General features: G+C 42.1%; 58 protein-coding genes (2 of these 58 only partly in view). 43 read left to right on the top strand and 15 right to left on the bottom strand.

The genetic code is table 11. The annotated features are described in order from the left end of the window. The 8 genes from ACZ5NL_RS02715 to ACZ5NL_RS02680 all read left to right on the top strand — a co-directional run. Positions 1-580, top strand: the 3' portion of a protein-coding gene (locus ACZ5NL_RS02715; protein WP_464842816.1) for a fluoroquinolone export ABC transporter permease subunit. The gene continues 122 nt to the left of window position 1, outside the view; 580 of the gene's 702 nt are visible here — the last part of the coding sequence; its start codon lies beyond the left edge, outside the window; the stop codon is at positions 578-580. Further along, positions 577-1,281 (top strand): ABC transporter permease, encoded by a 705-nt coding sequence (locus ACZ5NL_RS02710; RefSeq protein WP_464842815.1) that lies wholly within the window; start codon positions 577-579, stop codon positions 1,279-1,281. The genes ACZ5NL_RS02715 and ACZ5NL_RS02710 overlap by 4 nt, the downstream gene beginning before the upstream one ends. Before the next feature lie 66 nt (positions 1,282-1,347). Then, entirely contained in the window at positions 1,348-1,560 is a 213-nt protein-coding gene (locus ACZ5NL_RS02705; RefSeq protein WP_464842813.1) for an antitoxin family protein, read from the top strand. Next, positions 1,545-1,991, top strand: a complete 447-nt coding sequence (locus tag ACZ5NL_RS02700) for a PIN domain-containing protein (protein ID WP_464842812.1) — start codon at positions 1,545-1,547, stop codon at positions 1,989-1,991. The genes ACZ5NL_RS02705 and ACZ5NL_RS02700 overlap by 16 nt, the downstream gene beginning before the upstream one ends. A gap of 10 nt (positions 1,992-2,001) precedes the next feature. Continuing rightward, positions 2,002-3,048 (top strand): AmmeMemoRadiSam system radical SAM enzyme, encoded by a 1,047-nt coding sequence (gene amrS / locus ACZ5NL_RS02695; protein ID WP_464842811.1) that lies wholly within the window; start codon positions 2,002-2,004, stop codon positions 3,046-3,048. A 1-nt stretch (position 3,049) separates the two neighbouring features. Continuing rightward, complete coding sequence (locus ACZ5NL_RS02690; RefSeq protein ID WP_464842810.1) at positions 3,050-3,874, top strand: hypothetical protein; 825 nt, start codon at positions 3,050-3,052, stop codon at positions 3,872-3,874. Between the two features lie 227 nt (positions 3,875-4,101). After that, complete coding sequence (locus ACZ5NL_RS02685) at positions 4,102-5,868, top strand: S-layer protein (protein ID WP_464842809.1); 1,767 nt, start codon at positions 4,102-4,104, stop codon at positions 5,866-5,868. A 45-nt stretch (positions 5,869-5,913) separates the two neighbouring features. Beyond that, positions 5,914-6,588, top strand: coding sequence for a hypothetical protein (locus ACZ5NL_RS02680; RefSeq protein WP_464842808.1), 675 nt, complete (start codon positions 5,914-5,916; stop codon positions 6,586-6,588). Here ACZ5NL_RS02680 and ACZ5NL_RS02675 read toward each other — a convergent pair. Next, positions 6,581-8,326: a radical SAM protein gene (locus tag ACZ5NL_RS02675; protein WP_464842807.1), complete on the bottom strand. Its 1,746-nt coding sequence runs from the start codon at positions 8,324-8,326 to the stop codon at positions 6,581-6,583. The genes ACZ5NL_RS02680 and ACZ5NL_RS02675 overlap by 8 nt on opposite strands. Positions 8,327-8,409: 83 nt before the next feature. Between ACZ5NL_RS02675 and ACZ5NL_RS02670 the strand changes: the two genes are divergently transcribed. Then, a complete protein-coding gene (locus tag ACZ5NL_RS02670; RefSeq protein WP_464842806.1) occupies positions 8,410-8,943 on the top strand; it encodes a ferritin-like domain-containing protein in 534 nt (177 codons plus the stop codon). On the opposite strand, the gene rsmA is transcribed toward ACZ5NL_RS02670, so the two are convergent. The 5 genes from rsmA to ACZ5NL_RS02645 form a co-directional block, all read right to left on the bottom strand. Further along, positions 8,935-9,753 carry a 16S rRNA (adenine(1518)-N(6)/adenine(1519)-N(6))-dimethyltransferase RsmA gene (gene rsmA, locus ACZ5NL_RS02665; protein ID WP_464842805.1) on the bottom strand — a complete coding sequence of 273 codons (819 nt, stop codon included), beginning with the start codon at positions 9,751-9,753 and terminating at the stop codon, positions 8,935-8,937. The two genes, ACZ5NL_RS02670 and rsmA, sit on opposite strands and share 9 nt — an antisense overlap. A 2-nt stretch (positions 9,754-9,755) precedes the next feature. Beyond that, complete coding sequence (locus ACZ5NL_RS02660; protein ID WP_464842804.1) at positions 9,756-10,382, bottom strand: DUF655 domain-containing protein; 627 nt, start codon at positions 10,380-10,382, stop codon at positions 9,756-9,758. Positions 10,383-10,459: 77 nt separating this feature from the next. After that, a complete protein-coding gene (locus tag ACZ5NL_RS02655; protein WP_464842803.1) occupies positions 10,460-10,822 on the bottom strand; it encodes an RNA polymerase Rpb4 family protein in 363 nt (120 codons plus the stop codon). A 5-nt stretch (positions 10,823-10,827) separates the two neighbouring features. After that, complete coding sequence (locus ACZ5NL_RS02650) at positions 10,828-11,121, bottom strand: 50S ribosomal protein L21e (RefSeq protein WP_004069139.1); 294 nt, start codon at positions 11,119-11,121, stop codon at positions 10,828-10,830. A gap of 123 nt (positions 11,122-11,244) precedes the next feature. Beyond that, positions 11,245-12,417 carry a tRNA pseudouridine(54/55) synthase Pus10 gene (locus tag ACZ5NL_RS02645; RefSeq protein ID WP_464842801.1) on the bottom strand — a complete coding sequence of 391 codons (1,173 nt, stop codon included), beginning with the start codon at positions 12,415-12,417 and terminating at the stop codon, positions 11,245-11,247. Positions 12,418-12,462: 45 nt separating this feature from the next. Here ACZ5NL_RS02645 and ACZ5NL_RS02640 point away from each other — a divergent pair, with 45 nt between their 5' ends. From ACZ5NL_RS02640 to ACZ5NL_RS02620, 5 genes are all read left to right on the top strand, one after another. Next, a complete protein-coding gene (locus ACZ5NL_RS02640; protein WP_464842800.1) occupies positions 12,463-12,756 on the top strand; it encodes a transcriptional regulator in 294 nt (97 codons plus the stop codon). Positions 12,757-12,851: 95 nt separating this feature from the next. Next, complete coding sequence (gene gatD / locus ACZ5NL_RS02635) at positions 12,852-14,171, top strand: Glu-tRNA(Gln) amidotransferase subunit GatD (RefSeq protein WP_464842799.1); 1,320 nt, start codon at positions 12,852-12,854, stop codon at positions 14,169-14,171. Further along, the gene (gene gatE / locus ACZ5NL_RS02630) at positions 14,171-16,060 is read left to right on the top strand and encodes a Glu-tRNA(Gln) amidotransferase subunit GatE (protein WP_464842798.1); all 1,890 of its coding nucleotides are present in this window, start codon (positions 14,171-14,173) and stop codon (positions 16,058-16,060) included. The genes gatD and gatE overlap by 1 nt, the downstream gene beginning before the upstream one ends. Before the next feature lie 57 nt (positions 16,061-16,117). After that, entirely contained in the window at positions 16,118-16,750 is a 633-nt protein-coding gene (locus ACZ5NL_RS02625) for a hypothetical protein (protein ID WP_464842797.1), read from the top strand. Further along, on the top strand, positions 16,738-17,367 hold the full coding sequence (locus ACZ5NL_RS02620) for a hypothetical protein (RefSeq protein ID WP_464842796.1): 630 nt from the start codon (positions 16,738-16,740) through the stop codon (positions 17,365-17,367). Before ACZ5NL_RS02625 ends, ACZ5NL_RS02620 begins: the two co-directional genes overlap by 13 nt. A 4-nt stretch (positions 17,368-17,371) precedes the next feature. On the opposite strand, the gene hmgA is transcribed toward ACZ5NL_RS02620, so the two are convergent. From hmgA to ACZ5NL_RS02605, 3 genes are all read right to left on the bottom strand, one after another. Next, positions 17,372-18,595: a hydroxymethylglutaryl-CoA reductase (NADPH) gene (hmgA, locus tag ACZ5NL_RS02615; protein ID WP_464842795.1), complete on the bottom strand. Its 1,224-nt coding sequence runs from the start codon at positions 18,593-18,595 to the stop codon at positions 17,372-17,374. Between the two features lie 22 nt (positions 18,596-18,617). After that, complete coding sequence (locus ACZ5NL_RS02610) at positions 18,618-19,376, bottom strand: MinD/ParA family ATP-binding protein (RefSeq protein WP_464842794.1); 759 nt, start codon at positions 19,374-19,376, stop codon at positions 18,618-18,620. 133 nt (positions 19,377-19,509) lie between these two features. Beyond that, entirely contained in the window at positions 19,510-19,716 is a 207-nt protein-coding gene (locus ACZ5NL_RS02605) for a TRAM domain-containing protein (protein ID WP_252744054.1), read from the bottom strand. Positions 19,717-19,975: 259 nt separating this feature from the next. On the opposite strand from ACZ5NL_RS02605, the gene tdh reads away from it, so the two are divergent. The 4 genes from tdh (at position 19,976) to truA (ending at position 25,413) form a co-directional block, all read left to right on the top strand. Then, a complete protein-coding gene (gene tdh, locus ACZ5NL_RS02600) occupies positions 19,976-21,028 on the top strand; it encodes an L-threonine 3-dehydrogenase (protein ID WP_252744030.1) in 1,053 nt (350 codons plus the stop codon). Between the two features lie 74 nt (positions 21,029-21,102). Beyond that, the gene (gene pheS / locus ACZ5NL_RS02595; protein ID WP_464842792.1) at positions 21,103-22,614 is read left to right on the top strand and encodes a phenylalanine--tRNA ligase subunit alpha; all 1,512 of its coding nucleotides are present in this window, start codon (positions 21,103-21,105) and stop codon (positions 22,612-22,614) included. 6 nt (positions 22,615-22,620) lie between these two features. Next, the gene (pheT, locus tag ACZ5NL_RS02590; RefSeq protein WP_464842791.1) at positions 22,621-24,303 is read left to right on the top strand and encodes a phenylalanine--tRNA ligase subunit beta; all 1,683 of its coding nucleotides are present in this window, start codon (positions 22,621-22,623) and stop codon (positions 24,301-24,303) included. 309 nt (positions 24,304-24,612) lie between these two features. After that, positions 24,613-25,413 carry a tRNA pseudouridine(38-40) synthase TruA gene (gene truA, locus ACZ5NL_RS02585; protein WP_464842790.1) on the top strand — a complete coding sequence of 267 codons (801 nt, stop codon included), beginning with the start codon at positions 24,613-24,615 and terminating at the stop codon, positions 25,411-25,413. Here the strand turns inward: truA and ACZ5NL_RS02580 are convergent. Beyond that, the gene (locus ACZ5NL_RS02580; RefSeq protein WP_464842789.1) at positions 25,400-26,764 is read right to left on the bottom strand and encodes a DEAD/DEAH box helicase; all 1,365 of its coding nucleotides are present in this window, start codon (positions 26,762-26,764) and stop codon (positions 25,400-25,402) included. The genes truA and ACZ5NL_RS02580 overlap by 14 nt on opposite strands. A 142-nt stretch (positions 26,765-26,906) precedes the next feature. On the opposite strand from ACZ5NL_RS02580, the gene ACZ5NL_RS02575 reads away from it, so the two are divergent. Both ACZ5NL_RS02575 and ACZ5NL_RS02570 read left to right on the top strand, forming a co-directional pair. After that, positions 26,907-28,175: a UbiD family decarboxylase gene (locus tag ACZ5NL_RS02575; protein ID WP_464842787.1), complete on the top strand. Its 1,269-nt coding sequence runs from the start codon at positions 26,907-26,909 to the stop codon at positions 28,173-28,175. Positions 28,176-28,230: 55 nt separating this feature from the next. Further along, on the top strand, positions 28,231-30,414 hold the full coding sequence (locus ACZ5NL_RS02570; RefSeq protein WP_464842785.1) for a M1 aminopeptidase family protein: 2,184 nt from the start codon (positions 28,231-28,233) through the stop codon (positions 30,412-30,414). Positions 30,415-30,479: 65 nt separating this feature from the next. Here the strand turns inward: ACZ5NL_RS02570 and glyA are convergent, their stop codons facing one another. Then, positions 30,480-31,757 (bottom strand): serine hydroxymethyltransferase, encoded by a 1,278-nt coding sequence (glyA, locus tag ACZ5NL_RS02565; protein WP_004069186.1) that lies wholly within the window; start codon positions 31,755-31,757, stop codon positions 30,480-30,482. Positions 31,758-31,867: 110 nt separating this feature from the next. Between glyA and cobB the strand changes: the two genes are divergently transcribed. The 4 genes from cobB to ACZ5NL_RS02545 are packed head-to-tail and all read left to right on the top strand — an operon-like array spanning position 31,868 to position 34,318. Further along, on the top strand, positions 31,868-32,632 hold the full coding sequence (gene cobB, locus ACZ5NL_RS02560) for an NAD-dependent protein deacetylase (protein WP_464842784.1): 765 nt from the start codon (positions 31,868-31,870) through the stop codon (positions 32,630-32,632). Positions 32,633-32,642: 10 nt separating this feature from the next. Next, complete coding sequence (locus ACZ5NL_RS02555; protein WP_464842782.1) at positions 32,643-33,035, top strand: DUF3783 domain-containing protein; 393 nt, start codon at positions 32,643-32,645, stop codon at positions 33,033-33,035. A gap of 34 nt (positions 33,036-33,069) precedes the next feature. Then, positions 33,070-33,789 carry a TIGR02253 family HAD-type hydrolase gene (locus ACZ5NL_RS02550; RefSeq protein ID WP_464842781.1) on the top strand — a complete coding sequence of 240 codons (720 nt, stop codon included), beginning with the start codon at positions 33,070-33,072 and terminating at the stop codon, positions 33,787-33,789. Continuing rightward, positions 33,755-34,318, top strand: a complete 564-nt coding sequence (locus ACZ5NL_RS02545; protein WP_464842779.1) for an ASCH domain-containing protein — start codon at positions 33,755-33,757, stop codon at positions 34,316-34,318. Before ACZ5NL_RS02550 ends, ACZ5NL_RS02545 begins: the two co-directional genes overlap by 35 nt. Here the strand turns inward: ACZ5NL_RS02545 and ACZ5NL_RS02540 are convergent. Next, positions 34,315-34,767, bottom strand: a complete 453-nt coding sequence (locus tag ACZ5NL_RS02540) for an Lrp/AsnC family transcriptional regulator (RefSeq protein ID WP_464842777.1) — start codon at positions 34,765-34,767, stop codon at positions 34,315-34,317. The two genes, ACZ5NL_RS02545 and ACZ5NL_RS02540, sit on opposite strands and share 4 nt — an antisense overlap. A gap of 120 nt (positions 34,768-34,887) precedes the next feature. Here ACZ5NL_RS02540 and ACZ5NL_RS02535 point away from each other — a divergent pair, with 120 nt between their 5' ends. After that, positions 34,888-36,051 (top strand): OBG GTPase family GTP-binding protein, encoded by a 1,164-nt coding sequence (locus ACZ5NL_RS02535; RefSeq protein WP_464842776.1) that lies wholly within the window; start codon positions 34,888-34,890, stop codon positions 36,049-36,051. Here ACZ5NL_RS02535 and ACZ5NL_RS02530 read toward each other — a convergent pair whose 3' ends face one another. Beyond that, positions 36,052-36,495, bottom strand: a complete 444-nt coding sequence (locus ACZ5NL_RS02530; protein WP_464842775.1) for a hypothetical protein — start codon at positions 36,493-36,495, stop codon at positions 36,052-36,054. It lies immediately after the preceding gene. A gap of 196 nt (positions 36,496-36,691) precedes the next feature. Between ACZ5NL_RS02530 and ACZ5NL_RS02525 the strand changes: the two genes are divergently transcribed. The 15 genes from ACZ5NL_RS02525 (at position 36,692) to pfdA (ending at position 51,350) form a co-directional block, all read left to right on the top strand. After that, complete coding sequence (locus ACZ5NL_RS02525; RefSeq protein ID WP_252743505.1) at positions 36,692-36,868, top strand: hypothetical protein; 177 nt, start codon at positions 36,692-36,694, stop codon at positions 36,866-36,868. Further along, positions 36,865-38,481 (top strand): sodium/proline symporter, encoded by a 1,617-nt coding sequence (locus ACZ5NL_RS02520; RefSeq protein WP_464842774.1) that lies wholly within the window; start codon positions 36,865-36,867, stop codon positions 38,479-38,481. The genes ACZ5NL_RS02525 and ACZ5NL_RS02520 overlap by 4 nt, the downstream gene beginning before the upstream one ends. A gap of 107 nt (positions 38,482-38,588) precedes the next feature. Beyond that, positions 38,589-40,073: an FAD-dependent oxidoreductase gene (locus ACZ5NL_RS02515; protein WP_464842773.1), complete on the top strand. Its 1,485-nt coding sequence runs from the start codon at positions 38,589-38,591 to the stop codon at positions 40,071-40,073. A gap of 5 nt (positions 40,074-40,078) precedes the next feature. Next, positions 40,079-41,239, top strand: a complete 1,161-nt coding sequence (locus tag ACZ5NL_RS02510) for an NAD(P)/FAD-dependent oxidoreductase (protein WP_464842772.1) — start codon at positions 40,079-40,081, stop codon at positions 41,237-41,239. A gap of 107 nt (positions 41,240-41,346) precedes the next feature. Continuing rightward, entirely contained in the window at positions 41,347-42,780 is a 1,434-nt protein-coding gene (locus tag ACZ5NL_RS02505; protein WP_464842771.1) for an FAD-dependent oxidoreductase, read from the top strand. Then, positions 42,777-43,283 (top strand): 4Fe-4S binding protein, encoded by a 507-nt coding sequence (locus ACZ5NL_RS02500; protein ID WP_464842770.1) that lies wholly within the window; start codon positions 42,777-42,779, stop codon positions 43,281-43,283. Before ACZ5NL_RS02505 ends, ACZ5NL_RS02500 begins: the two co-directional genes overlap by 4 nt. Further along, entirely contained in the window at positions 43,280-43,561 is a 282-nt protein-coding gene (locus tag ACZ5NL_RS02495; protein ID WP_464842769.1) for a (2Fe-2S)-binding protein, read from the top strand. Before ACZ5NL_RS02500 ends, ACZ5NL_RS02495 begins: the two co-directional genes overlap by 4 nt. Continuing rightward, positions 43,551-44,714: an NAD(P)/FAD-dependent oxidoreductase gene (locus ACZ5NL_RS02490; protein WP_464842768.1), complete on the top strand. Its 1,164-nt coding sequence runs from the start codon at positions 43,551-43,553 to the stop codon at positions 44,712-44,714. Before ACZ5NL_RS02495 ends, ACZ5NL_RS02490 begins: the two co-directional genes overlap by 11 nt. A gap of 145 nt (positions 44,715-44,859) precedes the next feature. Then, positions 44,860-46,617, top strand: coding sequence for a hypothetical protein (locus ACZ5NL_RS02485; protein WP_464842766.1), 1,758 nt, complete (start codon positions 44,860-44,862; stop codon positions 46,615-46,617). Continuing rightward, complete coding sequence (locus tag ACZ5NL_RS02480; protein WP_464842764.1) at positions 46,610-49,018, top strand: hypothetical protein; 2,409 nt, start codon at positions 46,610-46,612, stop codon at positions 49,016-49,018. The genes ACZ5NL_RS02485 and ACZ5NL_RS02480 overlap by 8 nt, the downstream gene beginning before the upstream one ends. A 432-nt stretch (positions 49,019-49,450) precedes the next feature. After that, positions 49,451-49,606: a 50S ribosomal protein L39e gene (locus ACZ5NL_RS02475; protein ID WP_042700928.1), complete on the top strand. Its 156-nt coding sequence runs from the start codon at positions 49,451-49,453 to the stop codon at positions 49,604-49,606. Positions 49,607-49,612: 6 nt separating this feature from the next. Next, complete coding sequence (locus ACZ5NL_RS02470) at positions 49,613-49,873, top strand: 50S ribosomal protein L31e (RefSeq protein ID WP_464842763.1); 261 nt, start codon at positions 49,613-49,615, stop codon at positions 49,871-49,873. 40 nt (positions 49,874-49,913) lie between these two features. Next, a complete protein-coding gene (locus ACZ5NL_RS02465; protein WP_464842762.1) occupies positions 49,914-50,600 on the top strand; it encodes a translation initiation factor IF-6 in 687 nt (228 codons plus the stop codon). A gap of 6 nt (positions 50,601-50,606) precedes the next feature. After that, on the top strand, positions 50,607-50,843 hold the full coding sequence (rpl18a, locus tag ACZ5NL_RS02460; RefSeq protein ID WP_464842761.1) for a 50S ribosomal protein L18Ae: 237 nt from the start codon (positions 50,607-50,609) through the stop codon (positions 50,841-50,843). Positions 50,844-50,906: 63 nt separating this feature from the next. Beyond that, positions 50,907-51,350 (top strand): prefoldin subunit alpha, encoded by a 444-nt coding sequence (gene pfdA / locus ACZ5NL_RS02455; protein ID WP_464842760.1) that lies wholly within the window; start codon positions 50,907-50,909, stop codon positions 51,348-51,350. On the opposite strand, the gene ACZ5NL_RS02450 is transcribed toward pfdA, so the two are convergent. Continuing rightward, positions 51,331-52,266, bottom strand: a complete 936-nt coding sequence (locus tag ACZ5NL_RS02450) for a hypothetical protein (RefSeq protein ID WP_464842759.1) — start codon at positions 52,264-52,266, stop codon at positions 51,331-51,333. The genes pfdA and ACZ5NL_RS02450 overlap by 20 nt on opposite strands. Positions 52,267-52,271: 5 nt before the next feature. Beyond that, positions 52,272-53,192 carry an SDR family oxidoreductase gene (locus ACZ5NL_RS02445; protein WP_464842758.1) on the bottom strand — a complete coding sequence of 307 codons (921 nt, stop codon included), beginning with the start codon at positions 53,190-53,192 and terminating at the stop codon, positions 52,272-52,274. Between the two features lie 203 nt (positions 53,193-53,395). Here ACZ5NL_RS02445 and ACZ5NL_RS02440 point away from each other — a divergent pair, with 203 nt between their 5' ends. The 3 genes from ACZ5NL_RS02440 to ACZ5NL_RS02430 form a co-directional block, all read left to right on the top strand. After that, positions 53,396-54,793: a hypothetical protein gene (locus ACZ5NL_RS02440; protein WP_464842756.1), complete on the top strand. Its 1,398-nt coding sequence runs from the start codon at positions 53,396-53,398 to the stop codon at positions 54,791-54,793. A gap of 5 nt (positions 54,794-54,798) precedes the next feature. Then, a complete protein-coding gene (locus ACZ5NL_RS02435; RefSeq protein WP_464842754.1) occupies positions 54,799-55,686 on the top strand; it encodes a hypothetical protein in 888 nt (295 codons plus the stop codon). Positions 55,687-55,748: 62 nt separating this feature from the next. After that, positions 55,749-55,805, top strand: partial view of a hypothetical protein gene (locus ACZ5NL_RS02430; protein WP_464842752.1) — the beginning only. Its footprint extends 135 nt past the window's final position; only the first 57 of its 192 coding nucleotides appear in the window; its start codon is at positions 55,749-55,751; its stop codon lies off the right edge, out of view.

Here is a 55,805-nt window from a genome sequence, read left to right as displayed (position 1 = left end):
TCCAACGATGGTACCACTCTTTCTTATCTTTGAACCAAGCCTTGTTGGCTTTATGTTCGTCGGCACGGAGATATTCGCTGAAAAGAAGGACGGTGCAATAGGGGCTTTAGCGGTAACACCAATAGATTGGAAAAGCTACATTTTTGCCAAAACACTCCTTTTAAGTGCTCTGTCAATCGTGGGGGCGATACTTATAATGGCAATTGGTACCCGTTCCTTCAGCGGTCTTCCATATGTAATTATTGGAGTGTTTCTGGTATCAATAGTTTATACGCTCCTCGGTATAGGGATAGCGGCAAAGTACCATGACCTTGATGATTACTTTGTGCCGATAATGGTTGTTCTGGTGATCTCGCTCCTTCCCTTTGCCCACTATCACGGTTACCTCTCAAACGAAATTTGGAAGATTCTTTACGCCATCCCGAGCTATCCTGCACTTTACTTCTTCAAAGCGCCCTTTGAGGAGATCTCAAGGGATACATTGACATGGTCAGCAGCTGCTCTGGTTATTTGGGCAGGCATAGCATATTACATAGCTAAAATAAGGTTTTACAAATACGCCGTGGAGGGATTGAGATGAGTTTTGTGAAGAAGTTTGGAGCCATTTACAGGACGGACATTAAGCTGTTGCGGAGAGATCCAATGCTTCTCTACAGCGTGTCAATGACCCTGATTCTTCTCCTAATCGTCCGCTACTTCAAAGACCGCATTGGAGTGTACTATCCATTGCTCGCACTCCTGACTCTAATATTCATTCCCATGATATTCGGCATGATTCCAGGATTCATGATGGCCGATGAGAAAGAGGACAAAACAATTCAAGCTCTGCAGGTAATTCCAATCTCAAGCGAGGCCTTTTTGGCTTACAGACTTACTTGGGCTTCATTGATAACACTGATTCTCGTGGGTGTTGCTCCGCATATCCTCGACATAGAGGTACCTCAAAAGGGTCTTCTAGCTTTAATGGCACTCTTCCTCCTTGAGGTATGGATTTATGGGGTGCTCATCACAGTATTTTCAGAGTCCAGAATGCAGGCTTTGACAGTCTCCAAGATTCTCGGCTGGTTCCTTATGTTACCCCCACTGATAAAGCTCGTCGTCGTTTGGAGAAACCTTTCAACAGACTGGAGCAAGTTCACGGCATTTTTACCAACTTACTGGCTCTATAAAGTCTTTGAAGGCATTCCAATTAATGACTACAGTGACTTTCCTCTTGCTCTTGCAGTCCACCTGGTGTGGTTGGTTCCTCTTGTAGTGCTTTTCAAAAGAAAGGTCCTTTGACCTTCTTCTTTTTTTAAACCGAAAGCTTAAATTATATCCTTATCTAATTTTAGCCGGGGAAAGGATATGGGCGAGATCATTGAGGTAATTTATGAAAATGGCGTCTTAAAACCTCTAAAAAAGCTTCCTTTTAAAGAAGGGGAAAAATTAATCGTGGAAATTAGAAAAAGAGATAAAAAGAAGCTCTTAGACGAGCTTGAAGGAAGTATAAAACTCAAAAAGAAGATAAAACTTGAAAAAGTCCTTGAGCTGGAGGATGATTTATGGCTATCTACTTAGATGCAAATGTGATAGTTAGTTACTTGCTTTATACAGACAAAACAAAAGATGCTCGAAAAATTCTTGAGCAGGGAGAGGCGTTTGCTACAACAATAAACACCATTGAAGAGGCTATGTTTGTCGGGATGGGACTAATCTTTGAAGAGCACTACGGAGAATACAAATTAAAAAAGCTGAAGAAATCACTAAATCAAAACTTCGGAATCTATCAAACGTATCTAAGAAATTTAAACAGGCTGATTTCTGAGCTACCAGTAATCATTATCCCCACACCTTCTAATGTAGACCAGCTAATCGAGGTCATGGAAAGCTACTCCCTACTTCCAAATGATGCTTTGATAGCGCTTGCCTGCAAGCTTCATGGAATTAATAAGATAGCAACCTTCGATTCCGATTTTGAGAATGTTAATTTCCTTGAAAAACTTCCTTAGTGGTGATTGTATGAGAGAGGCAATGTATTGGGAGCCCTTAGAGGATGGTAAGGTGAGATGTCACTTATGTCCCCTAAACTGTATTATTAGTGAGGGACAAAGGGGATCATGCAGAATTAGGAAGAACATTGGAGGAAAACTCTACACGCTCAACTATGGAAAGGTCTCCTCTATGGCTGCAGATCCAATAGAGAAAAAGCCTCTTTTCCACTTCTACCCAGGTTCATGTGCCTTCTCTATAGGCACCGTTGGATGCAACATGCACTGCATCCATTGCCAGAACTGGGAGATAAGTCAAGCCGACGAGAGGTTTCCTTACTTAGAAGATGCAACCTCTGAAGCTATAGTGAGACTGGCAAAGCACTATGGGTGTGAGAGCATAGCCTACACATACAACGAGCCCACGATATGGTACGAGTTCGTCTTTGATACTGCAAAGCTTGCCAAAGAGGCTGGCCTTAAAAACGTTCTCGTGACGAACGGCTACATAAATGAAGAGCCATTTAGGGCCCTTGCTCCTTATATTGATGCCATGAATATTGATATAAAGGCCTTTAGGGACGAATTTTATAGAAAAGTTTCAAAAGTCCCAGGCATTGAGCCGAGCAAGAGAACTGCTGTCATTGCCAAGAAAGAGTTTGGGATTCATGTGGAGCTGACCTATCTGATAATCCCCACTCTAAACGACAGTGAAGAGGAGATAAGGGCCTTTGCGAGGTGGGTTGTTGAAGAACTCGACGATGATACCCCTGTGCACTTCTCGCGCTTCTTCCCCCACTACAAGCTTTTGGATCTTCCTCCAACCCCTGTAAAGACTATTGAAAAAGCCTACCGAATAGCCAAGGAAGAGGGGCTAAAATTTGTCTACATTGGCAATATACCTGGTCACAATGGAGAAAACACCTACTGTCCCAAATGTGGAAAACCTTTAATAGTTAGATGGGGCTTTACCATAGAGGAGTACCACATAAAGGATGGAAAGTGTGAGTACTGCGGTGAACCAATACCGATAATTGGTGAATATAAAAAGAGGCATTACAGAGGAATGTGGTGGTAATATGACGACAATGAAGGTTAGATTTTATATAGAAGGTCTTTCAAACCACAAGAAAGCTTTGGAAAGGGCTGTTGAAGAAATCATAAAATCACTAAAGAATGAAACCGGTGTGAGGGTTGAGAACATAAGAGCTGAAGATATCCTTGAAAACCCTGAAGAAGAGATGCTCAAATACTCAAGCATGGTTGAGGCGGAGCTGGAAGGCCCTTTTGAAGAGATAGTGAAAGCTACGATGAAATATGCTCCCGCAATAGTAGAAGTTGTCTCCCCCGCCAAAATTGAAATAGATGGCAAAGACCTTATGAAAATCCTTGGAGAAGTGTCTCTATTCATGGGCAAGCTCATGGAGACGTTTGGAGGGTTGGTTGCCTATCCCCCGCTTGAAGAGATCCCAAAGCCGAAAGTTGGCTACAGCAGGGAAGAAATTGAGGAACTGATAATTGACAGCAAAGAAATTCTCTACCGCTTTGTAATAGAGACCTACGGAAAGGACAGAGAAGTGATAGAAGAGACTATGTTAAAAGCGTTTGCATATGAAGGATGCAAAATTAACAAAATCGCCGTTAAGGTGCAGGAGGAGAAGGAAGGAAGAATTTACGCCCTCGTTGCTGCTGAGCTTATATCGCCCTTTGAAGTCCTCTTCCAACTTACAGCAAAATACGCCCCAGTTGCAATATCGATAATTGAACCCGAGATAGTTGATGTATCTGCAACAGAGCTTCAAAATGCTCTCACTGATTTGGGTGGTTTTGTTCACGAACTTATCCACAGGCCGCTTAAGAAAAAGCTTATAGAGAAGGACACCTTCAAATTCACGCTCTCCTGACCCTTTAATTTATCGGAGAGAAAAGTTTATAAGCAATGGCCGTTATTGCTGGTAGAGCGCCTATTCCTCCCTTCAACTTTTGTCGAGATATTATCGGCAAAAGGCGAATTGGATGTAGGCATTAGGTAAACGCCACTTTTAGCCATTGGGGCAAAAAGACAGCTTTTCTAATCGTTAGAAAGGGTCTGAAAGCGAAAAGTATATAAACCCCAAGGCACCTATAGGTAATGAAGAATACCATAGCTAGGGGATTAGCCCCTACAAGGTATCGGAGGTGTGAAGACATGAAGGTAAGAAAAATCGCGGCCCTTGCTGTTGGTGCCGCAATGGTTGGAGCGACTCTTGGATATGCAAACGCCGCAATGCCAGGAAAGGAGTTCTTTGTTAAGGATGGAATGCCAAACGTTAAAATCGTAGTCGGTGCAAACGCACCATCAACCATGGATGTTGCCAGCGCAGCTGACATAGCCCTTGCAATTGGAAGCTTACTCTATACATCTGAGGAAGTCGAGGCAAGTGGTGTTAGTGTTGTAGTTAAGAAGGAAACCACCCAATATCCAGACCCAATTCCAGTTTTCAGCAACCTCTATGAGGACACTAATGTTGATCCAAACACCACAAACGAGGAGCTCTCAGACCTTAGTGATGACGACTTCTGGTGGAACGGAAGTGCATACAACGGTGCTTACTCAGCATGGGACAGCTGGATGCCAAAGTTCGTAGGTGAGATTGAAGACATGGACCAAATAAACGGCGATGCCCAAATCGACTGGGACTTCACCATCTGGGACATAGAGCTTGTTGACGAGAACCAGCCAAATGGAATTACATACCCACCAAAGGAAGCTACCCTTAAGATCCCAGCTGGTAACTTCACAGTTATGCTCAACTATGTTATCAAAAAGTGGGAGAAGAACACAACAACTCCAAGTGACATATGGGGAAGCCTCGACTCAACAACAGAGACCGACACAGTTGTAGATGATGACAACCCAGGAGGATACACGGAAGTTGATACAGTTTACGATGGTGTTGGTAAAGGCGACACCTTCACAATTCTCGGAAACAGCTACTATGTACTAGACTTAAACGCAACACAAGAAAGCATGACCTTTGGTAAAGACCACGGAGAAACCTGGTTCCAGCTTGGAGACATAAAGGACTACGATGGTTACAAGGTCAAGGCCGTTGACATAAGCGTTAACGAGAACAGGGCACTGGTAGAAGTTACAAGCCCAGATGGAGTGGATCAGCTCGTTATACTCAACAAGAACGAAGAGAAGGATGTCTTTGGCGATGGAGGAATAATCCTCACTCTAACAGACACATTCGTCGGTATCGACGGAAACCTTATAGCAACAATTAAAGTTGTAACCAACCAGAAGACCGTGAAGACTGGTGACGAACTTGTCTCAGGATGGACAGTAGACTTTGACTTCTCAGGCGGAAAGATAGTGATGGTTACACTCACAAACAAGAACGAGCTTAGCGGCAAAGAGCTCGACATTCTCGGCAAGTACAAAATGTACTACAAGTCTGAGGTTTACACAAAGGACGTTGACGACGACGACAAGGAAGAGTACGCAGTTAAGTCATACATCGTAGTTGAGCCGGTTGAAAAGACCTGGGAGACCCAAGAGCTTGGAGTTGGCGACGAGCTTGACGGATGGACAATCGAGTCAATCATGGGAGAGACCTACACTAAGATTACTCCAATGGTTCCAACAGAGCCAATCACAGTCCTTGACAGCGAGATTGACGTCAACGCAGTTGACAGCAACCTCATCCTCGTAGGTGGACCAGTTGCAAACGCAATCACCAAGTACCTTGTTGACCAAGGACTCAGCACAGTTGACTGGGAGAACAGTGAGGGCGACCTCGAGTACATAGAGGATGCCTTTGGAACATTCGATGTCCTCATCGTTGCCGGTAAGGACAGGTACGCCACAAGAGACGCAGCCAAGGAGCTTATGCAGTACTTGGCCCAGCTCTGAAGCCTTTTCCTTCTTTTTTAATTAACTTTTCTGGAGGTTTTGAAATTGGATAAAAAATTAGTTGCAGTGCTCCTTTTGATTATCCTTGTGCTTGCTCCTTTGGGAATTCTTGCTTATGGATATTCCAACTTCTCAAGTAACGTTAATCCGAATAAAGAGCCTTTGAGAAAAGTCCTTGTTAAAGTTCCTTATAAAGGAATAGATTATAAAATTGCTCTTGAAAGCTACAACACTGGTGATCCCCTCTTAGATTTGAATTTAACCCTCAGAGGGAATGTATATGAGAGCATGACCCTTATAGTTGGGGACCCCATGTTTAGAAACTGTGACGCTAAGGCTTTTGGTGATGTATGCGTATGGAGGACAAGAACAGTAACGGAAATAGCTGCTGTATTATCCCCCGTATTTACCGCAAATAGATACTGGTATTACATAGGAAAGGGATACGATGAGAATGAGTCTATGGCTAGAGCTCAGGCAGATGTTGAAAAAATACACACTGCATCTCTGGGATTCATTCAGAAGGTTAAAATTGGACTTGGAATTGTGGGAAACAAAAAGCATCTTCTTGTCATATTAAAGGGGCCCGCAGAAGGAGGAAAAATAGATCGCATATATTCCCCAAAGGAGGGTGTTGTAGTTCTTGAAGCAACCAGCGAGCAAACTCTCTTTGCAGAAGTTTTGCTGTTAAAAACCATCATAGCCTCGAGGGTTAAATGACTACAACACCTCTGTACATTTCCCTTTTCTCTGGCTCAACTATCTCTAAAAATTCTTCCTTGCTTTTGAACGGCCTTTTTGCGAGAATCTTTGCAACTTTTTTTCTTCCGATTCCAGGAAGATAACTCAAAACCTTAGAGCTCTCTCTGTTCACGTTTATAGGGATTGGTATCCCAGTTATACTTCTAAAGCCGTGATCAACAATCATTACATTGTAAAACTTATTCAGTTCAATCTTTTTGGGAATTCCCACAATGAGGGGATAGCTCCCTATCTGCCGCCCATAGGTTAAGCCGTTATCAAACACCTCCGCCCTAACATCTCTCAAAACTGTCCCTACTGGCACGACCCTTTTGAGCATTGGATAGTCTATCTCATGCCTTATCTTGTACTTGTAGTGCTTGATTAGGGCTTTGTGCTTTTCTGTTTTAACCTTCTCCCTCATATGCCATAAAGGCGTTCCCGGAAATACAACTACCTGCCTTATGTTTATCCTCCTTACCAACAGCCCATCATCGAGGATTTTCTTCAAAAATTCATAGGTAAGCTCATAGGTCTTCTTAGTCTCCCCAGGAAGGCCGAAAATGATGTTGATTCCAGGCAAAAGCCAGGGCATGCCGTTGTAGCCTCTTTTGGCACCTACCTCATTTAAGATCCTAACCGCTTCGTAGGTTTCTTCGGGAGTTGAGTTGAGATTGTTAAGCTTTGCCACCTTTGGGTCAGCCGTTTCAAGCCCAAAAGCGACCACATTTCCGGGCGTGCCGTATTTAATGAGTGCCTTTGCTATTCTAATACTTTCTTCGGGATAGTTTGCTATAACCGCTGGGTTTGCGTTGTCAACATGGAGCGTTTTGAGATCAGGGGCAACATTCCTTATCCCTCTGAAGAGCTTTTCAATAGCCTCAGCATTTGGTATGGGCACTCTGCCATTCGGCTTTGCCATGTATGAAAAGATACAGCTCTGCCTTCCCACCCTGAAGTGCCTCACTCCTAAGCTGTAAAGCACTTCAACTTCTTTGACGATATCTTCGATCGGTCGATCCTCTATTACCTTATACCTCACTGGCTCTGTGCAGAAGGAACAGCCTCCTATGCCAGCAGCTTTGGGACAGCCTCTCTGAGTTTCTATCTCCACTATAACAAACTCCGGATAATCCGGGAACTGCTTTACCACCTCAGCTCCAAGAAGGGCATAATCCCTTAGCTCTTCATAACTCCTGAAGCGGAATGGATTTACATCTTTGGGATTTGTGAAGAAGTCGTAGAGAAAAGCCTCTAAGTCTCCGTAAACGATATGGTCAAAAACTGCCTGAGCTAAGCTTAATTCCCTTGAGCTTATCTTCGTTCCCCCTTCATGGGCTGAACCCATAAAAGCCGGCCCGCCGAGGATTTTAACGCCTTTGAATGGCTTTATAAACCTTGCAACCTCCTCAACTTGGGAAGGAACTGCAGAAAGATATTTTCCCGGAGTGTGCAGTCCACCGATGTATATGAGCACATCGGCCTTCTCGAGAATATCTTTAGCTTTAGAAACGTTGGGAGTTTTGTTTTTGGTTTTTATTCCTTGTTCACCTTCAAAAGTAAAGCGAAGATCATCAATGGTGAGGTAAAATATGCTGGCGTCTCTTCTAGCCTTTTTTATTGCCCCATAGGCATATCTGGGATAGATTCCCAAATAGGGAGGCACTCCAAGCCCGGCTGGTTCATCAGTATAGCCATCTACTATGGCAACTATCATGTTTGAGGATTTGGTCTGAAGTTTAAAAATCCAACGAAAGTATTTAAGTCAGTTTAAACATAGTTCTTACTGTGGTGTCCTTAATGGAGTCTAAGTATTCCAAACAGGTCATCGAAAAGCTGAATCAAATTGCAGAGACGTTACCAAACTTGACTCCAAAGGAGGTAATCTCCTATTGGATAGGTGCAGAATTAGAGGAAGCTGAGATGCTCTATAGGCTTTCAGAGAGCTTCAGGGATATTGCACGAAACAATGAAATTGCCGATGTGCTCTTGGAACTCGCTAGCGAAAGTGCGGAACATGCCGAGGCTCTCATTAATGCCTATAAGAAGGCTTTTTCTGATGAGGAAATTTTACAGGTCAGTTTACCTTCACTTGAAGGTGTTCTGCAGGAAGAACTACTCAACAGATTTCTAAAAGACAAAGATAGGGGCTACATAGGACTCTTAAAGGCATTAAGAGAAGTTGAGATGATTGCACACAAAACATACCTGTATCTTTCTGAATATGCTGAGAATAAGGATCTTAGGGATATTTTCAAATGGCTGGCTGAAGAAGAACTTCGCCATTATGAGATGATCAGTAATCTTTATCGAACTCAGGTCTCCTCAAAGTAGTTCATTTTGTCTTAGATATTCCTCGATATCTTTTATATCCTTTATGGATAGCTGAAATACTCTTTTTTGAGAGTGGGGAATGCGTTCAATAACAGGCTTAAGTTTTTTGAACTCCTCCTTTGTAAGACCTAGCATGTGATAGGAATCTTTTAATGCCTTGCTTGCCAACTTTCTCTTGTGCTGGAACAAAGCTTTCACTAGGTTCTCATTTAGGACTATCTGCTCGTCTTTGGGTTTGAGCTCCATTAAGATTACCGCAGAATCGACTTTCGGTTTTGGGTAAAATGCTCCTCTGCCAATTCTTTCAACAAGCTCAACATTAGCCTTGGCCTGCACCATTACCGAGAGGCGGGAGTAGTTTTTGTCTCCGGGCTTTGCTACCATTCGCTGGGCAAACTCGAGCTGATAAATAAGCACCGCTCTTTTGAAGTCATATTTTAGAAGTTTAAAGGTTATTGGAGAAGATATCTGGTAGGGAAGATTGGAAACTATCTTATCAAACTCGGGAAAATCTATTTTTAGGGCATCTCCATGTATGAGCTCCACATTGTCCCATCTGTACTCCCTCTTCAGGATTTCAATTATCCGGGAATCCTTTTCTATGGCGTAAACCTTCTTTGCCTTTTTTGCCAGCTTATCTGTCAATACTCCCAAACCTGGCCCTATTTCAAGAACAGTCTCGCTTTCCTTTATCTCCGCCCTTTCCACTTCTCTTTGAATAACATCTTCCACTATGAGAAAATTCTGGCCGAGATCAGAGTTTGGCTTTAGGTTGTATTTGGAAATTAAAGAAAAGACTTTGGAGTACATATCTACTCCCTGAATATTCTCCTTGAGCCAACAAAAAGTCTGTAGCGGTCTTTGTTTTCAAGCTCGTCCAAGATTCTTCTCGCTATCATTTTCACAGGATCTGGGAGTCCCTTTACCCTATGCTTCAAATCCTCAAAGCTCTTGAATGGTTCCCTCTCCCTCTCCTCTAAAATGTCCCACATGTGCTTCTTCCCTATTCCCGGAAGCAGTTCCAGGCTGTGAAGTCTGTTTGTAATAGGCGGGGCAAGGTTAAAAAACTTCACAAAACGCTCTTCATTGTTCTTTACAATTTCCTCAAGGACATACGGGAGTTCAGCCTTCGCAGTTGGAGTTAAATCGTCGTAATTAAGCTTTCTGGTTATCATCAATATCTTGTCTCTCTGTCCCTTTCCAACGAAGACCCTTTCGTAGAGCATAAGGTCTGTCTTGGGAATTACCTCGAGCAGGGTAAAAGCCTTCTCCCCAATAACCTGTGCTATAGGTTTGTTTTCCCGAAGATTCCGATGCTCAAGATCGAGATAACCGGTGGGAAGGTAATCTAACACATATGCGTATTCTTCATACTCCACATGACGCTTCTTTTTATCGGTGCTTTGGGCATAGGAATGTCTTCTACGATAATAATCCATGGTCTCTCCCCCCAAGAATATACAGCTTAGGGCTTTTAATACTTTTCGAGAAATTTTGAAAAAGAAGAAGAGAGGGTCTATTCCCTGTATTCCTCAAGGATTTCGAGTATCTTTTCTGCTTCCTCTTTGGTGGGCATGTGCTCTTCTTTGGCAAAGATAACCCTTATGTCGAAGTAGTCCTCGGGCATTATGTCAACAATTTTTGCCGCTATTCTTCCATCAAGCCATTCAAAGAGGCCAGTTAACCTTTCTCTAAGCTCTTTTGCCTTTTCTGCTGGGAGTTTTGAGAATCTCTCAGCATGTTCAATGCTGACCCTTGCCTCATAGAATATTGGCTCCTCTGGGTTTTCTTTAGCCCCTTCCTCCTTCCTCTTGAGCAGTAGCTCTTTTGCTTCTGGAATTGATATGTATTCCTCCTTAAGCTTCTTGCGCCCTATCATAGCTCTCACTTCTGGGGTCTTAAGTGGACTGGATGGATAAAGAAGGTCTTAACCTTACCACCATCGGTGAGCTGAACTATATATGCGTCTCCCCTCTTTCCTACCACTGTGCCGGTTCTTCCATGGAACCTTGGGTCGGGCATTCCTTTGTGATAGCTTGGCTCAATCACTATGTGGACTTTCTGTCCAACTTCAAACTCTTGAAGGAACCTTGTTAATGGAGGAAGACCTCTTCTCCTTGGTGATTTGCTAAGCTTACCTCTGGTTTTCCTTCTCACAGTATGGGCTTTTTGAACCATATCAATCACCTCTTAGAGCTTATTTAGGAGTTTCAACAACTCATACGTTTAGGAACAAGCTTTTATCAACTACGGGTCTTTCCCAATACCATAAGCTCATGCGCTCAACCATTTATAAAGTTTTCACTGCTCATCCAGGATGTTCAGGACATCAAGTTTTTCGCACCAAGCCTTCTTCCCCAATATCTCGCTCACCGAAGGGGTTGTCCTTCCCCTGTCTCCCGAAATTAGTTCTTTTATGTAGAGTCCCCCGTCAGTTATCAGACGGAGTTTAAAATGCTTCTCATCCACCATCTCGCCTTCAGCCTTATGAACCTTTCTCACCCTCACCAAATCAGCCCTTCTCCCTAAAACCCTTCTGGGGGTTCTTTGATGAATGACTGCTCCTTCAAGTGCCTTAACGACTTTTTCGATCTCCTCTTTTCTGATGCCTTCCTCTACATAAACTAAGGCCTCGTATTCTTTTTTGTGGTTTGATGTGAGAACTTTTTCGGCCTCTTCTTTGGTTATAAACCTCAGTCCCAAAACTTCAACTTTCTCACTTTTGTTGATTTCCTCTGCAATTGTCTCTAGATCAATTCGTCTTTTTATTGGCCTCTTAACTTCAACAACAAATGGTCTCCCATTGCCAAGCATTCTAACATCAACATCTTCTCTTCCAGCTCCGTGGAATATGCATTTTCCTTTTGTTGCTTTTGAGAAAGGCTTGCAGATTACTGATGCAACGCTCTCTTTGAATCCTCTTAATGGCGTTTGTGGGATGCCCCTAACTAGCTTTCTATAGCGACCGTAGATATAGAGGGGCTTTATTTGGAGCTCCACTCTCTCGCTGTATGGCTCTATTATGAAAACAACATCTGGATTGCTCTTACTTACGGGCTTTTGAAGTATAAGCTCAAGGATCTTTCCGATCTCCCTGTTCAGCTCCCTGTTTATTGGCTCGGCATACTTTAATCCAAACTTCTCAATTATCTCTTTTTCCTTCTCCATAACCTCTTTAGGGATACTTGAACCAACGAGAAAGCTCTCAAACTCGAGTCCAAGCTTTGAAGCCTTATCATAGCAGAGCTTTGCGAGGTATTCTGTTTTTTTGAAGATGTTTGCACAGAGTTCGCACTCTTGGGGCTCTTGGAGGCTCTCTTCTCCTTTTGCTTCTCTTTCCATATTGAGGACTAATCTTATTGATCTTCCCCGTATGTGATTGTTCCCCTTCCCAAGCAGAGCAAAAGCCCTTCCTAAGCAGTGATCACAGAGTTTGTACTCTTTGAGGATCTCTTCAGCCTTTTCTATTATCATCACTTGCACCCTTAAGCTTTTTAATGCCCTTTCAAACTTTCCCCTATGATGACGAGAAGACAGAAGATAATAAAGCTTTTGGAGGAGAGGGATTACAGTGTAAGTGAACTTGCAATGCTCCTTGAAATAAGAGGCAAGGGAAGCAAAAAGATAATCCTTGAAGACCTTAAAGCAATTGCAGGCATTGTAAAGCGCGAAGGAAAGGCCCTCCTCATTCAGCCGGCCCAGTGCAGGAAGTGCGGCTTCATATTTAAGCCGGAGATAAAAATCCCAGGCAGATGTCCGAAGTGCAGATCGGAATGGATTGAAGAGCCGAGGTTTAAAATAGAGCAAAAATAGATATCTTACGTAATGAGATAGAAGGGAGGCAACAATGTTTATATCCCCTTCCTTCAACTCCATCTAGCCTAAATATTCACAAAGGGGGTTTCGCTATGAGGAAAGTTGAGCTTTTCATGAAGGAAAAAGGCATTGAAATTGGCGATTATGTTGAGGTCGTTGAGAGGGAAAACGGCACAAGAGTTGTCCACAGGGGGCTTGTAATGCCTCCATATGAACTTTCTAAGGGAGAGACTCTTACAATAAAGCTCGATAACGGGTACAATATCGGGATTTTAATTGACCAGATAACCGAAGTAAGAATCCTCGAAAAGGCCAAGCCAAGAAAGGAAGTTTCATTTAGGGAGGTATTACCTAAAAAGCCTGAACTTCCAAACGTTACCATAATAGGAACCGGCGGGACTATAGCGAGCAAAATAGACTACAAAACTGGTGCGGTTCATGCGGCTTTTACGGCTGAAGAGCTCGCAAAAGCCGTTCCAGAAATTTTTGAAATAGCGAACATAACACCAAAGCTTCTCTTTAATATAATGAGTGAAGATATGAAGCCCGAATACTGGAAAAAGATGGCCCATGAGGTTGCCAAAGCCCTTAACAGTGGAGAGGATGGAGTTATAATAGGACACGGGACAGATACGATGGGGTATTCTGCCGCTGCATTAAGCTTTATGCTGAAGGATTTAGGAAAGCCGGTGATTTTTGTTGGTTCCCAGAGGAGTAGCGATAGACCTTCAAGTGATGCTGCGATGAACTTAATATGCTCTACTAGAATGGCAGTTGAGAACTTTGGTGAAGTTGCCGTTGTGATGCATGGAGAAACCAGCGACACTTACTGTCTTGCACACAGAGGGACAAAGGTTAGAAAAATGCACACTTCAAGGAGAGACGCCTTTAGGAGCATAAACGACATTCCTATAGCAAAGATCTGGTACGATGGAAGAGTTGAATACCTGAGGGACGACTACAGAAAAAGAAGAGAGAGTGAAGTATGGGTGGATGACAAGCTTGAAGAAAAAGTCGCTCTGATAAAGGTTTATCCAGGTATGAGTGGAGAAATCATAGAGTTTCTGGTTGACAGGGGGTACAAGGGAATTGTATTAGAGGGCACAGGTCTCGGCCACACACCAAATGAGATAATCCCAACAATAGAAAGGGCAGTTGAGGAAGGAGTTGCAGTTTGCATGACGAGCCAGTGCCTCTACGGCAGGGTTAACCTCAATGTCTATTCCACAGGGAGAAGGCTCCTTAAAGCTGGTGTTATCCCATGTGAGGATATGCTTCCGGAAACTGCTTACGTGAAGCTCATATGGGTTCTCGGACATACTCAAAACCTTGAGGAAGTTAAAAAGATGATGCTGACGAACTATGCTGGAGAGATTACCCCTTACACTAGATTCGATACTTATTTGAGGTGATGGATATGGAGCTTGATTATAAGGCAATTGGTCTTAAAGTTGGTCTTGAAATTCACAGACAGCTCGATACAAAAAAGCTGTTCTCACCTGTTCCGAGTGAACTTCATGAGGAGGTAGATTTTACAATTGAGAGAAGATTAAGGCCTACGATGAGTGAGCTTGGGGAGATCGATCAAGCTGCACTTGAGGAGTTCAAAAAGGGCAGGATTTTTATCTACGAGGGGAACTACAAATACAGTGATCTGGTGTATATGGACGAAGAACCACCCCACCTACCGGATGAAGATGCATTAAGGGTCGCTCTCCAAATTACCTATCTTCTAAATGCAGTTCCTGTCGATGAAGTTCATTTTATGAGGAAGATCGTTATAGACGGCTCGAACGTCTCAGGATTCCAGAGAACGGCTATAGTTGGCATGAACGGTAAGGTAGATACGCCGTGGGGAAGCGTTGGGATTCCAACGATCTGTCTTGAAGAAGACGCGTGCAGGATTATAGAGCAGGGCGATAAGAGGGCAATATACAGGCTTGACCGTCTGGGGATCCCTTTAATTGAAATAGCAACTACTCCAGACATTCACCATCCAGAACAGGCAAAGGTGGTGGCAAAGTTCATAGGTGATGCTTTGAGAGCAACACGCAAAGTAAAACGTGGTCTTGGAACTATAAGACAGGATTTAAACGTTTCTATCAAAGGAGGAGCGAGAATTGAGATTAAGGGTGTTCAAGAGCTGGATATGATACCCATTATAATTAAGCGCGAGGTTGAGAGACAGCTAAATCTCCTAAAGATTAAAGAAGAACTCGAGAAAAGGGGAGCAAAAGAAGAGGAGCTGGAAGAGGAGTTCTATGATGTGACAGACATCTTCACCAGCACAGGCTCAAAAATAATCGCCAGAGCTTTGAAGAAGGGGGGTAAAGTCTTGGCCGTTAAACTTCCAAAGTTCAGAGGTCTCATAGGCTTTGAGATTCAGCCGGGAAGAAGGCTTGGAACAGAAATGGCAGATAGAGCAAAGAAGTACGTGAAAGGGATATTTCACATTGATGAACTGCCAAATTACGGCATAAGTCAAGAGGAAGTTGATAAAATTATTGAGAGACTCAACCTTGAGGAACTTGATGCATTTGTCCTAGTTGCAGCTGAGGAAGAGATTGCCAAGAAGGCTCTTAGGGAGGTTCTTCAGAGAGCAAAAGAAGCTATTAAAGGCGTTCCCGAGGAAACGAGAAGAGCTTTGCCAGATGGGAATACTCAATACATGCGCCCGCTTCCGGGAAAAGCCAGAATGTATCCTGAAACGGACATTCCACCGATATTTATCAGCGAAGAGCTTAAGAAAGAAATCTTAGAGAACCTTCCAGAGTACCCACAAGCAAGAGTGGAGCGCTATGTTAAGGAGTACGGCATAGATAAAAGCTTAGCACAGACACTCGTAGATGACGAGAAAGACGAGCTCTTTGAAGAACTCATAGCAATGGGCGTTAAGCCCTCTTTGGCAGCTTCAATTCTTGTTGTAGTTCTCAAAGGTCTCAAGAAAGAAGTTCCAATTGAGAACATTACGGAAAAGCATATAAAAGATGCTTTCAAGCTTTTCCTCGACAACAGAATAGCAAAAGAGGCATTTGAGGAGATATTCAAGGAGCTTGCATTACATCCAGAGAAGACGGCCTTGCAGGTTGCAGAAGAGAAGGGTTTAACACTCTTAAGCGAAGAGGAAGTTGAGAAGATAGTGGAGGAAATCGTTAGAGAAAACATAGAGGTTGTAAAGGCCAAAGGGATGGGAGCTATGGGGATGCTTATGGGAAGGACAATGGCCAAGCTTAGAGGAAAAGCCGATGGAAAGCTAGTTAGTCAGCTTGTAAGGAAGAAAATCCAAGAGCTCAGCTCTTAATCCCTTTCTCTCAATAACTTTTTAAGATTTGAAGTTGTATTCTAAGCGGGAAGAGATATGACATTTGTTCCGGGCCCGATTATACTCCCCCGAAAACCTAAAGGGAAGCCTAAAGACAAAGCGGAAGCAAAGAAAAAGAACCTCCCCCAAAAAGAGGGGAGGAAATTAGTTTACGTTCTCATTAAATTAAAGCCTGACCAGCTGATAAGCGAAAAAGCTAAAGAGATAGAGGAGCTTTTTAAGGGAAAGACCTTCAACAGAGTGGTGAATCCAGACGAATATACCCTCTTAATGAACGCCCAAAACCTCTTCTCGAGAGCAAGCAGGCTTTATGTCGTCGAACTAACGGACGAAATGAACCGCTGGTTTTATCTCGTGCCAAGTGAGGAGAGAATTAAGTTCAAAAATAAGGACAAGTATATGGTGTTTCTTGTCAAAAAGGACTCTGCTCTTGAGGAAATATTCAAAAAAATTGCTGAGGGCAAGTTAGCTAAGAGGAGCACATTTGAGATGATAGTAACGGCAATAGAAGCAGCTCTGGGTATTTTGACATTTGTGGCTGGCTATCTGGCACTTGAAAATGTCATTGACATCTCTCAGCTCAGCAATATTGTAACTTTTGTACTGTTTTTCATCTTCGCACTTCAGAGCATTAAGAAAGGATACAGGAAAAGGGGTTGGGAGGATTGAGACTCTTAGGCTCAAACTCCAAAAAACCCAAGAGATGTGTTTATTCCGTGGTATTGGCATCTTCCCTTGCAGATACTTCAAGAGTTCTTGAAGAACGCTTTTCATCTCTTGGAATACGGCCAATTAGACTCATAGACCCCGAATGCTACACCTTAGAGAGTCTTGCGGGCTCTTTATATGGGAGTGAGCACATTGGAATAGTGGAGGTAAGGGGGGAGCTAAACAGGATGTTCTACCTCTTCTCTGAGGAAGTGGAGTTCGAAGAGGCGCTCGAGTTTGATGTTTTTACTCCTGAGGGATTAAAATATCTCCTTAAGCTTATATGCAAGGGCAAAATAAATCCAAAGAAGCGCAGGAGGTTTTCCATGATGACTTTTCTGATTTCCCTTGTGGGTGGAGTTGTTACATCCATGTTTTTCGAACCAAAAACCTACTGGGATTTTCTGCTCTCCTCAATTCTGACTGCAGTATTGATCCTTTTGATAGCTCTTCTGATAGATTGGCCTTCGTTAATTCTTCCCTTTAAAGGGGTTAGATTGGTAGAGAAGAAAAAGAAAGTCAAAGTTACAAAGATAAGCTTCCCATCGTTGGCCTTAGAATTTTTAGAAAAGAAATAAAACCCTAGCGTCCAAGCTCTTTGTGCGCTTTTGCCAAATGCTTTGCCACTATAGCCGCCAATAGGGAGAGTTCTCCAGCCAAAACTGCTCCAGCAACAATTTCCGCAAATTTCTTTGCATTCGTCCCCGGTGGATCTCCTCCTCCGGCAACGCCCATAATGCTTAACGCCTCTCTCTGCGTGGGCACTCTAGTTCCTCCACCCACTGTTCCGATTTCGAGGCTTGGCATTGTTATGCTTATGTATAAATCTCCTTCGGGAGTCACCTCTGCAAGAGTTATTCCGTGGGAGCCTTCAGTTATTTGGGCCTCATCTTGCCCTGTTGCTAAGAATATTGCCCCTACAATGTTCCCAAAGTGGGCGTTGAATCCATAACTTCCAGCTTGAGCTGAGCCTATGAGGTTTTTCCTATAGTTTACTTCCGCTATGAGTTCCGGTGTGGTCTTTAGCTTTTTCTCCACGATTTCCCTTGGAATGATTGCCTCAGCTATCACCGTTTTCCCCCTACCGTTGATGAAGTTCATTGCGTTGGGCTTCTTATCGACGCAGAGGTTTCCAGAGAGTGCCAAGTACTTAACATCTGGGAAGTGCTCTTCGATAACCTTCATTATCTCTTCACTCGCTATCGTAACCATGTTCATGCCCATGGCATCCCCTGTCTCGAACTCAAAGCGCAGGTAGAGGTTGTTGCCAACGATGTAGGGCTTAACTCCCCTAAGTTTCCCATGCTTAGTTACCCTAGAAACCGCTTTCTCTTGGAGGTATTGGAGGTTTTCTTCAACCCATTGAGCAACCTCTCTTGCTCTTCTTGCATCGGGGCATTTTAAAAGAGGCGCCCTCGTCATCTTGTCATCGATTATAGTCGTCTTTACGCCACCTGCGGCAGTTAAAGCCGAGCATCCTCTATTAACACTTGCAACTAAGGCCCCTTCGGTTGTCGCCAGGGGAATGTAAAATTCTCCCCTAGCATACTCTCCGTTTATCTTCAGGGGTCCAGCCACTCCCATTGGTATCTGAACAACTCCAATCATGTTTTCTATGTTTTTTCCAATAACCTGCTCGGGATCTATAGAGTAATGCCCGATGTTTTCGAGTGATATCCCTAATTTTTTTTCTAGGGCCTTTCTTCTTATCTCAGTTGCGAGCCTTTTATCTCCGGTATATTTTTCAACCTGATGAAGCTTAATCTCTCCACTGGCTACCTTTTCGATAAGTTCCTCCAAGTTCATCTTCCTACCCCCAAAAGAGATTTCAGATCCTTCTAACCTTCTTAAATATCCATTCCTCCAGTATCTCCCCGGCCTCATAAAACGCTATGGCCGCATCGCTTCTTGGTTTATACGCAAGTACCGGGATTCCAACGTTTATGGATTCTGGAACATACTCATCAAATGGTATTACTCCAACAACTGGCAAGCCAACATTTTCGGTGATCTCGTCGATTATGTGATCTATAACATCTTCCGATTCCCTGACCTTGTTTAGCACTACTCCAATCTTTAACCCGTATTCCTCGCCTATTGCTTTAAGCTTGCTAATCTCATTCTCTACCATTGTTTCAAAGGAATAAATTGGTGACCTTTCAACTTCAACAACTATTATTTGATAGTCAGCAACTTCAAAAGTTGGGAGAGTATCAAAGGGAATCCCCGTGGGGGAATCAACAAAAACTATCGGAAATTTATATCTCATTTGCTCGACGATGTCCCTTAACCTTTTGGGTGATATGCCTATCACATCTTGCAGCCTAGTGCTGCCGGGCATAACATTAACTCCAGTCTTTGCATGTTTGTAGATTGCCCGCTCCGGATCAACATCCGGATTCTTGAGAAGGGAATGGACGGTATAGTTAACGTTCTCCAAAGCGAAATGAAAGCCGAGATTGGGCAAGAAGAGATCACCATCTATGGCTAAAGTCCGATACTCCTTTTGAGCAAAATACACGCTTAGATTTGCAGTGGTTGTGGTTTTACCAGCTCCCCCTCTCCCGGTGACGATTATAACCGGCATTACTCACACTTCCTTGACGGGTGAATCTTTAAAGCAGTGACAAAGCCGCTAAATTATTGCAGTGATAGACACACTACTCTATTACAAAATGAAATATAAGATTTTCGTATAAAAAGGGGAAAGAAAGGAAAAATCAACCGATAATTTCTCCGAATGCAAACTTCTGTTTCACGGAATTTATAACAATTTCCACTTCATCCCCTACTTTTGTGTTGGGGACAAAAATCACAAAGCCCTTAATTCTTGCTATTCCATCTCCACCTTTTCCGAGGGCTTCTATCTTCACCTTGTATCTTTCTCCAACTTTAACTGGAGGCAGTCTTGGGCCTCCTCTGTCCATCCTTCTCTTTCCAAATTTCCTATCCTCCAATTCAGACACCACCAAGCAAGTATCTGCAATCTTAATTGTGATGATGGTGGTATTTAAAATTTTTGGTGCTTTCACAACTTTTTCAAACTTTTTGTTGCTTAATTTTGCTTTTTCCCTCTGAAAAACTGAAGCTAGTAGATAATAAGCTGAGTATTTTATGAAGACAAAAAGCTTTATATCACGAAACAATGAAGATATTAATGTTAAAAAATCTGTGGAGATGGTGACCATGGGCGAAAAAATGACTGCTATTATGAAAACTAAGCCCGCTTACGGTGCTGAACTTGTTGAAGTTGATGTTCCACAGCCAAAAGAAGGGGAGGTTCTCATAAAGGTTCTCGCAACTAGCATCTGCGGAACCGATCTTCATATCTATGAGTGGAATGAATGGGCACAGAGCAGAATAAAGCCCCCTCAGATAATGGGCCACGAAGTCGCTGGAGAGGTTGTGGAAGTTGGAAAAGGGGTAGATGACATCCAAGTGGGTGACTACATCTCTGCAGAAACACACATAGTTTGTGGAAAGTGCTATCAATGTAAAACTGGTAACTACCATGTTTGTCAGAACACCAAGATATTTGGAGTTGATACCGATGGTGTCTTTGCAGAATATGCAATAGTTCCAGCCCAGAATGCATGGAAAAATCCAAAGGAGATCCCTCCAGAATATGCAACCCTCCAAGAGCCTTTAGGTAACGCTGTCGATACGGTCTTAGCCGGGCCAATTTCAGGTAAAACGGTTCTCATAACAGGGGCTGGACCGTTGGGTCTCTTGGGCATAACGGTAGCAAAGGCAAGTGGGGCCTCTTTGGTGATAGTAAGCGAGCCCAGTGACTTTAGGAGAGAGTTGGCTAAAAAAGTAGGTGCTGATGTGGTTATAAATCCCATGGAAGAGGACGTTGTTAAGGAAGTGAAAGACTTAACGGATGGCAATGGAGTTGACGTTTTTCTTGAATTCAGCGGTGCTCCAAAGGCCCTTGAACAGGGACTGCAGGCAGTTACCCCAGCGGGAAGGGTTAGTCTTCTAGGCCTCTTCCCAAGGGAAGTCACTTTCGACATTAACAATCTCGTTATCTTCAAAGCACTGGAAGTTCATGGAATTACTGGAAGGCACTTATGGCAAACTTGGTACACTGTCTCCAATCTCTTGCGGAGTGGAAAGCTCAACTTGGATCCAATAATTACACACAAATACAAGGGATTCGATAAGTTCGAGGAAGCTTTTGAACTCATGCGTGCTGGAAAAACTGGCAAAGTTGTTTTCTTCCCCCACAAGCACTGACTTTTCTAATCTTTTTACCTCTACCACCGCAATTTTTAAGTAAGTCTTGTGAGACTTCTTTCGGGGGGTTGATAATGGAATTAAGCTATCAAGAAAAATTAACTCTCATCAAACTCAAGGATTTGGAAAAAGCGAAATTCGAAGATCTCGTTAAAGAAACTGGATTGGATCAAGTAGCGGTGATGAGAGCCGTTCTCTGGCTCCAGAGTAAGGGGCTTGCAAAGCTCCATGAAAGGCAGAAGAGAATCGTAAGGATAACAGAGCTGGGAAAGAAATATGCTAAAATTGGGCTTCCAGAAAGGAGAGCTTTGAAACTGCTTGTGGAGAGAGGTAGAGTCTCTCTTGATGAACTAAGGGAAGTACTGAGCGAGGATGAGCTTAAGCCCATCGTTGGAATCCTAAGGAGAGAGGGATGGGCAAATGTCAAAAAAGAGGATGGAAAGCTTGTTCTTGAGGTTACTGAAAAGGGAAGGACAGCAATTTCTGAGGAAAGATCAATTGACAAAGCATTGAAAATCCTTGCAGAAAAGGGGGAAGTTGATGCGAAAGAGCTTGAAAAGTTCATCTCTCTTAAGGAGCTAAAGACCAGAAAAATTGGGGAAGAAGACACTAAAGCGGAAAGAGAGGTAGAGATCACAGAGGAAGGCATGAGACTTGCTGAAAGAGGTCTTGAGCTCAAGAGAGAGGTTTCCATTTTAACTCCAGAGCTTATAAAGAGTGGCGAGTGGAGAAAAGTTGATTTCAAACGCTTTAACATTCATGCTCCTGTGAGAAGAATTTATCCCGGCAAAAAGCAGCCTTATAGAGTTTTTCTTGATAAGATAAGAAGAAAGCTTATAGAAATGGGCTTTATTGAAATGACTGCAGAAAGCCTAATAGAGACCCAATTCTGGAACTTTGATGCTTTATTCCAGCCGCAGAATCATCCAGCAAGAGACTGGACTGACACTTATCAGCTAAAGTATCCAAAATATGGCTCTCTTCCGGATGAAGAGCTTGTGGAGAGGGTTAGGGCATCTCATGAGTACGGCTGGACAACGGGCTCAAGGGGATGGGGATATAAGTGGGATCCAAGAATGGCCATGCTCCTAATGCCCAGAGCGCATGCAACTGCCCTAAGCGCAAGACAGCTGGGGAAGGGTGTCCAAATACCCGGTAAATACTTTGCCATCCAAAGAGTTTTTAGACCAGACGTTTTGGACAGAACACATCTAATAGAATTCAATCAAGTGGATGGATTCGTTGTGGATGAGAGCTTAACCTTCAAACACCTTCTTGGAATTTTAAAGAGGTTTGCGGTTGAGATAGCCGGAGCAAAGAAGGTTAAGTTCCTCCCAGATTATTACCCGTTCACAGAGCCAAGCGTTCAGATGAGTGCCTATCACGAAGAGCTTGGATGGGTAGAATTTGGCGGAGCAGGGATATTCAGAGAAGAAATGACAAAACCGTTGGGAATAGATGTGCCAGTAATTGCATGGGGAATTGGGATCGACAGATTAGCTATGTTCAAACTAGGGATAGATGACATAAGATATCTCTTCAGCTATGACTTAAAGTGGTTGAGAGAGGCCAAATTGGTGTGGTGATGAAAGATGCCGAAGTTCGATGTTGCCAAGCATGACCTGGAGAGATTGGTTGGAAGGGAGTTCACAGTCGAAGAATGGGAGGATTTGTTCCTCTATGCAAAATGCGAACTTGACGATGTATGGGAGCACGAAGGTAAAATATACTTCAAGGCCGATGCCAAAGATACCAACAGACCCGATCTGTGGAGTGCCGAAGGGATAGCGAGACAGGTAAAGTGGGCTCTTGGAATGGTAAGAGGACTACCAAAGTATGAAATTGAAAAAAGCGACGTTGTTGTTTATGTAGATGAAAAATTGAAAGATATAAGACCGTATGGAGTCTATGCAATAGTCGAGAACCTTGAACTTGATGAAGAGGCATTGAGACAGATAATCCAGCTTCAGGAGAAAGTAGCGCTCACCTTCGGAAGAAGGAGGAGGGAAGTCGCTATAGGGACGTTTGACTTCGATAAGCTTAAGCCTCCTTTCTATTACAAAGCAGTTGAGCCGGATAAAATAAGATTTATTCCACTAAACAGCGATCGAGAAATGACTGCAGATGAGATACTTGAAGAGCATGAGAAGGGAAAGGAATATGGCCACTTGATTAAGGGGAAACCCTATTACCCATTACTTGTCGATAGAGAAGGAAACGTTTTGTCAATGCCGCCGGTTATAAATTCCGAGACTCATGGAAAAGTTACCGAAGATACTAAAAGCATTTTCATAGACATCACTGGATGGGATCTTAACAAAATCATGCTCGCTTTGAATGTGATTGTAACTGCTTTAGCTGAACGTGGTGGAAAAATAAGGAGCGTTAAGGTTATCTACAAAGATTTTGAGATAGAAACTCCGGACTTGACTCCCAAAGAATTTGAGGTTGAGCTTAACTACATCAGGCAACTTGCTGGGGTTGAGCTTGGAGATGAAGAGATAAGGGATCTTCTCGAGCGCATGATGTATGAGGTTAAAATCGTCAATGGAAAGGCGAAGTTGAGATATCCGGCGTTCAGAGATGACATAATGCATGCAAGGGACATTTTGGAGGATGTTCTCATTGCATACGGCTACAACAACATTCCTCCGGAGGAACCGGAGCTTGCCGTTCAAGGAAAAGGAGACGATTTTGTAGAGTTTGAAAACGCTGTGAGGGATCTTATGGTGGGTTTTGGCCTCCAGGAGGTAATGACCTTTAACCTCACGAACAAGGAAGCCCAGTTCGACAAAATGAACATTCCAGAAGAGGAAATAGTGGAGATAGAGAACCCAATAAGTCAGAAATGGTCAGCATTGAGAAAGTGGCTTATCCCAAGTCTGATGGAATTCCTAAGCCAGAATACTCACGAGGAGTATCCTCAAAGGATCTTTGAAGTTGGTAAGGTGACTCTCATAGACGAGAGAAGGGAAACAAAGACCATCAGTGAAAGCAAACTTGCTGTTGCTCTTGCCCATCCAAAGGTAACCTTCACAGAAGCAAAAGAAATCCTGGACAGCCTAATGCGTCATCTCGATGCCGAGTACGAACTTAAAGAAATAGAACATGGCTCTTTTATTCCCGGTAGAGTGGGAGAGATAATAGTTGATGGAAGGAGCGTAGGGATAATAGGAGAAATACATCCACAGGTGCTTGAAAACTGGGGAATAGAGATGCCGATAGCGGCTTTTGAGGTCTTCCTAAGGCCTTTCTACAAGGGAAGTTTTCTCTGATTTTCCCTCCTTTTTCTTGAATAAAAGGGAATTAAAAAGACCTCCCTTCTTGAAGAAATTTCTTTGCAAATGTAAACATGATATCAAAGTTAATTAAGCACTCCATGGTTTCTGCATCGATCTCAGTCACCATTCTATCACCCCTAATTTTCTTTAAGGGGCAGAGGTTTTAGCTTTTATTCTATTTTTATTGTCAAATTTCCAAAAATATTCCGCAATTAACTCAAACATATGGACATATTGACCTTAACATTTGTAAAGAGAACAGGACGGACAACTCTTTTATAACCTTCACTCAAATTTCCAATCATGAGAGTAGCTTTAAAAATTGCCTACGATGGGAGGAAGTTTTACGGCTTTCAAAGACAGCCTAACTTAAGAACTGTTGAGGGCGAGATAATCAGAGTATTAACTAAGCTCGGAATAATTGAAAACCCCAAAGACGCAAATTTTAAAGGCGCTTCAAGGACTGACAGGGGAGTTTCCGCCTTTGGAAACGTCATTGCGTTTAACACTTCTAAACCTGAACTCACGTATCCGAGAATTTTGAATCATCATTTGAGGGACGTGTGGGTTTTAGGAAGGGCAGAGGTTTCAGAAGATTTTCATCCAAGATTCTGGAGCAGGGGAAAGGTGTATAGGTACTACCTCCTTGACGAGGGATTTGATATTGAGAAAATGAAATCCTGTGCTGAAGTTTTTGTAGGGGTTCATGACTTCTCAAACTTTGCCCGGCTTGAAGGGGATAAGAACCCTATAAGAAAGATAGACAGAATTGAAGTACTCTCGAAGGGAAATGTAATTACAGTTGAAATTGAAGGGGAAAGCTTTCTCTGGGAGATGGTGAGAAGAATTATAACGGCTTTAAAGCTTTGTGCCTCCGGCACTCTTTCAAGAGAGGAAGTGAAAAGAATGCTGAAAGAAAAGATGGACAGAAAACTCCCTCCTGCTTCCCCAGAAAACCTGGTTCTGTGGGAAGTTAAGTACGAGGGAATACTCTTTGAAAAAGATCCCTATGCAGTTGAAAAGGCAAAAAAAGAATTCTTCGAGAGGTTTACCCAACACCTAATAGCGGCAAGCATTTTTGAAGACTGGTTCACTTCTTTATGAGTTTCTCGAGCTCTTTGTCATAGTATTTGCCGTAGTACTGCCTCAGGGCTTTTTGTCTTTCTATGAAGTGCGTAAAGAGCAGTGGATCTTCATCTTTCACATCAACTATAACCGCACCGCTTCCGCCTTTGGGCCTCAATGCTCTTCCTATGGTTTGGATAGTCATTATGTCGCTTTTCCCTCCACCGGCCAGTATTATAGCGGAAATCTCTGGGATATCCACCCCTTCTTTCAGTAGTGTGGAAACCAAAACGTTAATCTCACCATTTTTGAACTTTTCAAAAATCTCCCATCTGTTTGGACTCTGAGAGCTCAAGAACTCAGCATTTATTCCCTTCTTTTTAAGCATCTCCACAAGGATCTTTCCGTGTTCGATCCTTTTGACATCTATTAAAACACGGTGTCCCTGCTTTGCGAGTTTGTATGCGGTCTCAACTATAGCCTTGTTTCTTTCTTCATTTTCCATGATTATCTCTTCATAAAGTTCCTTGTAGCGATCTGCCAGCGGTGGCATGAAGGATTCATATTCAATTACTTTAAACCTTGGTTTTGCCAAGAACTTTTCTTTTATCAGGTCTTCGGCCCTAACTTCGTAGATTATTGGCCCTATTGCCCCCTCTATCTTCAGTTCTTCCCCTTTAATCCTTCTCCATGGAGTTGCAGAGAGGCCAAACCTAAATCTCTGGGGGAGGCTTATTCCAAGTTCATAGAACTTTTCTGCAGCTGAAGTCCTGTGGCATTCATCAAATACAACTACTGCATATGGAAGCTGGAGCTTATCAACCCCTCTAGAGAGGAGGGTTTGTATCATAGCTACCGTTACTGGTCTTTCTATCCAGTTGTTATCCCCCACAAGTCCAGGCTCGATCCCAAGAACTCTCTTTATATTCTCAGCCCACTGATAAAGAAGTTCCTTGGTGTGTACAACAACGAGAGCTGATAGGTTAAGCTCGTATATAATCCTCAGTCCGATTATTGTTTTCCCGCTTCCCACAGGCAATGCTAAGACTCCCATACCGGATTTTAATGCTTTTTTAACGGCCTTTTCTTGGTATTTTCTCAGCTTATACTCTTTGTTCCATGTTGCGTTTATTTCTACTCCTTCAATTTTTCTTTCATCAATTACCCTAACCCTGTATCCTTTTGAGTTTAAAAGTTGCTTTACACGGGGGATTAAACCTACAGGGAAGGATTTGGTATGGGGATCATATAGGCTCTCAGGCTTCTCCCATTTGCCGAAACTTTTTCGGTAAGTTAGCTCCTCATATATCATAAAGTATATCTTAGGATCAGCCTTCTCAATATACACCAGTGCAGATTTATCCGGGATTCTCAACACCACGGTCTTCATAGCAACTCAAAAGAAATTTTTGGAATTCCCCCTTTATAGCTCTTTCTCTATCATTTTGAAAAATATTCAAAAATAAACACAAAAAAATGAAAACCTCCAAAAAGTTTATCACGATACAAGCAGAGTTTGAATGGGTGGTGTCATGATACGGGAGATATTAAACCAATTTCATGATGAGCTTATTATCGTTGAGAAGCCCGCTAGTAAAAAGTTTGAGATAACGAGCTATCTTCTTCAGCATAAAACTAAGCCCGTTCTGTTTAAAGATGTCGATGGATGGGAAGTTGCAGGCAACATATGGAGCACGCGGGAGAGAATAGCAAAGTACCTCGGCATAAAAAGGGAAGAGCTCATTCATTTCATAATGGAAGCTATAGAGAATCCTAGACCATATAAAGAGGCAAAAACTGCTGAATTTTTTAAGAACTCCACAAAAGATTTCTCCCTCAAAGAGTTGCCGGTTCCGCATTACTTTCCAAAGGATGGGGGGCAGTACTTTACCTCAGCAATCTACATAGCAAAGGACGAGAATGGATTTGTAAACCTTTCATATCACAGAACAATGGTGAGAGATGAAAAAACCGGGACTGTTAGGTTAGTTCCCAGGCATCTGTATGCAATGTGGAAGGATAAGGCAGAACACGGTGAAGAGCTTGATGTTAGAATAATTGTTGGCAATCCAATCCATATCCTCCTAGCGGCAGCGACAAGCCCGCCTTATGGAGTTAGTGAGCTCAGCATTGCGTCATCTATGAGCGAGATGGCATTTGGAAAGCCCTTAGAGGTTGTAGACCTCAATGGAATTCCGGTTCCAGTTGAAAGCGAATTTGTCTTCGAGGCAAAAATTTTGCCAGAGCTTGACAAAGAGGGGCCCTTTGTTGATATAACTGGGACATATGACATTGTAAGGGAGCAGCCCGTTGTGGTTTTTGAGAAGATGTACCACGTCGAAAAACCGATTTTCCATGCATTGCTTTCTAGCGGATATGAGCACTACATGCTCATGGGACTTCCCAAGGAGCCCCAGATATACAAGAGCGTTAAGCAGGTAGTTCCAAAGGTTCATGGCGTAAGGCTGACAGAAGGTGGATGCATGTGGCTCCACGCAGTTGTGAGTATAACAAAGCAGCACGATGGAGATGGGAAAAATGCTATTTTGGCGGCATTTGCTGGACATCCAAGCCTAAAGCACGTGATAGTGGTTGATGAGGACATTAACATTTACGACGATAAAGAGATAGAATGGGCAGTAGCCACGAGATTTCAAGCGGATAAGGACTTAGTTGTGATATCTAACGCGAGAGGAAGCTCTCTTGACCCCTCTGGGGAGAGGGGCTTAACTGCTAAATGGGGTATTGATGCTACAAAACCTTTAGGCAAAAAGGAAGAGTTTGAACGGGCTAGGCTTTGAGATTTTGATTTTTTATTCAAAACTTTTTTATGTATAAATGTTCAAATCTTTTTTGGTGGTTATTGTGCACAGACACTTGAAGACTTTCTTCGTACTCTTCCTCTTAACTTTCTCCACAATGTGCATAGGAAAAGAAACAACGCCCCAATCTTCAACTCCAGTGCATACTGTGGCTGAGGAGAACCCCTATGAGGGATGGCTGAAGAATGAAACAAAGTATTTTACGATCTACTACCCTCCTGTTAAGGGAGAAGGGTTTAACTTCAACATAAGGTTTCTCTTGGTTGGGATTGACTACGTGTACGGGAGCTATGCAAAAGCCTTTGGAAAAGCTCCAGAAAAAATTGAGCTTTACATATATCCCTCTGAGGACGATTTAAAGCTTGACTACTCGACTGATCTCCCCTGGTATATAGAGGGAAACAAAATATTTACCTTTATTGAGAAGGACGCCAAAAGTCTTGACTACTACAACGTAGAAAGTGCACTGATAGCGTATTTAACCGGAAAAGTGAATGGGCTAACTTTTGTATTTCCTCTCCTAGGGGAACTCTACTTCAGGGGAGCCGATTACTCAGGACTTTCCTTTGGTGAGCTCTTGTCCTTGATAGACAGCAGAGATGTTAGTAAGATTAAGGAACAAGAGGGGAGCATGGTTGACTTTGTGGGCTTTCTTGTCCACAAATATGGTATTGGTGAAGTTTTGAGGCTTCTTGAAACCGATACTCCTTCCAAGATAATAAAAAGCCTCCCCAACGCTGAAGAAGAGTACAACGAGTTCATCAGATGGTTCTGGGGAGGCGGAATCTTAGAGGGCTCTTCCGAGCTTGAGGAGATGAATCTTACAGTAAGCGTTGATGAAGAAAGCGCATTTTTCTTGGCAAATGGAAGCTTCAAGGTTAAGTATACTAAGGACTACTATCCGGTTTTCTTCAAGATGGTCTACCTTGACCTAAAGGCAATGAACACCCAGTATCTGCAGAGCTTCACTTTCCTGCTCCCCTATGAACGAAAAAATATGTATGAGTTATCTTACATTGGAAACTTCAGCATTCAGCCATTGACGTATGATGAGAGCATTAACTACTTCCTCTCCGGGATGTTCATAACGCCCAACCTGACCCTGCTTTTCGACTATTATTTGTTCCTAAAGCCTGCTGCTCAGCAACTTCCAAAAGGTGGAATAAAAGTAGTTAGCAAAAACACTCCCATAACTACAACGTTGCCGAGCCAAGCTGTATTCCTTGTGACTGGTAGATTTAAGACGTTTAAGGGCTTTGTAAACGGAACAGAAGTTGAGTTCTACTACACCAACGATGTGGAAAGCCCTGCAACTGTGTTTAAACAAAGTCTAAGCGCTTTCAACACTGCTTTGGAATGGTTTGAGCTTCCCTCCTCTAAGTTCAGAATCGTCTACACAAGAGGGCCTATCAAAGAACACATCTATCGGTCAAGAGATTTGCTCATCTATAAGCCTAAAAGCGGGTATCACGAGCTGTATCTTCTTCGGGGCTTATATTATAGCTGGCTTAACAGCTTCAAGATAAAGCCAAAAGATGCATGGGTTCCAGATAGTTTATTTTCTCTCTTAGAGGGAGTCGAGTTAAATCGGCTTGGGGATTACAGGAAAAGCGCGCTATATAAATACAGAGTGAATTTGAGGGATTTTCCAGAGTCTGGGTATCCCTTAATTGAAGGCTACAGATACTTTTACAGCGACAAGTCATGGATGAGGAGCTCAATGGTCTACAAAGGTTTCTTGACGTTTTACCTTCTCTACACTCAAGCGGGAGAGGAAGCGTTTAAAGAGGCTTTGAGAGAATTTTCAGGAGAAGTAATCTTCAAGGAAGCTGATTTCGATGATTTTGCAGAACTCTTGGCTAAAAAATCAGGAGATGAGAAGGTCTTGCTGATTTGGAAAACTTGGACAACAAAGTCTGCACTTCCAAACCTCACAGTGCAAAATGTAGAGATAATTAAAACCAATGGCAATTACACCGTGAAGTTTACTCTGGTGGACAAAAATGGCTTTGCGTTTCCATTTAAAATCGGGGCAATAGGGTGGCAGGGACAAAGAATCGAAATGGGCGGCTTTTACTACGGCGAACCTCAGAAGGTCGAGATTTCCCTTCCCGGAGAGCCAAAGGAGATTGTAATATATGGGGCTCCATTCCTCAGCAAGAACTTTGACGTGGAGGCAGATGGGACAAAGATAAGCGTTACGGTGTCTGGGAGTTGATTTTTCTTTATTTACAACTTCCAAAAACTGCATTCAAAAAGCAAAGAAAAAAAGATAAAAAGGACTCACTCTTTCATGGGCAGACCGTAGTCGAAGGAGTAGTAGACCTTCTGGAATTGCTTCCTGAACTCGAATACTTCCTTCTCCACCTTCTTTGGATCCTCCTTGTCAAGAAGGACTCTCCTCATGAATCTTGCTATCTCCTTCATGTCGTCTTCCATCATGCCAACTCTTGTCATCTCCTGCACACCGATTCTTAGACCGCTTGGGGTGTTGACCTTCTCAAGTGGATCCCATGGAAGGAGGTTCTTGTTGAGGATTATGCCCGCCTCCTCTAATAGCGGAGCAGCCCATCCTCCTCCGGCTTCGTGGAGCTCACTTACGTCCACGATAACCTGGTGGCTCTCCGTGTAGCCTTTGTCCTCTCCAATGACTTTGAATCCTTCCTCTGCAAGAGCCTCGGCTAGGGCTTTTGCGTTCTTTACGATCTGCTCAGCATAAGCTTTACCAAATTCGAGCATCTCCGCAGCGGTAATGACTTTTCCAGCCATGTGGTGTAAGTGGTGGTTGCTCAGAACACCTGGGAAGATTGCCCATTGCAGTTTTGCCGTGTCTTCCCCAAGGTCCTTGTAGAGTATTACACCACCTTGTGGGCCTGGGAAGGTCTTGTGTGTTGAGGAAGTTACAACATCGGCTCCTTCTCTAAGTGGGTCTTGGAACTTTCCTCCCGCTATTAATCCCAAAACGTGGGCTGCGTCATACATTACATAAGCGCCAACTTCTTTAGCCACTGGAGCAAGCTCCTTAACTGGGTGTGGGAACGGGAACAATGAACCACCGAAGACAACTATCTTGGGTTCGAGCTCTCTAATCATTTGGGCTGCCTTGTCGACATCGATGTTAAATTCTTCGTTATCAAAAGGCCATGTGTGAACCTCCAATCCCCTCATACCAGCTGCTCCAAAGGGCATGTGGCTTATGTGTCCACCGTGGGAAGTATGGAGGACAATAGCCCTATCACCAGCATTTGTTAATCCAAAGAACGCGGCTTGATTTGCGTTAGTTCCAGAGATTGGTCTTAGATCCGCGAAATCGCTCTTGAAGAGCTTGCAGAAGAGGTCAACTCCTATGAGTTCGACTTCATCGACGTACTTACATCCCTGATAATACCTCTGTCTTGGCCACCCTTCGGCGTATTTGTGCATAAAACCACTTGCCACAGCCCTTGTAACGCTTGGGGAAGTCACGTTTTCACTTGCAATCAAATTTATTGTTGATGCTCTCCACTTTTCGTGCATCTCAACAAATTCCAAAACTTTGTCTCTATACATCTGGTAGCTCATGGTATCACCCCAGTGCTTTCTTGCATGTGATATTTTACATCCATGTAATTTAAATCTTGCCGTTAGAATACCTTTAAAAATTTCAAGGGGGAATTAGAAAGCGATGTCCTATGATGGAGGAAGCGGCCAAATTGATAGCCCATTCTCACTTTTTGATAGCTTTTACAGGGGCTGGAATAAGTGCCGAAAGCGGAATACCAACTTTTAGAGGCAAAGGAGGCCTCTGGGAAAAATATAGAGTGGAAGAGGTTGCAACACCCGAAGCTTTCAAACGAAATCCAAAGCTTGTCTGGGATTTTTACAAGATGAGAATGAAGCTGATGAAAGACGCAAGGCCAAATAAGGCCCATTTAGCATTGGCAGAGCTTGAAAAAATGGAACTTTTAAAGGCTGTTATAACTCAAAACATTGACAATCTACATAGAGAAGCTGGAAACAAAAATGTAGTAGAACTTCATGGGAACATTTATCGAGTTAGGTGCACTAGCTGCACTTATAAGGAAAACCTTCTTGAATCCGGCAGGCTTGAGGAGGTTTTAAAGGAGAATCTGCCCAAATGCCCAGAGTGTGGTTCTCTCTTAAGGCCTGATGTTGTCTGGTTTGGCGAACCCCTTCCCCAAGAAACCCTTAAAAAGGTCTTTAAGCTTGCGGAAAGGGCTGACGTTTGTCTGGTTATTGGAACAAGTGGCCAAGTGTTCCCTGCAGCGTACATTCCTTACATCGTAAAAGAGAACGGAGGGTATGTGATAGAGATCAACCCAAAGGAAAGCGGCATAACTCCAATAGCGGATATCTTTCTGAAAGGGCTTGCCGGAGAGACAATGGAACGTCTTTTGGCAAAGGTTAAAAGATGTTTAAAAGATAAAGGTTGTTAAGGGTGGTGCTATGATACTTATAATAGGGTTTGAGCAGGATGAAGTTTCCAGAGTGAGGGAAACCTTAGGTGAGTTTGATATTTATGAGGTTCCAGAATACTGCAGGGACTGGATTGTGGCGGAAGTTGTGGCAAAGGCCCCTACTTTTGAAGGAAGCGGCAACTGGCACTGGAGGAAGTTCGTCATAATGCACAATCTCTCAAATGAGGAGGTAAAGAGAGTTATTAAAGACGTTCGCTCGCAAGGTATTGATGCAATCTTCGCAACCACAACACCCACATCTCTAACGTGGAAGCTTGAAGACCTTCTCAATGAGCTCATTCGAGAGGATGAATACTTTAGAAAACTAAGAGAAGAAAAGCAAAAGATGAAGTCCTTTTATCTCGACATAGGGAAAAGTTAAATACTTTAACCCTTTTATTTGAGTGGGGAGCAAAATGATAAGAGTTGTGTTTTTTGATCTCGATGACACCCTTGTAGATACCTCCCGCTTAGCTGAGCTTGCCAGAAGGAATGCCATAGAAAACATGATTCAGCATGGAATGCCTGTTGATTTTGACACCGCCTATAACGAACTCTTGGAGCTCATTAATGAATATGGGAGTAATTTCCCTCATCACTTTGATTACCTTCTCAGGAGGCTTGATCTAAAATACAACCCCAAGTGGGTAGCTGCGGGAGTTATAGCCTATCACAACACAAAATTCGCTCACATAAGGGAAGTTAAGCACGCGAGGAAAACTCTTATCAAACTCAGAGAGATGGGATACCGGTTAGGCATAATCACTGATGGAAATCCAATAAAGCAGTGGGAGAAAGTTTTAAGGCTTGATTTAGATGATTTCTTTGAGCATATGGTGGTTTCAGACTTTGAGGGAGTGAAAAAACCACACCCAAAAATATACCAAAAAGCCCTGAAGATATTCGAGGTATCTCCAGAAGAGGCCTTGATGGTGGGGGACAGGCTTTATTCGGATATCTATGGGGCAAAAAGGGTAGGGATGCACACTGTATGGTTCCGCTATGGGAAATATGCGGATAGAGAGCTTGAATATGAAGAGTATGCGGACTTCAAAATTAACGACCTCTTAGAGCTTCCGGAGATATTAGAGGTGCTCAACAATGGTTCAAATAAGAAAGTTCCTTCTAATAGATAATTCATACAAATCCAAAATACTAAGCGGAAAAAAGACCACTACGATTAGGTTTGGAGAATACAAAGCTAAACCTGGAAGTGAGGTTTATCTTGTAATAACACCAAGCGACACCGCTGTTGCAAAGGTAAGGATCACGAAAGTGGAGAAGAAGAAGGTTAAGGAGCTTACAAACCAAGACGCAAAAAAAGACGGGTTTAAAGATATCAAGGAGCTGGTAAGTGCGCTGAACAAGATATATGGGGAACTCCATGGAGAGGATGAAGTAACGATAATTGAGTTTGAGGTAATAAAGAAGTTCGAGGATGGAATCCCCTTAAAATGGCTTAAGGGGCTGAACTACAAAGATCCAGAAGAGATAGCAAAACTCTATATAGAAAACAACCTAAAAGAATCCCCCGACGTGAATTTGATAATTAGGAGGGTTTATTCCGAAGGACTAAAAAGCGCAGTGAGAAGATACGGGCCAAAAAGGGTAAGAGATGCTCTTTTAAAGGCATATCACAGGCTGTACGCGGAGGGAAAAATTTAAAGCGGAAGCTCGGTTGTCTCTTTGTGTATCTTTAGCACGACCATTGTATGTGTCGCAACAACACCTTCTATCTCTCCGATCTTGTCAAGAAAGTCGTTAAGCTCTTCACTGCTTCTCGTTCTTATCTTGAGTATCATGTCGTAATCACCCGTGGTCTCATAAATTTCCACTATCTCTGGGTAAGCAATGAGCTTTTCGGCAACTTCAGCATACTTTCCAGCTTTTGCCTTTATCAATATGAAAGCCAGCAGATGAAAGCCAAGGGATTCTGGATCAAGGATAATCGTGAATTTCTTTATTATTCCTTTCTCCTTCAGCTTCTTAATTCTTTCATAGACCGTTGATTCTGCAAGTCCAACTCGCTTGGATATCTCTCTCAGGGGAGTACGGCTATTTTTTTGAAGCACCCTCAAGATTTCCTTATCAATTTCATCTAAAAGTCCCTTCATATTCTCACCATCCTAAAATTTTTCGAGAAAGTATATAAAGTTGATGATAGTTTCACACCATAGATTTATAAAAACCCTCCATCATAACCCTAATGGCTAGAGAAGGAGGGGTGAGTAGAAATGCCAACAAACGTAACAGCAGAATATCTAGCGGCGGAAGAGGAATACAGACAAGCTAAAACAATACCCGAAAAAATAAGGGCATTAGAGAAAATGTATGCCACTGTGCCAAAGCACAAGGGAACAGAGAAGCTCAGACTCCAAATAAAGAGAAAGCTAGCAGAGCTCAGGAAAGAACTGGAAAAGCAACAAAGCCAACGAAAAGGGGGAGGTTATTCATTTAGCGTTAAAAAGGAAGGTGCCGCCCAGATAGTTCTCGCGGGTTTGCCAAACGTCGGAAAATCTTCACTTCTTAAGATTCTTGCGGGAGTTGATGTGGATGTTGCCGATTATCCTTTCACGACGGTTGAGCCAATTCCGGGCATGATGAAGCACAAAGACGTTCAGATCCAACTCGTGGAAGTGCCGGGTTTGATAGAAGGAGCTGCCCTGGGTAAAGGCATGGGGACGCAGCTTTTGAGTGTCATAAGAAATGCCGATGCAATAGCTATCGTCGTTGATCTTTCTCAGGATCCAATAAAGCAGATGGAGATAATATTGAAAGAATTTGAACGTGCTGGAATAAAAATCAACAAAAGAAAGCCAAAAGTGGAGATAAAAAGAATGCCAATGGGTGGAATTGTAATCAATGGGCAGGATTTGATCCAGGGAGATATAAGCGAAGTCATGAAAATGCTTAGGGAAGAAGGCATTCACAGTGCTGAGATCACTGTAAAGGAACCTGTTACCCTTGAAGAGTTTTCAGATGCTCTTGATGAGAGCCTTGTATGGAGGAAGGCTATAATCATTGCTAACAAAGGCGATGCACCGGGGAGCAAAGAGAACTACGAAAAGCTCGTTAAAGCTTATGGGGATAGGTTTAAAATAGTGCCCGTTTCTGCGAAAAAGATGGCAAATATTGAAACTCTCAAAGAAGAGCTCTATGAACTTGCCGGTATAATAAGGGTTTTCACCAAATCGCCTGGTGAAGAGCCGGCTTATCCTCCGATTGCTCTTAAGAAAGGCTCAACGGTTCTTGACGTGGCTGAGAGGATACATAAAGACTTTGCGAAGAACTTTAAATACGCAAGGGTGTGGGGAAAGAGCGCAAAGTTCCCAGGGCAGAGGGTTGGCCCGGATCATGTTCTTGAAGATGGAGATATAGTTGAGATTCATGCTAGGTAATTACGTAATATCCTTTAATTTGAACTTTTCTCCGGTAAGACTGTCCATGACGTATTCTTCTCCATTCTCTTCAAATATCCAGAAAACCTTGTATGCCTTTGCTTCTTTGACCACTTCTATTCTCGGGGTCCACCATGAGATTACCATCATGTTGCCCCACATAAATGCACTTTCAATTGCTTTCTCTTTGGCTTCTTCATACTGACAATTTTCTTCCATGATCACGTTATCTTTCACAGCCCATTCTTTAAGTTCTATGAAGTCATCTCCTCTCTCCACCCCAAATCGATAAAGATCAACATAGGCAAAGTAATCTAGCTCCCTATCTTTTCTCCCTAAGCGCTTATAGAAGAGCTTTATATGGAATATCGAATAGGGATACAGCACAAACTTAGCGGGAACTTCTGGTCTGAATATTGGCTTCATAACTTTAACCTTTAGCATCTTTTTAGACACCCCTTTCAATCTTTAACTTTAACGATTTAAAATGTTATACTTGAATTTGTGTTCATTGAATAATGTCCAAAGTAAACATCGATACATTTAAAACTATTTTACGTCGATATATTTATAAATGTAAAGTGCCTAAATGCAATGTTGGGCATTGCCCAACACCCTATTACTTTTGAGGTGGTGCAATATGGGCCTCAGTGGTGCAGCTTGGGCAACTTTAATTATTCCCACAATTTTGGGAATTATAGTGATGGTGCTCTATGGCTACTGGGACAGAATTACAGGAAAGGAATACTACGTAGATGAAGAGATTCTAGCTTACGACGAGGATCTTCTAAAAGAGCTAGAGGGGGGTAAAGCATGAACCCCGGAGTTCTACTAGGATTTTTAGTATATTTGGTGATTTTGGCTTACATCGGTTGGTGGGCTAACAAGTTCACAAAAACGGAAGACCAGTACTTTGTAGGTGGAAGGAAAGTCCACATTTTGGCTGCTTCATTGAGTGATAAAGCGAGTGATTTCAGTGGATGGTTAATGCTTGGATATCCTGGAGCTGCCTTTAAAGCCGGTTTGGGAGCGTTTTGGGCAGGAATTGGATGTCTCTTTGGAACATTGGCGGATTATGTGTTAATTGGTCCAAGGCTTAGAATTTATGCGGGTAAGTTCAGGGCAATAACAGTGCCAGACTACCTTGAGGCAAGATTAAAGGACAATACAAAGTTAATTAGAATAATTGGTGCGGCTATTATCCTGGTATTTATGACCGCCTATGTGGCGGCTCAGTTTGCAGCAGGAGGTAAGGCATTAAGTGAGGCATTTAACATAAGCATAAACAGCGGTATACTCCTTACTGTAGCCATACTAACAGCTTATGTTATTACGGGAGGATTCTTTGCAGTAGTTTGGACAGATGTTGTTCAGGCACTCTTCATGGTATCCACACTAATAATTGTGCCGCTCTTAGCATTAGGAAAAGTGGGGGGGCTTGAGAAGGCAACCTCTTTGATAGCTCAGGCAGATCCCTCTAAGCTACATCCCTTTGGAGGGGCTGTTGGAATAGCGGCAATAATCTTTGCTATAGGATATGCTTCGTGGATAGTGGGATACTTGGGTCAGCCCCATATAGTCACGAGGTACATGAGTGTTGAAGACCCCAGAAAGCTTAGAAGACCTGGAATATTCATAAGTGGCGTTTGGACAATTCTCGTGCTGTGGGGAGCTTTCTTTGCAGGATTCCTTGGATTCGCACTTTACCAAGGCGGCATGTTGAAAGTCTCTGATCCAGAAAAAGTTATTCCTGCAATGGCACTTGAGCTAATGCCCTCATGGCTTGCAGGGTTTGTTATAGCCGGTATAATCTCAGCTATAATGAGTACAGCAGATTCACAGCTTTTGGTGGCGTCTTCAGCAGTCTCGAGAGACTTATACCACAAAGTACTTGGCAAAGAGCTTGGAAAGAAGCAGATGGTTAACATAGGTAGGGTAGTTGTTCTGGCGATTGCAATTATAGCCATGTACTACGCAATGAGCGGGAGCAAATTTGTCTATGCAATGGTTGCCACTGCGTGGGGAGGTTTAGCAGTAGGATTTGGACCAATACTTACCCTCAGCCTATGGTGGAAGCGTGTTACAAAAGAAGCTGGAATCATAGGGATGGCGTACGGTCTGCTCAGCGAAGTCCTTTTAGAGGCGAAAATCTATGGATGGGCATTCCACCCCGATGCTCCAGGAATATTTGGGGTAATAGGCGGTTGGTTCAAAGACGTTCCAGTGTTCTTCGTTAACTTCTTTGTGACTCTGGTGATAATAATCATAGTCAGCCTCTTAACTAAGCCACCAGAAGATGTTGTAAAACTCCACGAAGACCTCTTTAGGAAGGTGTCAATAGAAGAGGGCAAGAGCAAAGTCATGGAAGCAAGAGCAAAGAGCCAAGTTGAAAACGTTGCAGCCTTTGTAAAGGCTAAGGGCATTGCTTGACTTCTCTTTTAATTTTAACCTTTTGTTTAAAACCTTTGGTTTTTTCATTAAAGTTTATAAGATTCTCTGTGTTTTATAGGTATGAAACTAACTGGGAAGGTGATCCTATGCGTCCGCTGGATCTGTATGAGAAAGACGCTTCTAAGAAAGTCACGATATATTTTGAGGGCAAAGCTCTGAAAGCATATGAAGGAGAAAAACTTCCAGTGGCACTGCTTGCAAATGGTATTTACTGGATAACGACCAGTCTCCAGGGAAGGAAAAGGGGTGCGTTTACTTTTGGCCCGTTGCCAGTTATTGTAAATGGAGTTAAGAATATAAACGGGAGGAAAACCCTCGTTAAGGACGGAATGAGGATAGAGAGGCAGAACTACGGTGAGTTTCAAGAAACTGTGGAAATAGACGAAAGTAAGGGAGTTCTTAGGGAGGTTGTTGACGTCGCTATAATAGGCGGAGGAATCGCTGGAATAGGTGCAGCTTTGGAGCTTCAGGATTATCTAACAGTTGCCCTAATCGAAGAGAGGGGATGGCTTGGGGGCTTAATGTCCCTAAAGAGCACCCAGCAGGAAGGGTTTGAGGGAGAACCTAAGAAAGTTATCAAGGAGCTGACCTCTCAATTCAACGAGAACGTTAAGGTCTTCAAGGGTACAATAGCTCTTGGGGTTTTTGATGAAGGGGAATACTTCTTGGTTCCCGTAGTCAAAAAAGACCAGCTGATAGAAATAATGGCGAAGAGGGTTGTATTAGCTACTGGGGCTGTAGAAAACATTCTTCTCTTTGAGAACAATGAGTTCCCAGGAGTCTTTAGACTCGACTTCGCTCTTGAGGTCATCAACAAGTGGGGGGTTGCTCCAGGTAAGAGAATTGCGGTTGTTGGAAGAAAGCCCGAAAGAATAATACCCGAGCTTGAAAAATGGGGCATTGAATACATCGTTGTGCCTAATCCAAAGCGTGTTGAGGGAGAAGAGAAAGTCGAGAGGCTTATAGATACCAATGGTAATGTGTATGAGGTTGATGCAGTTATTGTGAGTGATTACCGCTTGCCAGATATAAACCCAATCACACAGGCCGGTGGAAAGCTCAAGTTCAAATGGGGGTATTATGTCCCGGTTCTCGATGAACAAAACCGTATAAGAGATGGAATATATGTGGCCGGAAGTGCAACCGGGATAAAGCCCCACTACGCAAACTATTTGGAGGGCAAACTCGTAGGGGCTTACATTCTAAGGGAATTTGGCTACAATGCTACTCCAGCCCTTTACAAAGAAAAGCTCGAGGAATACGAGCCCGAGCCAATGCCTATACAGAGAATAGAGTTCAAGGACATGAATTTAGAGGACGTACAGATATGCGGCTGTGATGTCAACCTAAAGAAAGTTGACGACGTAGTAAGGAAAGGAATAACTGATCTGCAAATAGTTAAGAGACTCACTCACTTGGCAATGGGTTTCTGTCAGGGAAGATTTTGCCTTTTCAATGGAGCACTGCTTGTTAGTCAGAGAACCGGGGTAGATATGGCTAAAATAGATCTTCCCGTGGCTAGGCCTCCACTCAAGAATGTTAAAATGAAAGTTACTGCTGTAAGGGAGTGATGAAAATGCCGCATAAAGAGCTTCCGAATAAGAGTGAAATTGTCATTATTGGTGGGGGAATTGTAGGGGTCACTTTGGCCCATGAACTAGCAAAAAGAGGGGAGGAAGTTATAGTCCTTGAGAAGCGCTTTATAGGCTCTGGTTCAACTTTCCGCTGCGGTACAGGGATTAGGCAGCAGTTTAATGATGAAGCCAATGTGCAGGTGATGAAGCGTTCGGTTGAACTTTGGGAGAAATACAGCAAGGAATACGGCTTTTCATTTGAGCAGACAGGGTACCTCTTCTTGCTGTATGATGACGAAGAGGTAGAGGAGTTCAAAAAGAACATAGCAATCCAAAATCGTTTCGGTGTTCCTACGAGGCTCATAACTCCAGAGGAGGCAAAGGAAATAGTGCCTCTTTTAGATATAAGCGAGGTAGTGGCTGCATCTTGGAACCCTACAGATGGTAAAGCCGATCCGTTTCATTCAACTACAGCGTTTGCACTTCATGCTGAGGAGATGGGAGCAAAGCTATACGAGTACACGGAAGTCAAGGAGATTATAGTTGAAAATGGGGAGATTAAAGGTGTAAAGACAAATCGCGGCGTTGTTAATACAGGGGTCGTTGTAAATGCTACAAACGCATGGGCTAAGCTAATAAATGCAATGGCTAAAGTACCGATACATATTCCTATTGAGCCATACAAGCACCAGGCGGTTATAACTCAGCCAATAAAAGAGGGAGCGGTGAAACCTATGGTGATCTCCTTTAAATACGGCCACGCATATTTAACTCAAACAAATCACGGAGGAATCGTTGGCGGTGTTGGGTATGAAGTTGGCCCTACATATGATCTCAATCCAAGCTATCAGTTTATGAAAGAGGTGAGCTATTACTTTACTAAAATAATTCCAGCCCTGAGAGAGCTTCTTATATTGAGAACATGGGCCGGATATTATGCAAAGACTCCAGACAGCAATCCTGCAATTGGAAGAATAGATGAAATAGATGAATACTACATCGCTGCTGGCTTCAGTGGACACGGCTTCATGATGGCACCTGCTGTAGCTGAAATGCTCTCCGATTTAATAACAAAAGGAAAGAGCAAACTCCCAATTGAGTGGTATGATCCTTACCGCTTTGAAAGAGGTGAACTGAGAGGTAAAGCCCTGCAAATGGGTTGATATATTTTATGTCATTTTTGTTTTTTCTCTACAACCAAAGGTGGAAAACGTTTTTATGAAAAAATACTCATAAATACTTCTTCTCAATTTTACATTGGTGAAATATTATGCGACTCACTGAGCATCCTATTTTGGATTTTAAAAGAGTCCGCGGAAGGGAGATTATAATTTATTTTGAAGGAAAGTCGATAAAAGCCTATGAGGGCGAAACAATTGCAATGGCTCTCCATGCTGCGGGCATAAGAACTCTCCAGCACTCCACAAAGAAACACAGGCCGAGGGGGCTTTTCTGTGCAATTGGAAAGTGCTCCTCCTGTCTAATGAAGGTAAACGGTATTCCAAACGTAAGAACTTGTATAACACTTGTTGAAGAGGGTATGCAGATAGAAAGGCAGGAGGAAAAGCCTACCCTACCTAAGACAACAAAGCCACCCAAATGGAAAGAGCCGCCAAGAGTTGAAGCGGACGTTATTGTCATAGGCGGCGGTCCAGCTGGAATGATGGCCGCTATAAATGCAAGTGATGCCGGGGCAAAAGTTGTTCTTTTAGATGAAAATCCTATGCTTGGGGGACAATTAGTTAAGCAGACTCACAAGTTCTTTGGTAAGAGGGAGCAGTTTGCCGGAGTTAGAGGGATAAAAATTGCCGAAATACTAAGTGAGGAGCTCAAAAAAAGGAATGTTGAGGTTTTTCTAGAGACTTCTGCAATAATGCTCCTGCAGGATGGAAATGAAAAGCTCGTTGTTGGTGTCAGGAAAAACAAGGAGCTTATTGAATTTAAAGGAAAGACAGTGGTGGTTGCTACTGGAGCAATGGAAAGAATGATACCCTTTGAAAACAACGATTTGCCGGGAGTTTATGGAGCCGGGGCTATTCAAACCCTCATGAACACCTATGGGGTAAAACCTGGAGATAGAGTCTTAATTGTTGGAGCGGGTAACGTTGGGCTTATTTTGGCCTATCAGCTTTACCAAGCAGGAGTAAAGGTGGAGGCAATAGTTGAGGCGATGCCAAAGATCGGGGGCTACTTCGTGCATGCTGCCAAGGTTAGAAGGCTTGGAATACCAATATTGACTAGGCATACTATAGTAAGGGCGGAGGGCAAGGAGAAAGTTGAGAGGGCAGTTGTTGCCCAGCTGGATGAGAATTGGAATGTCATTCCAGAAACAGAGAAGGTCTTTGAAGTTGATGTAATTGCCTTGGCCGTTGGATTGAGGCCGAGTATAGAGCTCCTGCACCAAGTAGGATGTCAGATTAAATATGTCCCCGAGCTTGGAGGGCACGTGGTTATCAGAGACTCAAGAATGGAAACCACAATAAAAGGAATATTCGTCGCGGGCGATTCTGCAGGGATTGAGGAAGCAACGACAGCCATGCTTGAAGGAAAGATAGCTGGAATTGCAGCTGCCTTAGCTGCAGGGGTGGCTTCACCAGAGTGGCTTAAAGAAATAGAGAAAGCCCAGAAGGATCTTGAGGAATTCAGGAGCGGGCCCTTTGGAAGAAAAGTTCTTGAAGGTCTCAAGAAGGTGGTGGTAGAATGAACGAAATCCCCAAATACTTGAGGGAAGGCTATCTAAGCGTTGAAGAACTGAAAAAGTACGTTGGTTTGCCAAGTGAAGAAAGATTGAGGCAAAGGCCCGTAGCCGTTCCGGAGTGTCCACAGGAAATCCCCTGTACGCCGTGTAAAGAGATATGCCCCACCAATGCGGTTCTAATGGAACATCCAAATGCCGTTCCAATTGTTGATTATGAAAAGTGCATCGGCTGTTCTCTATGCGTGCAAATCTGTCCCGGACTGGCATTTTTCATGGTGCATTACATTGGAGACAAAGCAAGGGTGACGATGCCTCATGAGATTCTCCCAGTTCCAAGGGTGGGTGAAGAGGTCATTCTGCTCAACAGAGTTGGAGAAGAGGTTGGAAAAGGCAAAGTTGTCACGGTAATTCCAAGGGAGAAGAGCAAGGGGGATACGCCGATTATAACCGTGGAAATGCCCCTTGAATTAGCATGGGATGTTAGAGCTGCTAAGGTGGTGAGAGAATGAGTGAAAAGAGCGAGAGGATAATATGCAGATGTAATGAGGTAACTGTGGAGGAAATTGAAGCTCTCATTGAGCAGGGAATTACAGACATAGAGATGATAAAGAGGCTCCTTAGGATAGGCATGGGGCCGTGTCAAGGAAGGACCTGTCTCCCAATGGTGATAAGCATTATAGCAAGGAAAACCGGAAAGAGCCCAGACGAGATAAAGCTCCCCGCAACGAGGATCCCAATTAGACCTGTTCCTGCAGGGGTTCTGGTGGGTGATATGAATGAAAAGTAAAGCAGAAGTCGTTGTCATAGGCGGAGGAAGCACGGGGACGTCAATAGCCTACCACTTGGCAAAGCTCGGTGTGGATGTCGTTCTTGTTGAAAAAGGCTACCTTGGAAGCGGTTCAACGTTCAGATGTGCTACGGGAATTAGGCAGCAGTTCACCGACGAGGCCAACATAAAGCTCATGAAATACAGCGTTGAAAAGTGGAAAAAGCTTAGTGAAGAGCTTGAATACGATGTAAACTTCAAACAGACTGGATATCTTTTCCTTGCAACAACTGAAGATGAAGTTGAGGCATTTAAACAAAACATAAAACTCCACAACAAATTTGGTGTTCCAACAAGGCTTATAACTCCAGAGGAAGCTAAGGAGATAGTCCCCCTTTTGAATGCGGATGAATTCTTGGCTGGACAATGGAACCCAACCGATGGGAAGGCAAATCCCTTCAAAACAGTCTTTGCCTTTTCAAGAAAAGCCAAAGAGCTTGGGGCAGAGATTTATGAATACACGGAGGTACTCGATGTTGTGGTGGAGAACAATGAAATCAAAGGAGTAAAAACAAACAGAGGTGTTATAAAAGCCGATGTTGTTGTGAATGCTGCAAACGCATGGGCTCCTATAATCAACGAGATGGCGGGATTAGATAGGGACTTCATCCCCATAAAGCCCTACAAACACCAGCTCGTTAAGACTGAACCAATTAAAGAGGGGCAGATTGAGCCTCTTGTATGTCCGCCAGCATGGAACGACTCCTATGTAATCCAAGATGGCGAAGATGGCGGAGTGATATGTGGGTCAGGGATAGAACACGGCCCAACCTACGATGTAACCCCAACATATGACTTCTTAAGGGGAGTTCTCAAATGGGCAACTAGGATAATCCCGGCCTTGAAATATGTCCATGTATTGAGGCAGTGGGCAGGGCACTATGCAAAGACTCCGGACAGTAATCCGGCCATAGGAAAGATTAACTACATAGATGAATTTTACATTGCAGCCGGCTTCAGCGGACACGGGTTCATGATGGCTCCAGGAGTTGGAGAAGCAATGGCAGAGTTGATTGTCAAAGGAAAAACACATGTGCCGCTCGACTGGGAGTGGTACGATCCACATCGCTTTGAGAGGGGAGAACTTAGGAGTACAGCTTTCCAGATAGGGTGACCTTTTCTTCTTTCTCTTGCCTATTCAGATACTGTTAGGATAACTATCGCGCTCATCCTTACAGTATTGACTTAGCGCACATAAGTGTACATTTAACTCTAAGTTTGTGGTAAGATATTTAACCAATGCCCTCTTAGTTAAAAACATGGAAAACGAGGCAAATATATTAGGCCCAGTTTTCACAGAAAAAAGTATATTGAGAGATAGAGTCGTTGATCCATTAGGAATAGACCAGTACCGAAACAAACTTCTATACGAGTTAATATATCCTATCCAACCATCCCCAATTACAATGAGATATAGATATTTCTCATACTTTGCATGGCTTCTTAAAAATGATCTGGAAGTCATCTCAGAAATCTGCGAGTTTGAAAAAATATTTCTACTCGCAAATCTCTTATTAGCAGATGATGCTAATTTTGAAAAAAGAGGTCTACCTGGAGCAGGCAACATCCCAAGGGAAGTATTTTCCAGAAAAATAATAGATTTGAACGAAATAATGATTCACCAAAATGGGGGCTGTGGATTTTGGGCATATTATATAACCCCCTTATTGAAAAGTCTTCTTATTGGCAAAGAGAACGACAAATTAATTCTTAGTCCCTTATGCCAAGAACTTGCAGATATCTTTCAAAAAACAGCAAATCTAAATTTTAATGAGTTAAGATCTTATGTAAGAAGTAAAAAAGTTCCAGTATCCTATTTGCAACGTATCTCCAGAGATATAAGCGTAGAAGCCCTTAGGAAAGAAGATTTTACAAAAGATGAGAGGATCCTCCTTAGAAAAATTCTCTTTTACCTCTTTGACTTTGAGCCTAAAAAAACTGCCTCCGAAACACTTTCCCAAATTCGTTTTATAAAAATGCCCCCGACATTTGTATTTAACACCAAACGTAAGAAATATTCTGAAATTCTAGATGAAAGCGAGAAAGAATTTTTTAAGTGGATCAAAGAGAACAATATTCTAGAAAAACACAAGGCTTCGCTAACACTCTTTTTGTGGTACGTAAACCAGTATCAAAACACCAATTATGGAGAAGAGTTTACTAAGATATCTCCACCCCAACAATTGCAAGAAATTCATCGCCTTTGGAGAGAAGTAGTGTTTTATGAGTTTATGGGTTATGCATTAGAGTATGCGCTTTACTATATGACTTCCCAGGTTTTTACTGATTTAAGTCTTCAAGAAATTATTGAAAGTATCATATCAAAAAGTGATGAGCAAATACTTAAAGATCTCATTTCAAAAAAATACATAGACAAAATGCCATTTTTAGAGTTTTTCAGACAGGGAGTCTATTTTAATGAAGGAGGTATCCCTCCAGAAGAAAATACAAAAACATTAGATATTGAGATTTCTTTAACAACTCCTATTAAAGATGTTGTTAGTAGTATTCGGAATCTTACCTTAAGTTCACTAAACATTCCCAATGAGTTGAATTGCCTCTATTACCTAAAAAATAACTTAAAGAATCATAGCGAAGAAATATTCCCCAATTTTGCTGCAATTTTGATATTATACCTTCTTCTTAGATACAGACCTAGCAATGATATGTATAAAATGCCCGATGAATTCTCAAGAATAAAAGGAGGCGATCTTCAAAAGTTCCTTGTAAACTTAATAAATATAACAGTTAAAAGACATATAGAAGTATCCTATAGAAAGGCCCCAAATCACAAAGGGGTACCTCCACTATTTTTCACTATAGAAAGAGGAAAATATAAATATCTGCGGCCGTTTTCTGGGTCAATAGGGCCTACATTGACAAAATATCAGCGGTTGTTTGATGTATTGTACGAAACAGGACTCATAACTTCCAGAAACCCTATGAGCAATAAACTTTCTCTAACTATTGAAGGTGAGGAATTTTTAAGTAAACTTTTGGGTGATCCTAATGTCTAATAGATCTCTCAGATTATTTGAGCATGTGCGAAAAAACATAAGGAATACAAAATATGGAATAATTCTAACTTATACTTTCGACCCTGAATTTTTTGAAAACAGTCTTCTTCCCCTTATCAATGAAAGCCATTCTGAAATTCTTGTCTTTATAGATGAAAATGAATATTATAGCCTTTTAAAAAGTAAAAAGATGAAATTAGCAGGAAGAAAGTACTATCTAATACCTATCTCATTATCAGGAATCTTCCATCCTAAATTAGCAATGTTCATTTCAAAGAAACAAGCCCATTTATATGTTGGAAGTATGAACCTAACTGTTACGGGATTTTTGACCAATATAGAGACTCTTTACTATATTAAGTTTCCAAATGAAAGTGTTAATCATGTGTTGAGAGAGATCAAAAAATTCCTGGAAGAGATTATGAAGTACAACCCATTTCTACAAGAATCCAAAATCATAAAAGGCACGCTAAACGAAATTCTAGAAATTATTGAGAATCAGTTTATTTCCAATTCCCTTTATGAAACAAAAGATAGTACCCCAGACATTAAATTTATTCATAATTTACATGCTCCAATACTTGAGGAGATAATTCACGTACTTGACTTTAAGCCAAGAGAAATACATATCCTAGGCCCATTTTACGGAGACTTTTCTGTATTAAAGACACTGGCACAGAGATTTCCAGAAGTAGACCTCTATGTATACCTCCAAAATGGAGAATTTAATGGAAACGTGGAGAATCTAGAAAAGAACGAGAAATCCCATTTTCTAAATATACTTCCTGAGGAGAACAGATATGTCCACGCAAAACTGTTAGCATTTTCAAATGTGAACGAGAGCATTATTTATATAGGAAGTGCTAATCCCACAAGAGCAGGCGTTTTAAAATCTGCTATTAATGGCGGGAATCTAGAAGTAGGTATTGTGCATAAAATTAATGCAGAGATATTGAAAGATTTTTTAGCAACATTGAAGCCCTCTCCAATAAGAATCGACGAACTAAAATCGAAAAGGTTAGAGGAAAAATATTCAACAGAAAAACCGTTAATGAGTGGAGTTGTTGAACTTTTGGATAACAATAATCTCAGAGTTATAATCAAAGGACCAATTGAGCGTTTAAAAAACTTGGAATTCTATATTGGAAATAGGAAATACGACATTAACTCTAAAGAGGTCAAAATAGAAAGAGCAAACAGCGAAGTAATGGTTGTGATCATAAAGAATACGAATATTTCCTCCAGTGCCATAGGAAAGAACAACAACCTTATAATAAAGTATCCAGGAAAAGAGACCTTGGAAATTCCTGTTATTATAAAACCAAGTGAAAATTCATCGAAACCTCCGGTAGAGGACGTTCTAATACTAAATACCGTGCTTGATGAATCTTTCAGAATTAATATAGAAAAAATTCTATTTTTCATAGAGATGGCACTTTTAAAAAATAAAGATGTTATGAAAAGAGATTTCAAAATCCCCAACCTTGCCATACCATATAAAAAAGCATCTGAGTACAAAAGGTATCCTACTTTAAAACTACTTGAAAAGTTGATTAATAGAATTTGGGAACTTAAAAATCAATTTGATAAATTGATATTTTTAGAGGATTTTGAAAATGCAAGATTTACACTTAAAGAGTTTATTGAGGCACTACTTGAAGCATACCCTTATTTTTCTGAACACCTCAAAAAGACGATTTTGGATAAAATAAAGAACACCGAGATTGAGAACATACCATCAATTATTGAAATACCTCCAGGAGATTCGCTATCTATTTTGGGAGGGATTATTAGAATAAATGCTCAAGATGAACATTCTCACATCACAATACAGGCTTCAAACAAAGAATTAATGTCAATATTCGAAGCGGTGAAAGAAAATGATAGAATTTTCTTAAAGATAAAAGACAAAAATAAACTTCAAAAAAAGGCAAGAGAAATCTATAAAGAGCACTATGACCGATTGATATTCAATTCCGAAAAATCCATGAGAACTTTGCTGTATCATGTATTCAAAAATGCTGGTTCTTTCTTACATCTTAATGAATTATTCACTTTTGAAGAAGACATAATCGGGTCTAAAGAGGACATAAACATCCTTGGAAAAGAACTCATTCAAAAAATGATAGCACTATACACATTAGTAAAAATATTGGATCCAAAATTCGCCAAGCACCACAATCCCCCGGTTGGAATTTTACGGGCAGTAAAACTTCTTTACCCCGAATTACAGTATGTCAATGATCCCAAACATATAGTGAAAGACATTGAAGAAGAAATAACACACATCCTAGATTCCCTAAAAGAAAGTGGGATTGATGTCCCATTATTAAAATATGAAGATATCAACGTCATTTTTACCAACTTAATTATGGATGCAAAAAGAGTTGAGAGTTTATAAATCTCTCAGTTTATGAGCGCAATTTTTCATTCAACGTTCTTTCACTTTAAAAAAATAGGTAGAATAGGTAGGAAGGTAACAACTTTACTATACAAACGCTATGAGTAAAGGGTGGGAAAGGGGCTAGAAAACTTAATTAACCCTCCTTAGATTGTTGTGTTTTCTCTTATTTTCACTCTCTTTATCTTTACTGTGCCAGTACAATATTATGCCCAGCCTGCAACACCTAACAGCCAGAGTCGGGGCATCACATCTTGGAGCTATTCAACCACTTAACATCCCACAGCTTATCCTGACAGTATCGCCTATTCAAATGAAAAGCTTTTTAACCCCTAATCTTTGAATGTGAGTGAAAGCAAAAATTTAAATAAGGCTTTACTAATCGGCCATTAGTTGGGCTTTTCACGTTCACAAATTAAGGAGGGATTAAGAATGGCAAGAAACAAACCGTTGGCAAAGAAACTCCGCTTGGCAAAGGCAGCTAAACAAAATAGGAGAGTGCCTGTTTGGGTTATTGTGAAAACCAACAGAAAGGTTTTAACTCATCCCAAGAGAAGATACTGGAGGAGAACCAAGCTTAAGGAGTGATGAGAGATGGCGGAAGAGAGAATTTACGTTGTTCCAATTAAAAAAATCAAGAAAATCGTTCCAAGATGGAAGAGAGCACCAAGAGCTGCTCGCTTTGTTAGAGAGTTCATAGCTAGACACACAAAGGCAGATGAGGTCATAATAGGTACAGACGTTAATGAGAAAATATGGGAAAGAGGCATAGAGAAGCCACCAAGCAAGCTCCGTGTCAAGGTAACCATTGAAGAGAAGGAAGGCGCTAAGGTGGCCGAAGTTCACCTTGCTTGATTCCTAATTTTTTCCAATGAGGGAAAACCGAGGTGTGGAAATGCACATTGAAAGACTGGACTTTGAAAATTCACCGTATCTAGGGGTATTTGGCTTAGCTACCGATAAATTCGCCATAGTTAGAGAAGGGCTTCAGGAGAAGAAGCTTAATGTCCTCAGAGAAGTTTTAAAGGTCCCTATTATTGAAACCAGCATAATGAAGTCAAGAATAGTTGGCATCCTCGCTGCGGCAAATTCAAGTGCAGTCGTTGTCCCCTACTACATCTGGGACTCCGAGCTTGAGAAAATTAAGACTTCCCTAAAAGAGAACGGTCTAGATGTTAGGGTTGAACCCGTTTTAAGCAAGCTCACCGCCTTTGGGAACCTCATACTTGTGAACGATAAAGCCGCCTTGATCAGCTCAAAGTTTACAAGAGAAGAAGCAAAGCAGTTCGAGGATATTTTTGGTGTCGAAGTTGAGAGAGGGATAATAGCCAACTACCATGCTGTTGGAAGCGTCGGAGTGGTCACAAACAAAGGTGGCCTCGTTCACCCCGAAGCAACGGATGAAGAGCTCGAATGGCTTGAGGATCTCTTCAAGGTTGACTTTTATGTTGGAACTGCCAACATGGGTGTTCCCTTTGTGGGCTCGTGCATGATTGCAAATTCCTTTGGCGTTGTAGTTGGGCATTTGACTACAGGGCCGGAAATAGTTAAGATTGAAGAAGCATTAGGCTTTTTGGGGTGATGGGTGATGGAGGTTAAGGTGTTCAGAGTTAGGGGAATCTTTGAAAAGAACGGAAGAAAGTTCAAGTTCACCAAGGAGTACAGGGCTTTAAAGCCGGAGGACATCAAAGAGCTCGTCCTTTCAGAGATTGGGAGCAAGCACCGTGTTAAGAGGTCAAAAATACACATAGAGAGCGTTGAAGAGATAAAGCCAGAAGAAGCTGAGAACCCGATAGTTAGGAGACTTAGCTTGGAGCTTGCTTGACACTTTATCTTTTTTAACCAACATTCTTAAAAACTTCTTCAGTTACTCTTTTTGGTGATGGAAATGGAAAACAAGGAACAACTTGAGAGATTGGCTTATGAGTATCAGCTTTTACAAGCCCAGGCACAGCTTCTGGCTCAGAACCTAGAGCTTTTAACCCTCGGGAAGAATGAGTTCCAGGCCGTAAAAGAGACACTTGAGGAACTGAAGAAAGTAGAGGAAGAGAAGCCCGAAATATTGGTCCCAATAGGAGCGGGTTCGTTCTTGAAGGGGAGAATAGAGGACAAGCACAATGCCATAGTGAGCGTTGGCTCTGGGTATGCAATTGAGAAGAGCATTGATGATGCAGTAGTATACCTTGAAGAGAGGATCAAGGAGTACGATGAGGCTATTGCCAAGACTCAGGATGCGCTACATCAATTGGAGCACAAGCTCCAGGATTTGGCTCAAAAGGCCCAGCAGCTACAGCAAAAGCAGGCTATGAGCTTTAAAGTCCCCAAGAAGTGACGCCCTCTTTTTCTGGGAGAACCTCAAACTCAATTTCTTCTTTTATATCGGGCCTAAAGGGAACATCCAATGCTAATCTGAGGATGAATCTGCCATGTCCGCTTATTATTCTCCCAAATTTGCCTGCTTTTAAAATTTCCAAAGGACTTAACTGCCCATAGTGCCCCGCTACCACTAAAGGTTCGCTTAAAAATTCTTTTTCGAAAACCCCTATGCTCTTCGTATCGCCGATGAGTTCTTTAACGACCCTGTTTCCTCTTGAAATCAGCTCTACTTTGACTCTTCTTGCCTTTGAGAGGTTTGCATTCACAAAGACTCTGAATCCATTTTGCTTTTCCTCTATTCTGGCCTCTGCAAAATCCCCCTCATGAGAAACGCTAAAGCTTTCAACTGGAAATTTGAATTTGTATGAAGGCTTTGCATACAGCACGAGGGTTCCTTTATACTCTTCCTCGGTGATTCTAATCCCGGGAAGGTACACCTCTCCCTCTCCATCTTGAGCAATTGCTAGGAAGAACGGTTTGTTTTCAAGTTCTAGGGAGCTTACAGTGGCTTCTGATTCTTTTATGAATTTTCTGCGGACGTTGTAGCTCCTGCTCTTTCCGCTTGAGCTCCAATAGCCAGTTGCATTAAAATACCCTATTTCGGCTTTTAGAGGAATGGAAAGCCTAACCTCTTCCTCGCTAATGGAAATGAGTTTTTCCAATTGCTCGACTTTTTTAAAGCTCTTTTTTGCCCTATAAAATGCAAAGAGAACGAGTCCAAACCACAGCCCAATGAAAGTACTTATACCAATCCTTATCCTGGGGGAGGAGGTGGTAAGAGTTGCAATAAACGTTGGGATGCCAACTGCTAATCCGATTATCAGCATGACCCAAAAAATTCTTGTGCTTCCCTTGAGGATGAGCAACCTCACACCATTCACCCATGCTTGTACCACTCAATTGTTCTCAACAATCCCTCTTCAAGAGAATATTCCGGCTCAAAACCAAGCTTTTTGATTTCGCTTATATCCGCTTGGCTGTGCTTTATATCGCCGGGCCTTGGCTTATCAAAGATGATTGAGCTTGAAGAACCTGTAACATCGATGATCTTAAGGGCAAGCTCAAGTATTGTTGTTCTCTCTCCCCTTGCGACGTTGAAAACCTTTCCGTTTGCATTATTTTTCTCGGCAGCGAGGATGTTCGCCTTTACAACATCCTTGACGTAAATAAAGTCCCTAGTCTGCTTTCCATCCCCGTAGATGATCAGGTGTTCTCCCTTGAGGGCTCGATTAATGAAGATGCTTATTACACCAGCATACTGGTTGTAGCCCTGCCTTTCGCCAAAGACGTTGAAGTATCTTAAGCTCACGGTGGGGACACCATAGAGCTCGTAAAAGACCTTGCAGTAGTATTCGGCCGAGACCTTCGTTACCCCATAGGGAGAGAGAGGTTTGGGCTTTTCGGTCTCCTTGAGGGGCAGGTTTTGGTTGTCTCCATAGACCGCTGCAGAGGAAGCGAAAATTAGTTTTCCATGACCTTCACTCAAGGCTTTTAGGATATTTAAAGTGCCCAAAACGTTTATTTCTTCAGTAAGAACTGGCTTTTCAATGCTCTCTACAACACTAACCAGGGCCGCCTCGTGAAAGACGTAATCCGCTTGAGAGATCAGCTCGGCTATGCTTTCGTAATCCCTTATGTCGGCTTGAATGAACTTCACATTTGAGGGGACGTTCTCAATTTTACCCGCATAGAGGTTGTCAATCACTATTACCTCGTTGTCTCTGCTGAGTTCTTCAGCTATGTGGGAGCCTATAAAGCCCGCTCCACCCGTGACCACTATGAGCTTGTTTTTTATCATTGCTCTCCCTCGTTTTGAATTCTCTCTGGTGAATTTATAATTTTTGGAAACGCGGAGGTTGGAATTTGAGGCATTTTGTTAGCATGATTATCAAATTTGTGTAATCTTTTTGATTGATGTGTCTATAAGATTATTCTTTTAGCAAAATGTTTTTATAATACTTTTGCGTATAGTATTATTGAAGTTGTGCTTTGGGGGGGCGAATGCAAAGGTGGGTAGTGTTGTTCGTGGTTGGAGTGTTGTTTTTGAGTAGTTTTGCTCTTGCTGGGCAGTTTCAAGAAGTTAAGGACTTGCAAGTTCCAGTTAGCTCTGGGGCTTGCAGTGCTTGCAGTTCTTGCCAAGATTTTGATGTTAATAAGGCTTTGAGTGAGGTTAACTTAAAAATTGAGAACTTAACAAGAGTGATTAATCAGAAGGAGGCGGAGTTGCATAAGCTCTATGCCGAACTCAATAAAACTAAAAGCGTTGAAACCCTTGAGAAAATCGTCAAGCTTGAGGACGAGATCCTGCTTTTAAAGAGCGAAAGGAAGTTTTATAAGCGTCAGAAGCTTAGTTTGAAGTTGGTTAAAAAGTATACGAGAAAAACCCCTTATGGTGTTGAGGTTCTTTATTACAGGCTCCCTAAAGAGGACGAGTTACTCAGAGAGTATGTTGAAAAGGTTCATCCTGTTAGGAAGGATGTTGATTTGGAGTGGTTTATTGCTTTTTACAGGCAGGCTGGTGAATTAACGTTTGACGAGTACGTTGTTACAGACATGAAGCTCAGGGAGGCTATTAAAGAGATAAAAGCTGGTAATGCTACAGTTGAAGATGCTTTAGGGTTAATAGAAAAGAAGAAGCAGATTTGGGATAGAATTTATGCTTACTTGGAGGAGAGGGATAAACTGCAAACATTCAAAAACCTTAAAGAACTCGGAAGAAAACAAACAATCATGAAAACAATGGGAATAGAGCCACTTGCTTACAACTTCGGAGGAATAAATGAAGGAAGCTGGTGCCCATCATTTATATGCTACGGATACAAGGAGCCACTACCTGATTATTCAGAAGGCACTGTTCATTATTACTATGCAGTGCCAGTAGCAGTTTGGGTTGGGCTTTATAATTCGAGTTCTCCTAATGCTAATAAATTCTGGGGAGAATATTGTACTTATGAGTTTCCTTCCACAAGCACGGATGTAAAGAAGTATTGGGATTGGGCTGTAGAAAAAGCGAATTCCAAAGGGTTCTACAGCTTTAAGGATGTTGGATCGATTCAAGTAAAGCTGTTCTACGATGGAGAAGCTTACAATCCTAAAACTGAATGGTCCCAAGAAAGCAATTTAATTTGGCAATTTGAGTGCAACAAGAATAAATGCTGGGTAACAAGCTACCATCCGTTATTACCTGAGGATCCAGACGCAGCTATTATTGATAGATATTTCTTCCTCTATGTATACAAATATGTCCTAAAGTGTTGTCAAGGGGGAGATGTTGGAAGTTCTTGCAAATGGTCAAACAGACATTGTGGAGGATGTTTTGCACCTGATGAAGCAGCATCCCAGAATTTTGCATGGGAAGATAGAGTAGGATGGAAAGATATAATTTATTTTGAGGAGTGAGGAATATGAAAAAGAAGACATTTTTACTTCTTTTTGTTTTTACTCTCATTGGAGGGACTATGTGTATTAATACTGGATTTAATATCGTAGAGAGTAAAAAAAGCCCTTTGGTATGCTCGTTCTACGATTTTATGCCCCCAATAAAAATTAAGGTTGAGAGTCTAGACATCCCAATAGATAATGGGCTTAAGCCTTACTCGCAGTTTATAATATCTTTCCCTAATGGAACAGCTATAAGAAATATAACTTTGGAAGGGAATAACAAAAATGGCTACTTCTATTTTAATAATGGCTTTTTGATATATGCTTGGTCTGGAGAACTAAACATGGAATTTTACGATTACAATTTAGTCAAAAAATGGCAAATTTGGAGGACAACTAACTTTAACTCAGAATATTCGTTATTGAGTATATTCAAAGATGAGCTTCATGTATTTCTATTGTCTGCTTATAGGAATCCCATAACAAACGAATTAAGCAACTATTGTCTCGAGTGGGGAAATGTTGAGAAAGGAGACATAGTAAGGAGATTTTGTTCGGATAAAGAATTCTCAGGGGTGGAACTTTTTGGAGGAAAAGTTGTTAATGGAAGTGTGTACATTCTTTCAAGTAAGGGGATATATCTTTTTACATACCACGGAGAGCTTATAAAAAAGAAAGAGATGGAGCTTTCAAAGATTGAGAGTTTTGATGTGAATGAGAAATACCTTGCCTTTGCTTACCCTATTAGTGATAATGTTTCAAAGTTATGTGTCTTAACCTCAAATTTAAAGTCTCAAAGGTGTATTGAAATTAAAGGGAAAGTAAGAAGGTTAAAAATCTGCGGGAATTATCTCCACTTAGAAATGCAAGAGGATGAGGATAGGATGTTTGAAATTAAGCAGAGCACATGACTTAGTATAGTTGAGGGAGTGGTGAGTGGATTTATGTAAAATCGTTCATACCAAATGGAAATATGGTCGGAATACGGGGGAAAGCAGGGATGAAGAAATCCTCGGTTGTTCTGGTTTTA

Source organism: Thermococcus aegaeus, assembly GCF_055393685.1.
This window is presented reverse-complemented; position numbering and strand designations above follow the sequence as displayed.

Bases quoted from the DNA above. Each gene is read 5' to 3' on its own strand.
- ACZ5NL_RS02645 (WP_464842801.1), bottom strand. From the start codon at position 12,417: ATGATAATAGAAAAGGCTGAAGAGATCCTCAAAGAGTACAAACTCTGT.
- cobB (WP_464842784.1), top strand. From the start codon at position 31,868: ATGATGGAGGAAGCGGCCAAATTGATAGCCCATTCTCACTTTTTGATA.
- ACZ5NL_RS02515 (WP_464842773.1), top strand. From the start codon at position 38,589: ATGCGTCCGCTGGATCTGTATGAGAAAGACGCTTCTAAGAAAGTCACG.
- ACZ5NL_RS02670 (WP_464842806.1), top strand. From the start codon at position 8,410: ATGGAGTCTAAGTATTCCAAACAGGTCATCGAAAAGCTGAATCAAATT.
- ACZ5NL_RS02675 (WP_464842807.1), bottom strand. From the start codon at position 8,326: ATGATAGTTGCCATAGTAGATGGCTATACTGATGAACCAGCCGGGCTT.
- gatE (WP_464842798.1), top strand. From the start codon at position 14,171: ATGGATATGGAGCTTGATTATAAGGCAATTGGTCTTAAAGTTGGTCTT.
- ACZ5NL_RS02655 (WP_464842803.1), bottom strand. From the start codon at position 10,822: ATGATAGGGCGCAAGAAGCTTAAGGAGGAATACATATCAATTCCAGAA.
- ACZ5NL_RS02440 (WP_464842756.1), top strand. From the start codon at position 53,396: ATGCAAAGGTGGGTAGTGTTGTTCGTGGTTGGAGTGTTGTTTTTGAGT.
- truA (WP_464842790.1), top strand. From the start codon at position 24,613: ATGAGAGTAGCTTTAAAAATTGCCTACGATGGGAGGAAGTTTTACGGC.
- rpl18a (WP_464842761.1), top strand. From the start codon at position 50,607: ATGGAGGTTAAGGTGTTCAGAGTTAGGGGAATCTTTGAAAAGAACGGA.
- ACZ5NL_RS02700 (WP_464842812.1), top strand. From the start codon at position 1,545: ATGGCTATCTACTTAGATGCAAATGTGATAGTTAGTTACTTGCTTTAT.
- ACZ5NL_RS02465 (WP_464842762.1), top strand. From the start codon at position 49,914: ATGCACATTGAAAGACTGGACTTTGAAAATTCACCGTATCTAGGGGTA.
- ACZ5NL_RS02525 (WP_252743505.1), top strand. From the start codon at position 36,692: ATGGGCCTCAGTGGTGCAGCTTGGGCAACTTTAATTATTCCCACAATT.
- pfdA (WP_464842760.1), top strand. From the start codon at position 50,907: ATGGAAAACAAGGAACAACTTGAGAGATTGGCTTATGAGTATCAGCTT.
- pheT (WP_464842791.1), top strand. From the start codon at position 22,621: ATGCCGAAGTTCGATGTTGCCAAGCATGACCTGGAGAGATTGGTTGGA.
- pheS (WP_464842792.1), top strand. From the start codon at position 21,103: ATGGAATTAAGCTATCAAGAAAAATTAACTCTCATCAAACTCAAGGAT.
- ACZ5NL_RS02580 (WP_464842789.1), bottom strand. From the start codon at position 26,764: ATGAAGACCGTGGTGTTGAGAATCCCGGATAAATCTGCACTGGTGTAT.
- ACZ5NL_RS02445 (WP_464842758.1), bottom strand. From the start codon at position 53,192: ATGATAAAAAACAAGCTCATAGTGGTCACGGGTGGAGCGGGCTTTATA.
- amrS (WP_464842811.1), top strand. From the start codon at position 2,002: ATGAGAGAGGCAATGTATTGGGAGCCCTTAGAGGATGGTAAGGTGAGA.
- ACZ5NL_RS02545 (WP_464842779.1), top strand. From the start codon at position 33,755: ATGGTTCAAATAAGAAAGTTCCTTCTAATAGATAATTCATACAAATCC.
- ACZ5NL_RS02650 (WP_004069139.1), bottom strand. From the start codon at position 11,121: ATGGTTCAAAAAGCCCATACTGTGAGAAGGAAAACCAGAGGTAAGCTT.
- ACZ5NL_RS02475 (WP_042700928.1), top strand. From the start codon at position 49,451: ATGGCAAGAAACAAACCGTTGGCAAAGAAACTCCGCTTGGCAAAGGCA.
- ACZ5NL_RS02705 (WP_464842813.1), top strand. From the start codon at position 1,348: ATGGGCGAGATCATTGAGGTAATTTATGAAAATGGCGTCTTAAAACCT.
- ACZ5NL_RS02505 (WP_464842771.1), top strand. From the start codon at position 41,347: ATGCGACTCACTGAGCATCCTATTTTGGATTTTAAAAGAGTCCGCGGA.
- ACZ5NL_RS02500 (WP_464842770.1), top strand. From the start codon at position 42,777: ATGAACGAAATCCCCAAATACTTGAGGGAAGGCTATCTAAGCGTTGAA.
- hmgA (WP_464842795.1), bottom strand. From the start codon at position 18,595: ATGAACTTGGAGGAACTTATCGAAAAGGTAGCCAGTGGAGAGATTAAG.
- ACZ5NL_RS02660 (WP_464842804.1), bottom strand. From the start codon at position 10,382: ATGGATTATTATCGTAGAAGACATTCCTATGCCCAAAGCACCGATAAA.
- ACZ5NL_RS02640 (WP_464842800.1), top strand. From the start codon at position 12,463: ATGATGACGAGAAGACAGAAGATAATAAAGCTTTTGGAGGAGAGGGAT.
- ACZ5NL_RS02485 (WP_464842766.1), top strand. From the start codon at position 44,860: ATGGAAAACGAGGCAAATATATTAGGCCCAGTTTTCACAGAAAAAAGT.
- ACZ5NL_RS02690 (WP_464842810.1), top strand. From the start codon at position 3,050: ATGACGACAATGAAGGTTAGATTTTATATAGAAGGTCTTTCAAACCAC.
- ACZ5NL_RS02625 (WP_464842797.1), top strand. From the start codon at position 16,118: ATGACATTTGTTCCGGGCCCGATTATACTCCCCCGAAAACCTAAAGGG.
- ACZ5NL_RS02480 (WP_464842764.1), top strand. From the start codon at position 46,610: ATGTCTAATAGATCTCTCAGATTATTTGAGCATGTGCGAAAAAACATA.
- ACZ5NL_RS02605 (WP_252744054.1), bottom strand. From the start codon at position 19,716: ATGGACAGAGGAGGCCCAAGACTGCCTCCAGTTAAAGTTGGAGAAAGA.
- ACZ5NL_RS02550 (WP_464842781.1), top strand. From the start codon at position 33,070: ATGATAAGAGTTGTGTTTTTTGATCTCGATGACACCCTTGTAGATACC.
- ACZ5NL_RS02710 (WP_464842815.1), top strand. From the start codon at position 577: ATGAGTTTTGTGAAGAAGTTTGGAGCCATTTACAGGACGGACATTAAG.
- ACZ5NL_RS02520 (WP_464842774.1), top strand. From the start codon at position 36,865: ATGAACCCCGGAGTTCTACTAGGATTTTTAGTATATTTGGTGATTTTG.
- ACZ5NL_RS02610 (WP_464842794.1), bottom strand. From the start codon at position 19,376: ATGCCGGTTATAATCGTCACCGGGAGAGGGGGAGCTGGTAAAACCACA.
- ACZ5NL_RS02470 (WP_464842763.1), top strand. From the start codon at position 49,613: ATGGCGGAAGAGAGAATTTACGTTGTTCCAATTAAAAAAATCAAGAAA.
- gatD (WP_464842799.1), top strand. From the start codon at position 12,852: ATGAGGAAAGTTGAGCTTTTCATGAAGGAAAAAGGCATTGAAATTGGC.
- ACZ5NL_RS02555 (WP_464842782.1), top strand. From the start codon at position 32,643: ATGATACTTATAATAGGGTTTGAGCAGGATGAAGTTTCCAGAGTGAGG.
- ACZ5NL_RS02495 (WP_464842769.1), top strand. From the start codon at position 43,280: ATGAGTGAAAAGAGCGAGAGGATAATATGCAGATGTAATGAGGTAACT.
- ACZ5NL_RS02575 (WP_464842787.1), top strand. From the start codon at position 26,907: ATGATACGGGAGATATTAAACCAATTTCATGATGAGCTTATTATCGTT.
- ACZ5NL_RS02510 (WP_464842772.1), top strand. From the start codon at position 40,079: ATGCCGCATAAAGAGCTTCCGAATAAGAGTGAAATTGTCATTATTGGT.
- ACZ5NL_RS02685 (WP_464842809.1), top strand. From the start codon at position 4,102: ATGAAGAATACCATAGCTAGGGGATTAGCCCCTACAAGGTATCGGAGG.
- ACZ5NL_RS02540 (WP_464842777.1), bottom strand. From the start codon at position 34,767: ATGAAGGGACTTTTAGATGAAATTGATAAGGAAATCTTGAGGGTGCTT.
- tdh (WP_252744030.1), top strand. From the start codon at position 19,976: ATGGGCGAAAAAATGACTGCTATTATGAAAACTAAGCCCGCTTACGGT.
- ACZ5NL_RS02535 (WP_464842776.1), top strand. From the start codon at position 34,888: ATGCCAACAAACGTAACAGCAGAATATCTAGCGGCGGAAGAGGAATAC.
- rsmA (WP_464842805.1), bottom strand. From the start codon at position 9,753: ATGTACTCCAAAGTCTTTTCTTTAATTTCCAAATACAACCTAAAGCCA.
- ACZ5NL_RS02435 (WP_464842754.1), top strand. From the start codon at position 54,799: ATGAAAAAGAAGACATTTTTACTTCTTTTTGTTTTTACTCTCATTGGA.
- ACZ5NL_RS02530 (WP_464842775.1), bottom strand. From the start codon at position 36,495: ATGCTAAAGGTTAAAGTTATGAAGCCAATATTCAGACCAGAAGTTCCC.
- glyA (WP_004069186.1), bottom strand. From the start codon at position 31,757: ATGAGCTACCAGATGTATAGAGACAAAGTTTTGGAATTTGTTGAGATG.
- ACZ5NL_RS02490 (WP_464842768.1), top strand. From the start codon at position 43,551: ATGAAAAGTAAAGCAGAAGTCGTTGTCATAGGCGGAGGAAGCACGGGG.